The 55,594-nt window shown below is 69.3% G+C and carries 48 protein-coding genes, 1 tRNA gene and 4 pseudogenes (1 of these 53 cut by a window edge); 26 read left to right on the top strand and 27 right to left on the bottom strand.

Annotation, left to right across the window (positions count from 1 at the left end):
• The 3 genes in view from trmFO to gluQRS are tightly spaced (at most 22 nt apart) and all read left to right on the top strand, a layout consistent with a single transcriptional unit that may run on beyond the window.
• Positions 1-1,116 carry the 3' portion of a methylenetetrahydrofolate--tRNA-(uracil(54)-C(5))-methyltransferase (FADH(2)-oxidizing) TrmFO gene (gene trmFO, locus DRV85_RS09740; RefSeq protein WP_113289268.1) on the top strand. 240 nt of this gene lie to the left of the window's left edge, so only the last 1,116 of its 1,356 coding nucleotides appear in the window; its start codon lies beyond the left edge, outside the window; it ends in the stop codon at positions 1,114-1,116.
• A 22-nt stretch (positions 1,117-1,138) separates the two neighbouring features.
• A complete protein-coding gene (locus DRV85_RS09735; protein WP_113289267.1) occupies positions 1,139-1,753 on the top strand; it encodes a class I SAM-dependent DNA methyltransferase in 615 nt (204 codons plus the stop codon).
• Positions 1,750-2,649: a tRNA glutamyl-Q(34) synthetase GluQRS gene (gluQRS, locus tag DRV85_RS09730; protein WP_113289266.1), complete on the top strand. Its 900-nt coding sequence runs from the start codon at positions 1,750-1,752 to the stop codon at positions 2,647-2,649. Before DRV85_RS09735 ends, gluQRS begins: the two co-directional genes overlap by 4 nt.
• A gap of 45 nt (positions 2,650-2,694) precedes the next feature.
• Here the strand turns inward: gluQRS and hisI are convergent, their stop codons facing one another.
• Positions 2,695-3,051: a phosphoribosyl-AMP cyclohydrolase gene (gene hisI, locus DRV85_RS09725; RefSeq protein ID WP_113289265.1), complete on the bottom strand. Its 357-nt coding sequence runs from the start codon at positions 3,049-3,051 to the stop codon at positions 2,695-2,697.
• Positions 3,052-3,117: 66 nt separating this feature from the next.
• On the opposite strand from hisI, the gene DRV85_RS09720 reads away from it, so the two are divergent.
• Positions 3,118-3,570 (top strand): iron-sulfur cluster assembly scaffold protein, encoded by a 453-nt coding sequence (locus tag DRV85_RS09720; RefSeq protein WP_113289264.1) that lies wholly within the window; start codon positions 3,118-3,120, stop codon positions 3,568-3,570.
• Positions 3,571-3,754: 184 nt separating this feature from the next.
• Here the strand turns inward: DRV85_RS09720 and DRV85_RS19700 are convergent, their stop codons facing one another.
• The 5 genes from DRV85_RS19700 to sciP all read right to left on the bottom strand — a co-directional run bounded on the left by DRV85_RS19700 (position 3,755) and on the right by sciP (position 9,522).
• On the bottom strand, positions 3,755-3,877 hold the full coding sequence (locus tag DRV85_RS19700) for a hypothetical protein (protein WP_275401718.1): 123 nt from the start codon (positions 3,875-3,877) through the stop codon (positions 3,755-3,757).
• A gap of 105 nt (positions 3,878-3,982) precedes the next feature.
• A complete protein-coding gene (gene recG, locus DRV85_RS09715) occupies positions 3,983-6,073 on the bottom strand; it encodes an ATP-dependent DNA helicase RecG (RefSeq protein WP_113289263.1) in 2,091 nt (696 codons plus the stop codon).
• Entirely contained in the window at positions 6,070-8,334 is a 2,265-nt protein-coding gene (gene ligA, locus DRV85_RS09710) for an NAD-dependent DNA ligase LigA (RefSeq protein WP_113289499.1), read from the bottom strand. Before ligA ends, recG begins: the two co-directional genes overlap by 4 nt.
• A 90-nt stretch (positions 8,335-8,424) precedes the next feature.
• Positions 8,425-9,141: a response regulator transcription factor CtrA gene (gene ctrA / locus DRV85_RS09705; RefSeq protein ID WP_113289262.1), complete on the bottom strand. Its 717-nt coding sequence runs from the start codon at positions 9,139-9,141 to the stop codon at positions 8,425-8,427.
• 108 nt (positions 9,142-9,249) lie between these two features.
• Positions 9,250-9,522 (bottom strand): CtrA inhibitor SciP, encoded by a 273-nt coding sequence (gene sciP, locus DRV85_RS09700; RefSeq protein ID WP_113289261.1) that lies wholly within the window; start codon positions 9,520-9,522, stop codon positions 9,250-9,252.
• Positions 9,523-9,642: 120 nt separating this feature from the next.
• On the opposite strand from sciP, the gene mnmA reads away from it, so the two are divergent.
• Positions 9,643-10,788, top strand: a complete 1,146-nt coding sequence (gene mnmA / locus DRV85_RS09695) for a tRNA 2-thiouridine(34) synthase MnmA (protein ID WP_113289260.1) — start codon at positions 9,643-9,645, stop codon at positions 10,786-10,788.
• A 223-nt stretch (positions 10,789-11,011) separates the two neighbouring features.
• Here mnmA and DRV85_RS09690 read toward each other — a convergent pair whose 3' ends face one another.
• From DRV85_RS09690 to DRV85_RS09675, 4 genes are read right to left on the bottom strand one after another with little or no spacing between them, the layout of a single operon-like run.
• Positions 11,012-12,220, bottom strand: coding sequence for a beta-ketoacyl-[acyl-carrier-protein] synthase family protein (locus DRV85_RS09690; RefSeq protein WP_113289259.1), 1,209 nt, complete (start codon positions 12,218-12,220; stop codon positions 11,012-11,014).
• A 43-nt stretch (positions 12,221-12,263) separates the two neighbouring features.
• Positions 12,264-12,533 carry an acyl carrier protein gene (locus tag DRV85_RS09685; protein ID WP_420820914.1) on the bottom strand — a complete coding sequence of 90 codons (270 nt, stop codon included), beginning with the start codon at positions 12,531-12,533 and terminating at the stop codon, positions 12,264-12,266.
• A gap of 29 nt (positions 12,534-12,562) precedes the next feature.
• The gene (locus DRV85_RS09680) at positions 12,563-13,657 is read right to left on the bottom strand and encodes a UDP-3-O-(3-hydroxymyristoyl)glucosamine N-acyltransferase (protein WP_113289258.1); all 1,095 of its coding nucleotides are present in this window, start codon (positions 13,655-13,657) and stop codon (positions 12,563-12,565) included.
• A 27-nt stretch (positions 13,658-13,684) separates the two neighbouring features.
• Positions 13,685-15,295: a L,D-transpeptidase family protein gene (locus DRV85_RS09675; RefSeq protein ID WP_113289257.1), complete on the bottom strand. Its 1,611-nt coding sequence runs from the start codon at positions 15,293-15,295 to the stop codon at positions 13,685-13,687.
• Positions 15,296-15,620: 325 nt separating this feature from the next.
• Here DRV85_RS09675 and mepK point away from each other — a divergent pair, with 325 nt between their 5' ends.
• The 3 genes from mepK (at position 15,621) to DRV85_RS09660 (ending at position 18,472) form a co-directional block, all read left to right on the top strand.
• Positions 15,621-16,193, top strand: coding sequence for a peptidoglycan L,D-endopeptidase MepK (gene mepK, locus DRV85_RS09670; RefSeq protein ID WP_113289256.1), 573 nt, complete (start codon positions 15,621-15,623; stop codon positions 16,191-16,193).
• A 196-nt stretch (positions 16,194-16,389) separates the two neighbouring features.
• Entirely contained in the window at positions 16,390-17,247 is an 858-nt protein-coding gene (locus DRV85_RS09665; protein WP_113289255.1) for an HTD2 family dehydratase, read from the top strand.
• Position 17,248: 1 nt separating this feature from the next.
• Positions 17,249-18,472: a CoA transferase gene (locus DRV85_RS09660; RefSeq protein ID WP_233495461.1), complete on the top strand. Its 1,224-nt coding sequence runs from the start codon at positions 17,249-17,251 to the stop codon at positions 18,470-18,472.
• Here the strand turns inward: DRV85_RS09660 and DRV85_RS09655 are convergent.
• From DRV85_RS09655 to DRV85_RS09630, 6 genes are all read right to left on the bottom strand, one after another.
• Positions 18,469-19,158, bottom strand: coding sequence for an ABC transporter ATP-binding protein (locus DRV85_RS09655; RefSeq protein ID WP_113289254.1), 690 nt, complete (start codon positions 19,156-19,158; stop codon positions 18,469-18,471). The two genes, DRV85_RS09660 and DRV85_RS09655, sit on opposite strands and share 4 nt — an antisense overlap.
• The gene (locus DRV85_RS09650) at positions 19,158-19,916 is read right to left on the bottom strand and encodes an ABC transporter ATP-binding protein (protein WP_113289253.1); all 759 of its coding nucleotides are present in this window, start codon (positions 19,914-19,916) and stop codon (positions 19,158-19,160) included. The genes DRV85_RS09655 and DRV85_RS09650 overlap by 1 nt, the downstream gene beginning before the upstream one ends.
• Positions 19,909-20,892 carry a branched-chain amino acid ABC transporter permease gene (locus DRV85_RS09645; RefSeq protein ID WP_113289252.1) on the bottom strand — a complete coding sequence of 328 codons (984 nt, stop codon included), beginning with the start codon at positions 20,890-20,892 and terminating at the stop codon, positions 19,909-19,911. The genes DRV85_RS09650 and DRV85_RS09645 overlap by 8 nt, the downstream gene beginning before the upstream one ends.
• A gap of 1 nt (position 20,893) precedes the next feature.
• Complete coding sequence (locus DRV85_RS09640) at positions 20,894-21,817, bottom strand: branched-chain amino acid ABC transporter permease (RefSeq protein ID WP_113289251.1); 924 nt, start codon at positions 21,815-21,817, stop codon at positions 20,894-20,896.
• A gap of 107 nt (positions 21,818-21,924) precedes the next feature.
• Positions 21,925-23,064 (bottom strand): ABC transporter substrate-binding protein, encoded by a 1,140-nt coding sequence (locus tag DRV85_RS09635; protein ID WP_113289250.1) that lies wholly within the window; start codon positions 23,062-23,064, stop codon positions 21,925-21,927.
• A gap of 73 nt (positions 23,065-23,137) precedes the next feature.
• Positions 23,138-23,533: a RidA family protein gene (locus tag DRV85_RS09630; RefSeq protein ID WP_113289249.1), complete on the bottom strand. Its 396-nt coding sequence runs from the start codon at positions 23,531-23,533 to the stop codon at positions 23,138-23,140.
• Positions 23,534-23,669: 136 nt separating this feature from the next.
• Between DRV85_RS09630 and DRV85_RS09625 the strand changes: the two genes are divergently transcribed.
• From DRV85_RS09625 to DRV85_RS09600, 6 genes are all read left to right on the top strand, one after another.
• Positions 23,670-25,961: a bifunctional salicylyl-CoA 5-hydroxylase/oxidoreductase gene (locus DRV85_RS09625; protein ID WP_113289248.1), complete on the top strand. Its 2,292-nt coding sequence runs from the start codon at positions 23,670-23,672 to the stop codon at positions 25,959-25,961.
• On the top strand, positions 25,958-26,704 hold the full coding sequence (locus tag DRV85_RS09620; RefSeq protein WP_113289247.1) for an SDR family NAD(P)-dependent oxidoreductase: 747 nt from the start codon (positions 25,958-25,960) through the stop codon (positions 26,702-26,704). Before DRV85_RS09625 ends, DRV85_RS09620 begins: the two co-directional genes overlap by 4 nt.
• Positions 26,701-27,204: a MarR family winged helix-turn-helix transcriptional regulator gene (locus tag DRV85_RS09615; protein WP_113289246.1), complete on the top strand. Its 504-nt coding sequence runs from the start codon at positions 26,701-26,703 to the stop codon at positions 27,202-27,204. Before DRV85_RS09620 ends, DRV85_RS09615 begins: the two co-directional genes overlap by 4 nt.
• A complete protein-coding gene (locus DRV85_RS09610) occupies positions 27,182-27,994 on the top strand; it encodes an enoyl-CoA hydratase family protein (protein ID WP_113289245.1) in 813 nt (270 codons plus the stop codon). Before DRV85_RS09615 ends, DRV85_RS09610 begins: the two co-directional genes overlap by 23 nt.
• A 101-nt stretch (positions 27,995-28,095) precedes the next feature.
• A complete protein-coding gene (locus DRV85_RS09605; protein ID WP_113289244.1) occupies positions 28,096-29,232 on the top strand; it encodes an acyl-CoA dehydrogenase family protein in 1,137 nt (378 codons plus the stop codon).
• Between the two features lie 42 nt (positions 29,233-29,274).
• On the top strand, positions 29,275-30,903 hold the full coding sequence (locus tag DRV85_RS09600; RefSeq protein ID WP_113289243.1) for an AMP-binding protein: 1,629 nt from the start codon (positions 29,275-29,277) through the stop codon (positions 30,901-30,903).
• Between the two features lie 75 nt (positions 30,904-30,978).
• Here the strand turns inward: DRV85_RS09600 and DRV85_RS09595 are convergent, their stop codons facing one another.
• Positions 30,979-32,286 (bottom strand): ATP-binding protein, encoded by a 1,308-nt coding sequence (locus tag DRV85_RS09595; protein WP_113289242.1) that lies wholly within the window; start codon positions 32,284-32,286, stop codon positions 30,979-30,981.
• A gap of 39 nt (positions 32,287-32,325) precedes the next feature.
• On the opposite strand from DRV85_RS09595, the gene DRV85_RS09590 reads away from it, so the two are divergent.
• Both DRV85_RS09590 and DRV85_RS09585 read left to right on the top strand, forming a co-directional pair.
• Entirely contained in the window at positions 32,326-33,258 is a 933-nt protein-coding gene (locus tag DRV85_RS09590) for an MBL fold metallo-hydrolase (RefSeq protein ID WP_113289241.1), read from the top strand.
• Between the two features lie 58 nt (positions 33,259-33,316).
• Positions 33,317-33,391 (top strand) — tRNA-Asn (locus tag DRV85_RS09585).
• A gap of 81 nt (positions 33,392-33,472) precedes the next feature.
• Here the strand turns inward: DRV85_RS09585 and DRV85_RS18985 are convergent.
• From DRV85_RS18985 to DRV85_RS09575, 3 genes are all read right to left on the bottom strand, one after another.
• A complete protein-coding gene (locus DRV85_RS18985; protein ID WP_147238825.1) occupies positions 33,473-33,814 on the bottom strand; it encodes a hypothetical protein in 342 nt (113 codons plus the stop codon).
• Between the two features lie 152 nt (positions 33,815-33,966).
• Positions 33,967-35,823, bottom strand: a complete 1,857-nt coding sequence (locus DRV85_RS09580; protein ID WP_199525893.1) for an AAA domain-containing protein — start codon at positions 35,821-35,823, stop codon at positions 33,967-33,969.
• The gene (locus DRV85_RS09575) at positions 35,727-35,978 is read right to left on the bottom strand and encodes a hypothetical protein (protein ID WP_158540136.1); all 252 of its coding nucleotides are present in this window, start codon (positions 35,976-35,978) and stop codon (positions 35,727-35,729) included. The genes DRV85_RS09580 and DRV85_RS09575 overlap by 97 nt, the downstream gene beginning before the upstream one ends.
• A 439-nt stretch (positions 35,979-36,417) precedes the next feature.
• Here DRV85_RS09575 and DRV85_RS09570 point away from each other — a divergent pair, with 439 nt between their 5' ends.
• Both DRV85_RS09570 and DRV85_RS09565 read left to right on the top strand, forming a co-directional pair.
• Positions 36,418-37,962: a flavocytochrome c gene (locus DRV85_RS09570; RefSeq protein WP_113289238.1), complete on the top strand. Its 1,545-nt coding sequence runs from the start codon at positions 36,418-36,420 to the stop codon at positions 37,960-37,962.
• A gap of 4 nt (positions 37,963-37,966) precedes the next feature.
• The gene (locus DRV85_RS09565) at positions 37,967-38,638 is read left to right on the top strand and encodes a cytochrome c3 family protein (RefSeq protein WP_158540135.1); all 672 of its coding nucleotides are present in this window, start codon (positions 37,967-37,969) and stop codon (positions 38,636-38,638) included.
• Between the two features lie 26 nt (positions 38,639-38,664).
• Here DRV85_RS09565 and DRV85_RS09560 read toward each other — a convergent pair whose 3' ends face one another.
• Together DRV85_RS09560 and tgt are read right to left on the bottom strand one after the other, a co-directional pair.
• A complete protein-coding gene (locus DRV85_RS09560; RefSeq protein ID WP_113289236.1) occupies positions 38,665-39,606 on the bottom strand; it encodes an Acg family FMN-binding oxidoreductase in 942 nt (313 codons plus the stop codon).
• Between the two features lie 76 nt (positions 39,607-39,682).
• Positions 39,683-40,813, bottom strand: a complete 1,131-nt coding sequence (tgt, locus tag DRV85_RS09555) for a tRNA guanosine(34) transglycosylase Tgt (protein ID WP_113289235.1) — start codon at positions 40,811-40,813, stop codon at positions 39,683-39,685.
• 201 nt (positions 40,814-41,014) lie between these two features.
• On the opposite strand from tgt, the gene DRV85_RS09550 reads away from it, so the two are divergent.
• The gene (locus tag DRV85_RS09550) at positions 41,015-42,169 is read left to right on the top strand and encodes an MFS transporter (RefSeq protein WP_113289234.1); all 1,155 of its coding nucleotides are present in this window, start codon (positions 41,015-41,017) and stop codon (positions 42,167-42,169) included.
• A gap of 59 nt (positions 42,170-42,228) precedes the next feature.
• Positions 42,229-43,638, top strand: a complete 1,410-nt coding sequence (gene rimK, locus DRV85_RS09545; RefSeq protein ID WP_113289233.1) for a 30S ribosomal protein S6--L-glutamate ligase — start codon at positions 42,229-42,231, stop codon at positions 43,636-43,638.
• A gap of 94 nt (positions 43,639-43,732) precedes the next feature.
• Here the strand turns inward: rimK and DRV85_RS09540 are convergent, their stop codons facing one another.
• Positions 43,733-44,167 (bottom strand): DUF6525 family protein, encoded by a 435-nt coding sequence (locus DRV85_RS09540; protein WP_113289232.1) that lies wholly within the window; start codon positions 44,165-44,167, stop codon positions 43,733-43,735.
• Positions 44,168-44,342: 175 nt separating this feature from the next.
• Here DRV85_RS09540 and DRV85_RS09535 point away from each other — a divergent pair, with 175 nt between their 5' ends.
• Together DRV85_RS09535 and DRV85_RS09530 are read left to right on the top strand one after the other, a co-directional pair.
• Positions 44,343-44,705: an SUF system Fe-S cluster assembly protein gene (locus tag DRV85_RS09535; protein ID WP_113289231.1), complete on the top strand. Its 363-nt coding sequence runs from the start codon at positions 44,343-44,345 to the stop codon at positions 44,703-44,705.
• Between the two features lie 72 nt (positions 44,706-44,777).
• A complete protein-coding gene (locus DRV85_RS09530) occupies positions 44,778-45,164 on the top strand; it encodes a HesB/IscA family protein (protein ID WP_113289230.1) in 387 nt (128 codons plus the stop codon).
• Positions 45,165-45,194: 30 nt separating this feature from the next.
• On the opposite strand, the gene DRV85_RS09525 is transcribed toward DRV85_RS09530, so the two are convergent.
• Positions 45,195-46,199 (bottom strand): hypothetical protein, encoded by a 1,005-nt coding sequence (locus tag DRV85_RS09525; protein WP_113289229.1) that lies wholly within the window; start codon positions 46,197-46,199, stop codon positions 45,195-45,197.
• A 567-nt stretch (positions 46,200-46,766) separates the two neighbouring features.
• On the opposite strand from DRV85_RS09525, the gene DRV85_RS09520 reads away from it, so the two are divergent.
• The 4 genes and pseudogenes from DRV85_RS09520 to DRV85_RS09500 all read left to right on the top strand — a co-directional run.
• Positions 46,767-47,671, top strand: a protein-coding gene (locus DRV85_RS09520) for an IS5 family transposase (protein WP_233495460.1) whose coding sequence is annotated in 2 segments (ribosomal slippage) — positions 46,767-46,943 and positions 46,946-47,671 — 903 coding nt in all. Because the reading frame shifts where the segments join, the coding sequence is not laid out codon by codon here.
• A 257-nt stretch (positions 47,672-47,928) separates the two neighbouring features.
• A pseudogene (locus DRV85_RS09515) lies at positions 47,929-48,727 on the top strand (transposase); the annotation flags it as partial.
• A 576-nt stretch (positions 48,728-49,303) separates the two neighbouring features.
• Positions 49,304-52,207: an H-type lectin domain-containing protein gene (locus tag DRV85_RS09505; protein WP_113289228.1), complete on the top strand. Its 2,904-nt coding sequence runs from the start codon at positions 49,304-49,306 to the stop codon at positions 52,205-52,207.
• Between the two features lie 290 nt (positions 52,208-52,497).
• Positions 52,498-52,656, top strand: a pseudogene (locus DRV85_RS09500) (transposase); the annotation flags it as partial.
• A 177-nt stretch (positions 52,657-52,833) separates the two neighbouring features.
• Here DRV85_RS09500 and DRV85_RS19155 read toward each other — a convergent pair.
• From DRV85_RS19155 to DRV85_RS09490, 3 genes and pseudogenes are all read right to left on the bottom strand, one after another.
• The gene (locus DRV85_RS19155) at positions 52,834-52,995 is read right to left on the bottom strand and encodes a hypothetical protein (protein WP_233495459.1); all 162 of its coding nucleotides are present in this window, start codon (positions 52,993-52,995) and stop codon (positions 52,834-52,836) included.
• Between the two features lie 368 nt (positions 52,996-53,363).
• Positions 53,364-53,570, bottom strand: a pseudogene (locus DRV85_RS09495) (integrase core domain-containing protein); the annotation flags it as partial.
• 200 nt (positions 53,571-53,770) lie between these two features.
• Positions 53,771-55,329: pseudogene (locus DRV85_RS09490) on the bottom strand (ISL3 family transposase).
• Positions 55,330-55,594: the final 265 nt, after the last annotated feature.

Here is a 55,594-nt window from a genome sequence, read left to right as displayed (position 1 = left end):
ATGACCACCGCCGACCGCCACCGCCTGCCCGCGGGCGGCGCGCTCGCCGTGGACCGCGACCCCTTCGCCGAGGAGGTGACGGCCCGGCTCAAGTCCCACCCGAAGGTCACCGTCGAAGAGTCGGAAATCACGGAACTTCCCGAGGAAGGCCGCTGGATCTTCGCCACCGGTCCGCTGACCTCGCCCGCTCTGGGCGAGGCGATCGCGCGGGCGACGGGCGCCGATCAGCTCGCCTTCTTCGACGCCATCGCGCCCATCGTCTACGCCGAGAGCATCGACATGGGGACCGCCTGGCGGCAGTCGCGCTACGACAAGGGCGAGACCGAGGAGGAGCGCACCGCCTACATCAACTGCCCCATGACGAAGGACCAGTACGAGGCCTTCATCGACGCGCTTCTCGCGGCCGACAAGACCGAGTTCCACGAGGGCGAGACGGCGGATTACTTCGATGGCTGCCTGCCGATCGAGGTGATGGCCGAACGCGGGCGCGAGACCCTGCGTCATGGCCCGATGAAACCCGTGGGCCTGACCAATCCGCACAAGCCGGACGAAAAGCCCCACGCCGTCGTGCAACTCCGCCGCGACAACGCGCTGGGGACGCTCTACAACATCGTGGGCTTCCAGACGAAGATGAAGTACGGCGCGCAAACTTCTGTCTTCCGGATGATTCCCGGACTGGAGGAGGCGCGCTTCGCCCGCCTCGGCGGCATCCACCGCAACACCTTCCTCAACTCGCCGACGCTTCTCGACGATCAGCTCCGCCTGCGCGCGCGGCCCAACATCCGCTTCGCCGGGCAGATCACCGGGGTGGAGGGCTACGTCGAATCCGCGGCCATGGGCCTTCTCGCGGGGCGCCTCGCCGCGGCCGAGATCCTCGGCCGCCCGCTGCCCACCGCACCCGCCGACAGCGCCATGGGCGCGCTCGTGCATCACATCACCGGCGGCGCGGAGGCGAAGACCTTCCAGCCCATGAACGTGAACTTCGGCCTCTTCCGCCCGGTCGAGGGGCTCAAGGGCGGGCGCAAGGGCCGGCGGGAGCGCTACCGCGCCTACACCGACCGCGCCAAGGCCGCCTGGCGCGCCTGGCTCGCGGGGGCGGCGCTGGACGCCGCGTGACGCGCCGGTTAGGCTTCCCTGCATGACACAGGGATTTCTCGACAGAGTGTACAGGACCGAGGGCGCCGAGGAGATGCGGCGCCTCTACGACGACTGGGCCGCGCAATACGACGCCGACCTGCGCGCCGCGGGCTACGCCACGCCGCGCCGCGTCTCCGAGGCGCTCGCGCACGCGATCGACGACCCCACGCGCCCGATCCTCGACTTCGGCTGCGGCACCGGCCTCTCGGGCGAGGCGCTGGCCGAGGCGGGCTTCACCACCATCGACGGCGTGGACGTCTCCGACGGCATGCTTGAGGTCGCGCGGGCCAAGGGCGTCTACCGCGCCCTCGACGCCATCGGCGACGACGACCCGATGACCGAGCGCGCCGGGCGCTACGCGGCGGCCGCCGCGATCGGCGTGATCGGCTCGGGCGCCGCGCCGCTCGCCGCCTTCGACCGGGTCTGGACGCTCCTCCCCGCGGGCGGGCTCTTCGGCTTCTCGTTCAACGACAACACGCTGCAGGATCCCGCCTTCGAGGCCCACGTGACCGCGCTCGTTGAGAGCGGCGCCGCGCGCATCCGCTTCCGCGAGCACGGGGAGCACGTCCCGGCCGAGGGCGTCGGCGCCCTCGTCTACGTCCTCGAGAAGGCGTGAGCCTCCGCACCCGCTTCGCCCCCTCGCCCACCGGCCCGCTGCACCTCGGGCACGCCTACTCCGCGCTGCTCGCCCACGACACGGCCCGCGCGGCGGGGGGCAGCTTCCTCCTGCGCCTCGACGACCTCGACCAGAGCCGCGCGCGCACCCATTGGGCGGCGCAGATCGAGAGCGACCTCGCCTGGCTCGGCCTCACATGGGACGGCCCCGTGATGCGGCAGTCGGACCGCCTGCCGCGCTACCGCGCCGCGCTCGCCGCGCTCTGGGACCGCGGCCTCCTTTACCCCTGCCACTGCACCCGCCGCGACATCGAGGCCGCCGCGAGCGCGCCGCAGGAGGGCGCGCCCCTGCACGGCCCCGACGGGGTGATCTACCCCGGCACCTGCCGCCCGGACACGCCGCCCGTCGGGCCGATGCCAGGGGACTGCGCGCTGCGGCTCGACATGGCCCGCGCCGGCGCCGCGGCCGGGCTCGACCGCGCCGCCCTCACCTATACCGAGACCGGCGTCGCAGAGCCGCCGGGCGCGCTCGGCCCGGACCATTTCACGCGCGAGATCGGCGACGTCGCCCTTGCGCGCCGGGGCCTCGGCGCCGCCTACCATCTCGCCGTCGTGCTCGACGACGCCGACCAGGCGATCACCCATGTGATCCGCGGCGCGGATCTCGCACCCGCCACCGCCATCCACGTCCTGCTCCAGCGCCTCCTCGGCCTGCCGACGCCGATCTACCACCACCATCGCCTGATCCGCGACGAGACGGGCCGCCGCCTGGCCAAGCGCGACGACGCCCGCGCCATCGCCGCTCTCCGCGACGAGGGACGCACCCCGGATGACATCCGCGCGATGGTGGACCTCCCCCCGCCCCTTCTTCTTGGGTCAAATATCCTCGGGGGGTGAGGCGGCGCGAGCCGCCGAGGGGGGCAGACAGCCCCCCTTCCGGGCTCACTCGGGCGCGAGGATCTCCACCTCCGCACCGTCCCGCACCGCCGTGTAGAAACAGCTCCGCCGCCCGGTGTGGCAGGCGGGCCCGGTCTGGCGCACCAGCAGCAGCAGCGTGTCGCGGTCGCAGTCCAGCCGCATCTCCACGAGTTCCTGCAGGTTGCCAGAGGTCGCGCCCTTCTCCCAGAAGGCCTGCCGCGAGCGCGACCAATAGGTGACGCGGCCGGTCTTGAGCGTGCGCGCCACCGCCTCGGCGGTCATCCAGGCCATCATCAGCACCTCGCCGGTTTCAGCCTCCTGCGCGATGGCAGGGATCAGGCCGCGCGCGTCGTAGCGCAGCGTCGCAGGGTCGAAGGGCATGTGGATTTCCTTTTGCATCGTGGCGCGTCGCGCCTAACTATGCAGGAAAGACCATGTGGGGAAGCCATGAGCGCCGAGACCGACCTCATCAAGCTCTATTCGGGCCGCATCCTCGCGCTCGCGGCCGAGATTCCGCACACCGCCCGGCTCGGCGCGCCCGACGCCAGCGTCAGGAAGCGCTCGCCGCTTTGCGGGTCGACGGTGACGGTGGACGTGATCTTGCGCGACGGCCGGATCGCCGAGTTCGGACAGGACGTGAAGGCCTGCGCGCTCGGGCAGGCGGCGGCGGCGGTGGTCGGCGCCAACGCGATCGGCCGCAGCCGGGCCGAGATCGAGGCCGCGCGCGATGCGCTCAAGGCGATGTTGAAGTCCGACGGTCCGGCGCCCGCGCCGCCCTTCGACGGGCTCGAGGTGCTGCGCCCGGCGCGCGACTACAAGAACCGCCACGCCTCGATCATGCTCGCGCTCGACGCGACGGCCGAGGCCGTCGCCGAGGCCGAGAAGGCGCGCTGCGCCTGAGACGCCACCCCGTAAGAAAAGCCCCCCGAAAGAAAAGGCCGCCGAAAGAAAAGGCCGCCGCGCTTCGCTGAGGAAGGCGGCGGCGAAGTCCGATCCGCTTTGGGGACAGGCAGGGCCGACAGGGGACGCTCAGCTTGGGGACAGAGGCGCCGGAAAAGCCCTGAAGCGCGGATCGCGAGACAGCTCAGACGATCCCCGGAAGATTGAGCGCGGCGAAGAGCAGCACGGCCAGCGCGACGAGGCCGGCCATGTCGGCGACGACGGCGCCGGGGGCGCGGCGCAGGATACTGGCAAGCTGGGTCATCATCGCTTCGGCTCCGTCTCCGGGGATGTTGACCCTTTGTTCTCATATCTCCCGCGTCATGTAAAGAACTTTTTAAGAACATTCGTGAACAAAGCGGTTTGCGCCGCCTCACCCCACGGACAGCAGCCGAATCGCCTCGTCCTGCCGCATCAGCCACAGCAAGGTGCGTGCCGCCTCGCCGCGCGGCGTGCGCAGGTCGGGGTCGTCCGCCAGAAGCCGCCGCGCGTCGGATTGCGCGGTGGCCATCAGCCCCGCCTGTCGCTCCAAGTCCGCGATGCGGAATCGCGGCAGCCCGGACTGCGCGGTGCCGATCAGATCGCCCGCGCCGCGCATCTCGAGGTCCACCTCCGCGATGCGGAATCCGTCCTCGGTGTCGCGGATCGTCGTCAGGCGCCGCATCGCGCTTTCCGACAGCGGCGGCTGATAGAGCAGCGTGCAGGTCGAGGCGCCGCGCCCGCGGCCGACGCGGCCGCGCAGCTGATGGAGCTGCGCCAGCCCGAAGATCTCGGCGCGTTCGATCACCATGATCGTGGCATTGGGCACGTCCACGCCGACCTCGATCACCGTCGTCGCCACCAGCACGCTCGTCTCGCCGCGCTGGAAGCGGGCCATCGCCGCGTCCTTCTCCTCGGGCGGCATCTGGCCGTGGACGAGGCCGACGACCCCGTCCCCCAGGGACGCGCGCAGCCGCTTGAAGCGCGCCTCGGCCGCCGTCAGGTCCACCGCCTCGCTCTCGTCCACGAGCGGGCAGACCCAGTAGGCCTGCCGCCCCTGGGCCACGGCGCCGCGCAGGTGATCGACGACCTCGGCCAGCCGCTCGGTCGAGACCATCGCGGTGCGGATCGGCTGCCGGCCCGGCGGCTTCTCGTCCAGCACGCTCACGTCCATGTCGCCGTAATGCGCAAGCGCCAGGCTGCGCGGGATCGGCGTGGCCGTCATCACCAGCATGTCGGCGCGCGCGCCCTTCTGCCCGAGCTCGAGCCGCTGGCGCACGCCGAAGCGGTGCTGCTCGTCCACGATGGCGAGGCGCAGGTCGTGGAAAGCCACGTCCCTCTGGAAGACGGCATGCGTGCCCACCAGCACCTGCGTCTCGCCCTCTGCAAGCGCGGCGAGCTTCGCCGCCCGCCCCGTCCCCTTGTCGCGCCCGGTCAGCAGCGCCATGCGCACGCCCGCCGCCTCGGCCAGGGGCAGGAGCGCCTCGTAATGCTGCCGCGCGAGGATCTCGGTGGGCGCCATCATCACCCCCTGCCCGCCGGCCTCCACCGCGATCGTGAGCGCGAGGAAGGCCACCAGCGTCTTGCCCGCGCCCACGTCGCCCTGCAGGAGCCGGTTCATCCGCAGCGAGCTACGCATGTCGTCGGCGATCTCCGTCACCGCGCGGGTCTGTGCGCCGGTCGGGCGGAAGGCGAGACTTTCCAGCACCTTGCGCTGCAGCGCGCCGGTGCCGTGCGTCTCCCGCCCGCGGCCGCGGCGCACCCGCGCACGCGCGAGCGCCAGGGTGAGCTGATGCGCCATCATCTCGTCGTAGGCGAGCCGGGCGCGCGCCGGATGCGTGGCGGCCAGATCGCCCGCCCCCTCCGGCGCATGCGCCGCCTGAAGCGCCGCGTGCCAGTCCGGCCAGCCTTCCTGCGCCTTCTGCACCGGGTCGATCCATTCGGGCAGCTCCGGCGCGCGGTCGAGCGCGGCCTGCGCGGCCTTCGCCATCACCTTCTGCGTGAGCGAGCCGGTGAGCGGATAGACCGGCTCGAAGGCCGGGATCTCGTCCGCCTCCTCGGGGGTCACGATGTGATCGGGATGCACCATCTGCGCCATCCCGTCGTAAAGCTCCACCCGGCCCGAGACGAGCCGGCGCGCGCCCGGGGGCAGAACCCGCTGAAGGTAGTCGGCGCGGCCGCGGAAGAAGACGAGCTGGAACGCCGTCTCGGCGTCCTCCACCTCCACGCGGTAGGCGCCGGTCTTCGTGCGCGGCGCGCGGTGCGCGCCCACCGTCACCTCCACCGTCGCCACGCAGGGAAGATCGGCGCCGCGGATGCTGGCGCGCCGGCGCCGGTCCACGACCGAATGCGGCAGGGTGAAGAGCAAATCGCGCGGCCGCTCGATGCCCCCCTTCTCCAGCGTCTGCGCGGTCTTGGCGCCCACGCCGGGCAGCGTCTCGAGCCCGGCGAAGAGCGGAAAGAGCGGCTCGGGCCGCGTGCTCATGCCGCGCCGATCAGCGCGAGCCAGCCGTCCTCGTCGATGGTCTCGACGCCGAGTTCGGCGGCCTTCTTCGCCTTGGACCCCGCGCCGGGGCCGGCCACCAGCAGGTCGGTCTTGGCCGAGACCGAGCCTGAGACCTTGGCGCCCAGGCTCTCGGCGCGCGCCTTGGCCTCAGCGCGGGTCATCTTTTCCAGCGTGCCGGTGAAGACGATGGTCTTGCCCGCGACGGGGCTGTCGCTCGCCTGCGGCTGGGCCGCGGGCTCGACCGTCAGGCAGGCCGCGAGCCGGTCGATCGACGCGCGCTCGGCCTTCTGCGACAGCGACTTGACCAGCGAGCGGGCCAGGACCGGCCCGACACCGTCGATGGACAGCAGGTCGTCCCAGGCGGTCCCCTCTTCCGATGCGGCGGCATCCATCGCCTCGATGAACTGCGGCCAGTCGCCGTAATGCCGCGCCAGGAGTTGCGCGGCGGTTTCGCCCACGTGGCGGATGCCGAGCGCGAAGATCAGCCGCTCGAGCGGGATGCGCCGCCGGTCCTCGATCGCGGCGAAGAGATTGCCCGCGCTCTTCTCGCCCCAGCCGAGCTGCCGGGCAAGCGGCGTACGGCTCTTTTCGGCGAAGCGCGCCGCCACCGCCGCGCGCTCGAAGGCGTCGAGTCCCAGCGCGGCGGCGAGCTGCGCGCGCGCCTCGGCCCGCCCCTCGCCCTCGAGCCGATCGAGCACCTCGTCGGGCGTGAGCAGCGCCTTCTCGCCCGCCTCGTCGCGGTCGCGGAGCGTGAAGATGTCGGCCGGCTCGCGGATCCAGGCCAGCAGGTAGAACTGCTCGACCTGCTTGCCGCCCAGCCCCTCGATGTCGAAGGCCCCGCGCGAGACGAAATGCTTGAGCTTCTCGATGGCCTGCGCCGGGCAGATCAGCCCGCCGGTGCAGCGCCGCACCGAATCGCCCGCCTCGCGGATCGCGTCGGAGCCGCAGGCGGGGCAGGTCCGGGGGAACTCGTAGGGCTCCGCGTCCTCGGGCCGGCGCGAAAGGTCGACATCCGCCACCTTGGGGATCACGTCGCCCGCGCGATAGACCTGCACCCAGTCGCCCTCGCGGATGTCCTTGCCGCCGCGGATCTGCTCGCCCTTCGAGTCGCGCCCGGCGATGTAGTCCTCGTTGTGCAGCGTCGCGTTCGAGACGACGACGCCGCCCACGGTGACGGGGGTGAGCCGCGCCACGGGTGAAAGCGCGCCGGTCCGGCCCACCTGGATGTCGATGGCCTCGAGCCGGGTCCAGGCGAGCTCGGCGGGAAACTTGTGCGCGAGCGCCCAGCGGGGCGTCGTGGAGCGGTAGCCCAGCCGCTCCTGCAGGCCCAGGTCGTTGACCTTGTAGACGACGCCGTCGATGTCGTAGCCGAGGGTCGCGCGCTGCTGCTCGATCTCGGCATAGTGGGCGAGCATTTCGGCCGGCCCGTCGCAGAGCGCGGTGAGCGGATTGACCGGGAAGCCAAGCGCGCCCAGCCGGTCGATCGCCGCCATCTGCGTCTCCGCCAGCGGCTCCGAGAGCTGGCCCCAGCCGTAGGCGAAAAAGCGCAGCGGGCGCGCGCGTGTCACCTCCGGGTCGAGCTGGCGCAGGCTGCCGGCGGCGGCGTTGCGCGGATTGGCGAAGCGCTTTCCGCCCTGCTCGGCCTGCCGCGTGTTGAGCGCCTCGAAATCGGCATGGCTCATGTAGATCTCGCCGCGCACCTCGAGGATGTCCGGGCCGCCGTCGAGGCGTTCGGGGATCTCGTCGATGGTGCGCACGTTGCGCGTGACGTCCTCGCCCTCGGTGCCGTCGCCCCGCGTGGCGGCCTGCACGAGGTGGCCGCCCTCATATCGGATCGAGAGGCTGAGCCCGTCGATCTTGGGCTCGGCGGTATATTCCAGCGAGGCCTCGGCGGGGCGGTTCAGGTACCGCCGGATCCGCGCGTCGAAGTCCTCGATCTCCTCCGCCTCGAAGGCGTTTTCGAGCGAGAGCATCCGCACGGCATGGCGGACCTTGGCGAAGGTCTCCGCAGGCCGTGCCCCCACCCTTTCGCTGGGGCTGTCGGCGCGCTTCAGCGTCGGGAACCGGTCCTCTATGGCCGCGTTGCGCGCCTTCAGCCGGTCGTATTCGGCGTCGCTGAGTTCCGGCGCATCCTCGACGTAGTAGGCTTCGTCGGCGCGCGCGAGCGTCTCGGCGAGGCGCCTGAGCTCTTCGGCCGCCTCGGCCGCGCTCAGATCCTCGACAGGCTTTTCCTCGGCCACGGCCCCCTCCACGCGCGCTGCGGTTCGGACGGAGTGATAGGACCGTGCCCGCCGGGCGTCCAGTGCGCGGGGCTTGCCCGCGGGCGGGCGTCAGGCGCTGGCGGCGACCGAGTCGGCGGCCTCATGCTCCGGTTCGGGATCCCGCAGGACATAGCCGCGGCCCCAGACCGTCTCGATGTAGGCCGGGCCGCCCGTGGCTTCCGAGAGTTTCTTCCGGAGCTTGCAGATGAAGACGTCGATGATCTTGAGCTCGGGCTCGTCCATGCCCCCGTAGAGGTGGTTGAGGAACATCTCCTTGGTCAGCGTGGTCCCTTTGCGCAGGCTGAGCAGCTCCAGCATCTGGTATTCCTTGCCGGTCAGATGCACCGGCTTGCCCTCGGCCTCGACCGTCTTGGCGTCGAGATTGACCGCGATCTTGCCGGTGCGGATGACGGATTGCGCATGGCCCTTGGAGCGGCGGATGATCGCATGGATCCGCGCCACCAGTTCCTCGCGGTGGAAGGGCTTGGTCAGATAGTCGTCGGCGCCGAAGCCGAAGCCCTTGATCTTGCTTTCCGTATCGTCCGAACCCGACAGGATCAGGATGGGCGTGGAAATGCGCGCCAGGCGAAGCTGCCGCAGGACGTCGTGGCCGGTCATGTCGGGCAGGTCGAGATCGAGAATGATCAAATCGTAATCATAAAGCTTCGCCAGATCGACGGCCTCCTCGCCCAGATCGGTCGCATAGACGTTGAGATCGGCGTGGGTCAGCATCAGCTCGATGCTCTTCGAGGTCGTGGGGTCGTCTTCCACCAGCAGCACACGCATGCCCGGCACTCCGCTTCGTCGCTTCCTGTGAAAACGCAAGGTGAACAGAAAAGGTTAACCGCTCGTTACCATGGAAAAGCTTATCCGGCACGGCTGCGCTTGCAATCCCTAGTTGTGCCTGCGGCGGGCCGTTGCACGCAAGGCACGCTCGCCGCCGCGGTCGGCGGCAGCCATCCATTCGTCGAGTTCCTCTTCGCTCAGCGCATAGGTGGCGATCGCCTCCGCCCGGTCGATCAGACCATGGCGCACGGCGCGCACGACGGCCGCCTTGCGCGAGGCCACCCACCGGCGGGTGTCCGGCGCCGGCAGATCGGCGCGGGTCATCACCCGACCGTCGGGCAATCTCACCGCACGCGGGCCATTGACCTTCCGAAGATACATCAGGCTCCTCCAGACTGGCCGGCCGAGACTCGCGCCGGGGCGCTTAACGCGCGCTGAAGCCCGCCCTTGCGAAAACGGCGGATTTTCCTATATTCCGCGAGCTTTCCGACGAGGTCCGACATGTCGCTCGACACCGCCACCGGCCTGAATTCCCTGGGCCTGCCCAAACCGCCGGCCGAGACCCGCGTGGTCGTCGCCATGTCGGGGGGCGTGGACAGCTCGGTCGTCGCGGCGATGCTGGCCGAGGAGGGCTACGACGTGGTCGGCGTCACCCTGCAGCTCTATGATCACGGCGCGGCGCTGGCGAAAAAGGGCGCCTGCTGCGCGGGCCGCGACATCCATGACGCGCGCCGCGTGGCCGAGGCGCGAGGCTTTCCGCACTACGTGCTCGACTACGAGAACACCTTCCGCGAGGCGGTGATCGACGAATTCGCCGAGAGTTACCTCGCCGGCGCGACTCCCGTGCCCTGCATCCGCTGCAACGAACGCGTGAAGTTCCGCGACCTGCTGGAGACGGCGAAGGATCTCGAGGCGGACTGCATGGCGACCGGCCACTACATCCGGCGCGAAGCGGGCCCCGCCGGGCCGGAGCTGCACATGGCCGCCGACGGCGCGCGCGACCAGAGCTATTTCCTGTTCTCGACCACGCGCGAGCAACTCGAATACCTGCGCTTCCCGCTGGGCGGGCTCGCCTCGAAGGACGAGACCCGCGCGCTCGCCGCGCGCTACGGCCTTCCGGTGGCCGACAAGCCCGACAGCCAGGACATCTGCTTCGTCCCGAACGGCGACTACGCCGCGGTGATCGAGAAGCTGCGTCCCGGCGCGGCCGAGCCGGGCGAGATCGTGCACGCCGACGGGCGCGTGCTTGGCGAGCATCCCGGGGTGATCCACTTCACCATCGGCCAGCGCCGGGGCCTCGGCATCGGCGGGCTGTCCGAGCCGCTTTACGTGGTCAAGCTCGACGTCGAGCGCCGCCGCGTGATCGTCGGCCCGAAGGAGATGCTGGCCACCCGCCGCGTGCCCGTGCGCGAGGTCAACTGGCTGGGCGACGGGGCCTTCGCCGGGGCCGAGGCGCGCGAGATCTCCGTCAGGGTCCGCTCCACCCGCCCCCCCTCCGAGGCGATCCTCCGCCCGCTCTCCGAAACCGAGGCCGAGGTCGAACTGCTCTCCCCCGAGGAAGGTGTGAGCCCGGGCCAGGCCTGCGTCTTCTACGAGACGGGCGGCACCCGCGTGCTCGGCGGCGGCTGGATCTGGCGCGGTCGCTGAGGCGTGGCGCCGGCGGCACCGCGGCGTGGAAGGGGGCGCTGCCCCCTCTTGGCCTGACGGCCAATTCACCCCCGGGATATTTGTGCCAAGAAGAAGGAGCCGGAACCGGTCCGCCTGTTTCTTCTTGGTGAAAATATCCCGGGGAGCGCGAGGGGCAGCGCCCCTCGCCCGCACGCAGTGCCAGAAGACGTGCGGCCGCAAGGCCGCGCCGCCCGGCAGCCGCTCAGATGCGGCGCAGGGCGAGCACGGCGTTGAGCCCGCCGAAGGCGAAGGCGTTCGACAGCGCGACATCCACCTCGGCCTCGCGCGCCGCGTTGGGCACCACGTCGAGCGCGCATTCGGGATCGGGCTCCTCGTAGCCGATCGTCGGGGCGATCACGCCGTCGCGCACCGCCATTATGCAGGCCAGCAGCTCGACGGCGCCGGTCCCGCCGATCAGGTGGCCGTGCATCGACTTGGTGGAGGAGATCATCAGCCGATCGGCGTGGGGGCCGAAGACATCGGCCACCGCGGCGCACTCGGTCTTGTCGTTGGCGAGCGTCCCGGTGCCGTGCGCGTTGATATAGCCGACCTGCTCGCCCGCCACGCCCGCGTCGCGCAGCGCGCCGGCCATCGCGCGGGCGGCGCCCTGCTTCGAGGGCATCACGATGTCGGCCGCGTCCGAGGTCATGGCGAAGCCCACCACCTCGGCGAGGATCTCGGCGCCGCGGGCGCGCGCGTGGTCGTAGTCCTCGAAGACGAAGACGCCGGCGCCCTCGCCCTGCACCATCCCGTTGCGGTTGGCGCTGAAGGGGCGGCAGGCGTCGCGGCTCATCACCCTCAGCCCCTCCCAGGCCTTCACGCCGCCGAAGCAGAGCATGGATTCCGAGCCCCCCGTGACCATCACGCGGCTCATGCCGAGGCGCACCATCTGGAAGGCCTGGGCCATCGCATGGTTGGACGAGGCGCAGGCGGTGGAGACGGTAAAGGACGGCCCCTTGAGGTTGTATTCCATCGAGACGTGGCTGGCCGCCGCGTTGTTCATCAGCTTCGGAACCACGAAGGGATGAACGCGGTTCTTTCCCTCCTCGTAGACGGTGCGGTAGTTCTCGTCCCAGGTCGAGACGCCGCCGCCGGCGGTGCCCAGCACCACGCCCGAGCTGGCGGCCAGTTCGCCCGAGAACTCCAGGCCCGCCTGCGCGATCGCCTCGCGCGCCGCGATCAGCGTGAACTGCGTGAACCGGTCGTAGAGCGCCAGCTGCTGGCGGTTGAAGTGCTGTTCGGCCTCGAAGCCCTTGACCTGTCCGCCGATGCGGACCGCGAGACGATCCACGTCGCGGAGCTCGAGCTGGCCGATGCCGCAGCGGCCCTCGCGCATGGCCTCCAGCGTCTGGGGCACGGACTGGCCGAGCGGGTTGATCGTGCCCGCCCCGGTGATGACGACACGTCCCATGCTCAGGCTCCAGGTGTCGCGGCAGCCATCTGCGGCGCGGTCCTCACCCGTGCTGCTCGGCGATCAGCCGCTCGATCCCGGCGACGATCGTGTCCACCGACGAGATGTCGAAGTCGCTCGCCTGGGGCTCGTTCGCATTGAAGGGCACGGAGATGTCGAACGCCTCCTCGATGGCGAAGATGCTCTCCACGACGCCCAGGCTGTCGATGCCGAGCTCGTCGAGGGTGGCCTCCGGCCGGATGTCGGAGGGTTCGAGCACCGCCTGTTCCGCGATGATCCGGATCACCCTGTCGCGGACGTTCGTCATCTCCATGAAGCCCCCTGCGCCATTGCGGGCCTCATTTAGTCGCTCCCGTCCGCCTTGGAAACCGCTTTCTTGAGCGCCGCGACGTCCCGGAAGAGCCGCGGCAGGCGGCGCAGCGCCTTGTAGCTGTCCACCTGGGCGTCGAGCCGGGTCGCCGGATAGCCGAGCATGACCCGGCCCGCCGGCACGTTGGACAGGACCTTGCTGCCTGCGGCGATGACCGCGTTGTCGCCGACCTGCAGGTTGTCGGCTACGCCGACCTGCCCCCCGAGGACGACGTGATCGCCGATACGCGTGGATCCCGCGACCCCGACCTGGCCTGCAAAGAGGCAGTCGCGGCCGACGACCACGTTGTGTCCGATCTGCACGAGGTTGTCGAGCTTGGTGCCGTCGCCGATGACGGTGTCGCGGATGGTGCCGCGGTCGATGCAGCTGTTCGCGCCGATCTCGACGTCGTCGCCCACGGACACGGCGCCGAGGGAGTGGATACGCTCCCAGCTCTGCGCCGGCGCCGGCGCGACCTCGCCGGACAGGGCCGCGCGCGCCTGTTCGACCCCGGCCTCCGACGGCGTGACGAAGGAAAACCCGTCGCCGCCCACCACGCAGCCGGGCTGCGCGACGACACGGGCGCCGATGCGGACCCGCGCGGCGATGCGCACGCCCTCGCGCAGAAGCGCGCCCGGCCCGACGGCAGCGTCCGCGCCCACGTAGCATTGCGGACCGATCACCGCGCCCGCGCCGATCCGCGCGCCCGCCTCGATCACCGCGAGCGGCCCGATCGAGACGTCCGGCCCGATCTCGGCCCGCGGATCGACGACAGCCGAGGGATGGCGGCCCGGCGCGAATCCCGGCCCGGGGTCGAGCGCGGCCGTGAGGCCGGCCATCGCGAAGCGCGGGCGCGCGGGACAAAGCGCGCCCGCGAGGCCGAGCGCGCGCCAGTCGGCCCCGTCCCAGAGCATGGCGGCGCGGGCGCGGCCCCGGGCGAGCGCCTCCGCATAGGCAGGCGTCGAGGCGAGCGCGAGCTCCTCGGGCCCGGCGGCGGCCGGCTCGGCCGCGCCGGTGATCGTCAGGTCCGGGTCGCCGTGCACCTGCAGACCGAGGGCGCGGGCGAGCTCGCCGAGCGTGTGGGGCATCTGACCTCCCGTGGCGGGAGTCGTCTTCTAGCCGTTCACGGCCCCGATCGCCACCCCTCGCGCCTCGAGCGCCGACCAGATCCGCGCATCGCGGCCGTACATGTCGGGGCGGAAATGCAGCGCGCCCTTCGGCGTGGTCAGCGCGGTGCGATAGATCAGATGCACCGGCACATGCGTCTCGAGCTCGACCCGCGTCTCGCGGCCGGTCTCGAGGACCGAATGGAACAGCCCCCGAGGGTCGTCCGTCTGCCGGCTGAGCAGCTCGTAGGCGAATTCGAAGGGCCGCTGCAGCCGGATGCAGCCGCTCGAGTAGGTGCGCGTGTGCCGGTCGAAGAGATGCTTCTCGGGCGTGTCGTGCAGGTAGATGGCGTATTGGTTGGGGAACATGAACTTCACCTTGCCGAGCGCATTGCGCGGGCCGGGCGGCTGGCGCACGTTGAAGGGGAAGTTGCGGGCGTTGTAGGCGTTGAAGTTCACTGCGGCGCGGCTGACCACCTGCCCGCGGCTGTTGATGAGCTGCAGGTAGGAGGCGGCGTTGCGGTTGCGCTTCATTCGGGGCAGGTAGTCGCGCGCGAGGATCGAGCGGGGCACATACCACGACGGGTTGATGACCATGTGCTCCATCTCGTCGGAGAACTCGGGCGTGTGCTTGTCCGCCGGGCTGCGCGCGCCGACCACGGCCTTTGTCTCGAAGGTCACCTTGCCGTCGTCGATGATCCTGGCGGAGAAATCCGTGAGATTGACCAGCACGTGCCGCGCGCCCCGGTCGCGGGGCAGCCAGCGCTCGCGCTCGAGCGCGACCAGCACCGACTGCAGGCGCTCGCGCGCCGGCGTGTTGATCGCGGCGCGCGTCTCCTCGCCCACCACCCCGTCGGCCTCCAGCCCATGCGCCTCCTGGAAGGCGCGCACGGCCTCGACCAGCGCGCCGTCGTAGGCCGCCGAAGCCGATCGGCGCATGTAGCCCATCGCGATCAGGCGGTTTCGCAGCGCGACGACGGCAGACCCCGTATCGCCGGGTTCGAGCCGGCCGGCGGGGACCGCCGGGCCCCAGCCGCCTGCGCGCACCACCTCCTCGAGCTCGAGACGGGCCTTGAGCAGGCGCGCGTATTCGGCGCTGCCCGGCGCCAATCCCCGCAGGAAGGCCGCGGGCCGCTCGGCCTCGGCGAAGGCGGCGAGTTGCGCGGCGAGATCCGGGCGCGCGACCTCGCGCACCATGTCCGGATCGATCCGCGACGGGGTCAGTACGCCCATCTGCACACGGCGGGCGTAGTCGAGAAAGCGCCGGGAAAGCTCCGCCTCGAGCAGGCCCAGGTCATGCGCGGTGCGCGCCGCAGCCAGCCGCGCGCGCAGGCCGGAGAGATCCTCGGCCGGCAGGCCGTGCAGCGGCAAGGCATCGAGCGCCTCGAGCAGCGCGGCGCGACGGGCGCGGTGGTCCTCGCCCGGGCCGGTCCAGATCGCGCTGTATCCGTTCGCGCGGTAGAATGCCGTCAGCGGCGCCTCGCCGGCCACCTGTTCTGCCAGCGCCTGCTTGAAGGCGGTGACGCCGGCCTGCGCGACGGGAGCAGCCGCGAGGACGGCGCAGCCGATCGCTGCGGCGGCGAATAGGTGGCGGGTCCAGGAGCGCGTGAAGCGCGGCATCGGCATCTCCTTCTGCTGGCGGCGGACCTGCGCGGTCGCGGCCGTGTCTCGAGTCAAATCGGAGCTGGAAGAACGCGCGATTGTCCACTCACGTTTCGTCATGGGCACCCAACTTGACGCTTGCCCGCGGCATCGCCGCAACGCCCGGGTGCACGCCGAGCCGAGCCCCGTGTGAGCAGGTTTTTGCCGATTGCAGGATTTTACAACAGCTTAAGCCGAATCATGCCTTGGTGGGCCCGTTAACCCTGTGCCATAGTGCGACGGCATCTGGGGATGACAGCGCCGCGCAACGTCGCGGCAGGGCAGAAACGGGACAGGCACAGCCATGAACCAAGCTTCCAGCACGGGCGCCGTGACGCGGCGCGGCCTGCTGACCGCATTCGCCGCGACAGCCATTTCAGCGGCGCCAACCTTCTCGAATGCCGCCGGGTTCCTGCGCGGCGCCGGCGATATCCGGCGGCTGCGCATGTATTCCGGCCGCACGGGCGAGCGGATCGACACGATCTACTGGATCGAGGGGGAGTACATCCGCGAGGCGGTCGAAGAGATCCACCTGTTCATGCGGGACTGGCGGAACAACAAGGTCAAGGCGATCGACCTGCGCACCATCGACATCATGACCGCCGCGCACAACATGCTGGACACCTCCGAACCCTACACGCTCATTTCCGGCTACCGCAGCCCCGAAACGAACGCGATGCTGCGCCGGCGGAGTTCGGGCGTGGCCAAGAACTCGCGCCACCTGCGCGGCGAGGCGGCGGACCTGCACCTGCGCTCGCGCTCGGTGAGCCAGATGGCGCGCGCCGCCATGGCCTGCCGCGCGGGCGGCGTCGGCAAATACACCGCGTCCGACTTCGTGCACATGGACTGCGGGCCGGTGCGCAGCTGGGGCCGCTGAGGGCAACCGGAACGGAAAGACGCCCGCGACGCGGCGCTTGTGCCGTCGGCCTTGCGGCTGGCGGCCTTTTCGATTCCGGCGCTCATCGTCGACCGCAAGGCAAGCTGAGACCCGGCAAGATATGTGCACATAAGTATTCCTAGGCGAAACATTCTGTCTCCGCTATGCAGACCCCCGTGCCCGGAGGAGGAGCAGCATGGCGCGGGATGATTACGACGGCTGGATCGGCAGAACGCGGGAGGATTGCGACACCGCGAGCGCCACGGCGCTCTCGATGCTCGCCGCGACGCTCTCCGACTTGCCCGGCAGCCTGACCGCCCCGCCGGAGACCGGAACGCCGCTTCCGCCGCTCTGGCACTGGGCGCTCTTCCACCCCGCCGCGCCGATGGACGGGCTGGGGCCTGACGGGCACCCGAAACGCGGCGGCTTCCTGCCGCCGATCGACCACGAGCGGCGGATGTGGGCGGGCGGCGCGCTGAGCTTCCACGCGCCGCTGCGGGTGGGCGACACGGTGACCCGCCGCTCGCGCATCGCCGGCATCCGCGAGGTCGAGAACGACCGCGGCGGCATGGTCTTCGTCACCGTCGAGCACGAACTCGAGGGCCCCGAGGGCCTCGCCGTCGAGGAGCGGCAGGACATCGTCTACATGCCGATGCCCGCCCGTTTCACGCCGCCCCGCAAGGCGCCCGCGCCGCAGACGCCGGAAGCCGAGCTGACGCTGCCGATGCCCGAGACGCGGCTCTTCCGCTTCTCGGCGGCGACTTTCAACGCGCACCGCATCCACTACGACCTGCCCTATGCGCGGGAGGTCGAGAAATACCCCGGCCTCGTCGTGCACGGCCCGATGCAGGCGCTGTGCCTGATGGCGCTGGCCGTAGCTCAAGGCGGCAGGCCCCCTGCCCGCTTCACCTTTCGCGGGGTGCACCCGCTTTTCGCCGGCGCGCCGATGCGGGCGATGGCCTGGCGAGAGGCGGACGCCCCGGGGCTGAAGCTCTGCGCGGCGGCGGCGGAGGGGCACATGACGATGAAGGCCACCGCGGAATGGGAGGACTGACATGGGCATCCTGACAGGCATGCGCGTGGTCGAGGGCTCGGCCTTCGTGGCCGTGCCGCTGGCCGGCATGACTCTGGCGCAGATGGGCGCGGACGTGATCCGCTTCGACCGGCTGGAGGGCGGGCTCGACGCACACCGCTGGCCGGTGGCGCCGAACGGGCGCTCGCTGTTCTGGGCGGGCCTCAACAAGGGCAAGCGCTCCGTCGCGGTGAACATGAAGAGCCCCGAGGGGCAGGAGCTGATCACCCGGATCATCACCGCGCCGGGCGAGGATGCGGGCCTTTTCCTGACCAACCTGCGGGTGCGCGGCTGGATGGACTACGAGACGCTCAGCCGCCACCGCCGCGATCTCGTAATGCTGACGCTGACGGGGGACCGGCACGGGCGCCCGGCGGTTGACTACACGGTGAACCCGGCGCTGGGCTTTCCCGACGCGACCGGCCCCGAGGGCTCCACCGAGCCGGTGGCGCATGTCCTGCCGGCCTGGGACTGCATCGCCGGCAACCTCGCGGTCGCCGGCCTGCTCGCGGCGGAGCGCCAACGCCTCAAGACCGGCCGCGGCCAGCAGGTGGAGGTGGCGCTCAAGGATGTCGCGGCGGCGATGCTGGGGCATCTGGGCATCATCGGCGAGACGACGCTGACGGGCGAAAGCCGCCCCAAGGCGGGCAACGCGCTCTTCGGCGCCTACGGGCAGGATTTCCTCTGCGCCGACGGGCGGCGTGTCATGGTGGTGGGTCTCACCCGGCGCCAGTGGCAAGGACTGCTGAAGGCGACGGGCACGGGCGAGGCGATGGCGCAGCTCGCCGAGCGGCTGGGCCTCGACCTGACCGAGGAAGGCAACCGCTTCCGCGCGCGGCACGAGATCACGCAGATCCTCGCGCCCTGGTTCGCGGCACGCGCCGTGTCCGACTTCGCCGAAAGCTTCGACGCGCATGGCGTCACATGGTCGATCTTCCGCGATTTCCGCACCGCGCTGGACGAGGACCCGGACCTGTCGACCGAGAACCCGATGTTTTCGATGCTGACCCAGCCCGGGATCGGCGACTACCTCGTGCCGGCAAGCCCGCTGGAGTTCTCGGCCGCCGGCCGCGATCCGGCGCGGCCCGCGCCGCGTCTGGGCGAGCACACCGAACAGGTGCTGGCCGACGTCGCGGGGCTCGGGTCCGGCGAGATCGGGCGGCTCTTCGACGAGGGGATCGTCGGCGGCCCGGCCCCGGTGCACTAGACGCCCAGGTAGCGGTCCGTCACCTCGCGCTCCAGCGTGTCGATGCCGCCGGTCCAGACCGTCTGGCCGCGCTCGAGGATCACGGCCCGATCCGCGACCTTGGCCAGCTCCTTGAGCGACTTGTCCACGACGAGGATGGCGAGGCCCGTCTCGGCCTTGAGCTTGCCGATGGCGGCCCAGATCTCCTGCCGCACGACGGGGGCCAGCCCCTCGGTCGCCTCGTCGAGGATGAGCAGCCGCGGGTTGGTCATCAGCGCGCGGCCGATGGCCAGCATTTGCTGCTCGCCGCCCGAGAGCGAGGCGGCGCGCTGATCGCGCCGCTCGGCGAGGCGCGGGAAAAGCTTCGAGACCGCCTCGAAATCCCAGTGTCCGGGGCGCGCGGCGGCGACGAGGTTCTCCTCGACCGTGAGCGGCGCGAAACAGCGCCGGCCCTCGGGCACGAGCCCCACGCCCAGGCGCGCGACCTTGTGCGAGGGCAGCTTCGTGATGTCCTGCCCGTCGAACGCGATGCGCCCGGCGCGCGCCGGCAGCATGCCGCAGGCCACGCGGATGGTCGTCGTCTTGCCCATGCCGTTGCGGCCCATGAGCGCCACGACCTCGCCTTCGGCGACCTCCAGATCGACGCCGAAGAGCGCCTGGCTTGCACCATAGGCGGCCTCGATCCCCGAAAGCTGCAACAGCGCCATCAGACCGCCTCCTCGTCCTCGCCCAGGTAGGCGCGGCGCACTTCGGGATTGGTGCGGATCTCCTCGACCGTGCCGGTGGCGATGATCTCGCCGTAGTCCAGCACGCTGATCCGGTCGGCGAGGCTGAAGACCGCATCCATGTCGTGCTCCACCAGCAGGATCGGCGCCTCGTGCCGCAGCTGATCGAGAAAGCGGGTCATCTCGGCGGCGCCTTCGGTGCCCATGCCGGCCATCGGCTCGTCGAGCAGGAAGGCTTTCGGCTCCAGCGCCAGCGCCATCGCGATCTCGAGCTTGCGCCGCTCGCCATGGCTGAGATCCTGCGCCCAGACGGCGAGGCGGTCGCCCAGGCCCACGCGCTCCGCCGCCTCACGGGCCTTGGCCGTCGTCTCGCGATCCTTCAGCACGGCGCGGAAGAAGTGGTAGGAGGTGCCCTGCGCCCCCTGCAGTGCCAGCACCACGTTCTGCAGCACCGTGAACTCCGGGATCACCGAGGAGATCTGGAAGCTGCGCCCCAGCCCCATCCGCGCGCGGCTCACGGTGTCGAGCTCGGTCACGTCCTGCCCGAGAAAACGGATCTCGCCCGCGTCGGGGCGAAGGTTGCCGGCGATCTGCTTGATGAGCGTGGATTTCCCCGCCCCGTTCGGGCCGATCAGCGCGTGTATCTCGCCCGGCAGCAGCGTCAGGTTGATGTCGTGGCTCGCCCGGAGCGCGCCGAAGTTCTTGTGCACGTGGCGAATCTCGAGAACGGGCTCAGTCATGCGCCACCTCCCGCCCCGCGAGCGAGCCAATCAGCCCGCCGCGGGCGAAGAGCACGACGAGCAGCAGCAGCGCGCCCACGAAGGCCAGCCAGTAGTCGCTGACGCCGCCCAGCCAGTGCTCGAGCAGGATGAAGAGCGCGGCCCCCGCGACCGGACCGTAAAGCCGCGCGACACCGCCCAGGATCACGAGGATCATGATTTCTCCGCTGGTCTGCCAGCTGAACATGGTGGGGCCGACGAAACGGTTGAGATCGGCCATCAGCGCGCCCGCGAGCCCGGTGATCATGCCCGAGATCACGAAGGCGGCCAGCCGGATGCGGAAGGGGGTGATGCCCACCGTCTCGACCCGCTCGGCGTTCTGCCGCGACGCCTGAAGCGCGAGCCCGAAGGGCGAGCGCGCGATGCGCCAGCTCACGAAGATGCCCAGCATGAGCAGGACGTAGCAGATCAGGAAGAACTGGATCGGGTCGAGCGTATTCACGCCCGGGAAGTCGTTGCGCAGGTAGATCGACATCCCGTCCTCGCCGCCGTACTTCGGCCAGCTCACGAAGAGGTAGTAGAGCATCTGCCCGAAGGCGAGCGTCGCCATGATGAAATAGGCGCCCGAGGTGCGCAGCGTCAGCATCCCGATCACGAAGGCGGCAAGCCCCGAGACGATCAGCGCGACCACCCAGATCACCAGCATCTGCTTGGTGCCCGCGAAGACGAAGGGCCAGGTGAAGATCGGGTCGTAATTCTGCGCGTGGAAAGCCAGAATCCCCATCGCGTAGCCGCCCAGCCCGAAATAGGCGGCATGGCCGAAGGAGATCAGCCCGCCGAGACCCAGCGCCAGGTTCAGCCCCACGGCCGCCAGCGCAAGGATGGCGACCCGGGTGCTCAGCGTGATGGTGAAGATCTCGCCCGTGACATGCGCCCAGAGCGGGATCGCGAGCAGCCCGATCGCGAGCGCCGCGTTGATGATGGTTTCGCGCCGCATCTCAGGCCGCCGCTCCGAAAAGCCCCTGCGGCCGGGCGATGAGCACGCCCGCCATCAGGATGTAGATCAGCATGGAGGCGAGCGCCGAGCCCACCGTCGTGGCGGCAGAGGCATCCGCCATGAAGCTGCCGAACACCAGCGGCAGCATGGTGCGCCCCAGCGTGTCGATCAGCCCCACCAGCAGCGCGCCCACGAAGGCGCCCTTGATCGAGCCGATGCCGCCGATGATGATCGTCACGAAGGCGAGGATCAGAACCGGCTCGCCCATCCCCACCTCGACCGACTGGATCGCGCCCACCAGCGCACCGGCCATCCCGGCGAGCGCCGCGCCGAGCGCGAAGACCACGGTGTAGAGCTTCGAGATGTCGATGCCGAGCGCCGCGATCATCTCGCGGTCGGCCTCGCCCGCGCGGATCTGGATGCCCAGCCGCGTGCGCGCGATCAGCCAGAAGAGCAGCGCGGCGACCGCGAGGCCCATCACGATGATGAAGAGCCGGTAGACCGGATACTCGATCCCGCCCGGAAGCGTGACCGGCCCCGAAAGCATCTCGGGAATGTCGAGGTAGAGCGGAAACGAACCGAAGACCCAGCGCGTGCCCTCGGAGAAGATCAGGATCAGCGCGAAGGTCGCCAGCACCTGGTCAAGGTGGTCGCGCCGGTAGAGCCGGCGGATCACCGCAATCTCGACAACCGCGCCGGCCATCGCGGCGGCAGCCAGCGCCGCCACCAGACCGAGGACGAAGTTGCCCGTCGCGGCCGAGACGGTCGCCGCGGCGAAGGCGCCGATCATGTAGAGCGAGCCGTGCGCGAGGTTGATGAGCCCCATGACCCCGAAGACCAGCGTGAGCCCGGCCGCCATCAGGAACAGCATCACGCCGAACTGCAGCCCGTTCAGCACCTGTTCGATGAATAGGATCGTGGTCATGGCTACCCCGCACGCCTGTCACGCGCACCCCGCTGCGGCGGCTCTGCCGCCGCTGTCCCCAGGGGTGGACCGCGCGCCGGGATCCTCGCGCCCCGGCGCGCGGGCGATCACATGTTGCAGTCTTCGCCGTAGACGTCGGAATGGTCCTGCAGGCTGGGCCCGACGATCATGTTGGTCCAGACGCCGTCCTGCTGCACGACCTCGCGGACGTAGACGTCCTGGATCGGGTGCTGGTTGGGGGCGAACTCGAAGTCGCCGCGGACACTGTCGAAGTCGGCCTCGCGCAGCGCCGCGCGGAAGGCGTCGGCGTCCGAGACATCCGCCTTGCCCATCGCCGAGACGATGAGCTGCGCGGCGTCATAGGCCTGTGCCGCGTACATCGACGGGATGCGGTCATAGGCTTCGCGGAAGCCCTCGACGAAGCGCTGGTTGGCCGCGTTGTCGAGGTCCGGGCTCCACTCGGAGGTGTTGCGCACGCCCGCGGCCGCGTCGCCCACGGCCGGGAGGATCGTCTGGTCGAAGCTGAAGCCCGGCCCGATCAGCGGAATGTCGACGCCCGCGTCGGCATACTGCTTGAGGAACGAGATGCCCATGCCGCCCGGCAGGAAGAAATAGGCGACGTCGGCCTCGCTCGCGCGGATCTGGGCGATCTCGGCGGCGTAGTCGGTCTGCCCGAGCTTGGTGTAGACCTCGGAGACGACCTCGCCCTCGTAGAAGCGCTTGAAGCCCGTCAGCCCGTCCTGGCCCGCCGGGTAGTTCGGCGCCATGATGAAGGCGCTTTCATAACCCGCGTCATTGGCATAGGCGCCCGCGGCCTCGTGCATCGCGTCGTTCTGCCAGGAGACGTTGAAGTAATTGGGGTGGCAGCCGCGCCCGGCGAGCTGCGAGGGCCCCGCGTTGGGCGAGACGTAGAACTTGCCCTGGTTCACCGCCGAAGGAACCACGGCGAGCGCGATGTTGGAAAAGACGATGCCGGTCAGGATGTCGACCTCTTCGGACTGGATCAGCTCGTCGGCGACCTGCACCGCCACCTCGGGCTTGCGCTGGTCGTCCTCGACGACGACCTCGACGTTGTCCACGCCCGCATGCTCGATGCCGAGGAGGAAGCCGTCGCGGATATCGACGCCAAGCGCCGCGCCGCCGCCGGACAGCGTGCTGATCAGCCCTACCTTCACGTCCGCGGCCTGCGCCGCCGGCACCATCGCCAGCGCGCAAACACCGGCCAGCAAGCTTTTGCCAAGTTTCATCTTTTCTCTCCCTGTTATCGCCAGCGCCTTGCCGGGCGCCCTGTCGTCAGCTTCGGAGCGCGGTCCGGCCCCGTCAAGGCAGAACCGCGGTCGCCTCGATCTCGACCATCGCCTCGTCCTCGACGAGCGCGGAGACCACGACCATCGTCATCGCCGGGAAGTGATAGCCCATGACCGAGCGATAGACCTGCCCCATCTCGCGCTGCTTCGCGAGGTATTCACGCTTGTCGGTGACATACCAGGTCAGCCGCGCGATATCCTCGACCGTGCCGCCAGCCGCCTCGACCACGGCGCGAATGTTCTTCAGCGCCTGCTCGCATTGCCCAAGGAAATCCTTCGCTTCGAAAACCTGGTCGGCGGTCCAGCCGATCTGTCCGCCGACGAAGAGCACGCGGCCCTCTGCCACCATGCCGTTCGCGTAACCCTTGGCGGGCTTCCAGCCTTCGGGGTGCACCGTGATCGCGGGCATGGCTCCTCCTCTCGCTTTCCGGTCGCGGATCAGTCTGCCCCTTGCCGCGACGTATTTCAAGCCTAAAATTTCAGGCTTGAAATATGTGGCGCGGGCTGGCAGGCTCGCCCACGATCCAGCCAGAGGAGAGGCGGCCATGAAGATCATCTGTCTGGGCGGAGGGCCCGCGGGGCTCTACTTCGCGATCAGCATGAAACTGCGCGACCCGTCGCACGAGGTGACGGTGCTGGAGCGCAACCGCGCCAACGACACCTTCGGCTGGGGCGTGGTGCTTTCCGACGACGCGCTGTCGCGGCTGGAAAAGAACGACCCCAAGAGCGCCGAGGCAATCCGGTCGCATTTCGCCTACTGGGACGACATCGCCGTCATCAAGGGCGACACGCGCATCGTCTCGGGCGGCCACGGCTTCGCCGGCATCGGGCGCAAGCAGCTTCTGATCCTGCTGCAGGAGCGCGCGCGCGAGCTGGGCGTGGAACTGAAGTTCGAGACCGAGTTCGACACGGCCGAGAACTACCGCAAGCAATACGATCTCGTCGTCGCGGCGGACGGGCTGAACTCGAAGGTCCGCAAGGAATACGAGGATGTCTTCAAGCCCGACATCGACGTGCGGCTGTGCAAGTTCATCTGGCTGGGCACCCACCAGAAGTTCGACGACGCCTTCACCTTCATCTTCGAGAAGACCGAGCACGGCTGGATGTGGGCGCACGCCTACCAGTTCGACGAGAACACGGCGACCTTCATCGTCGAGACCGACCAGAAGACCTGGGACAACTTCGGTTTCGAGGACATGACGAAGGAAGAGATCGTCGACACCTGCACCGAGGTCTTCAAGGATCACCTGGACGGGCACGAGCTGATGTCGAACGCCGCCCACCTGCGCGGCTCGGCGGTCTGGATGAATTTCCCGCGCGTGATCTGCGAGAAGTGGTATCACGAGAACGTCGTCCTGATGGGCGACGCGGCGGCGACGGGGCATTTCTCCATCGGTTCGGGCTCGCGCCTTGCCATGGACAGCGCCATCGCGCTCGCGGAATACCTGCATTCCGAGCCCACCATGGAAGCGGCCTTCGAACGGTATCAGGAAGAGCGCCGCCTGGAGGTGATGCGCCTTCAGTCGGCGGCGCGCAACTCGCTCGAATGGTTCGAGCAGGTCGAGCGCTACCTCGACTTCGACCCGATCCAGTTCAATTACTCGCTGCTCACCCGCAGCCAGCGGATCAGCCACGAGAACCTGCGCCTGCGCGACCCCGAGTGGCTGCGCGAGGCGGAGGAATGGTTCCAGGCGCAGGCCGGCAACAACGGCAGCCACCGCGCACCGATGTTCGCCCCCTTCCGCCTGCGCGAGATGCGGCTGAAGAACCGCGTCGTCGTCTCGCCGATGGCGCAATACAAGGCCGTGGACGGCTGCCCCACCGACTGGCATTTCGTCCACTATGCCGAACGCGCCAAGGGCGGCGCGGGCCTCGTCTACACCGAGATGGCCTGCGTTTCTGCCGAGGGGCGGATCAGCCCCGGATGCCCCGGCCTCTACGCGCCCGAGCACGAGGCCGCGTGGAAGCGGCTGGCGGATTTCGTCCACGCCGAGACGGACGCGAAGCTCTGCATGCAGATCGGCCACTCGGGGCGCAAGGGCTCGACCCAGCTGGGCTGGGAGCGCATGCATTACCCGCTGAAGGAGGGCAACTGGCCGGTCATGGGCCCCTCGCCCATCCCCTGGACCGAGGGCAGCCAGATCCCGCGCGAAATGGACCGCGCCGACATGGACCGCGTGCGCGATGAATTCGTCGCCGCGACCGAGATGGCGAACCGCGCGGGCTACGACATGGCCGAGCTGCACGCCGGCCACGGCTACCTGATCTCGTCCTTCATCTCGCCGCTGTCGAACCAGCGCAGCGACGAATACGGCGGCAGCCTCGAGAACCGGATGCGCTATCCGCTCGAGGTCTTCCGCGCGATGCGCGCGGTCTGGCCGGAGGACAAGCCGATGTCGGTGCGCATCTCGGCGACCGACTGGGTCAAGGAGGGCGGCGTGGACGCGGCGGAGGCCGTCGAGATCGCGCGCATGTTCCGCGAGGCGGGCGCCGACATGATCGACGTCTCCACCGGGCAGACCTCGACCCATGGCGAGCCGCTCTTCGGCCGGATGTTCCAGACGCCCTTCTCCGACCGCATCCGCAACGAGCTCAAGATGCCCACCATGGCGGTGGGCAACATCTACGAGCCCGACCATGTGAACTCGATCCTGATGGCGGGGCGCGCGGACCTCGTGGCGCTGGCGCGGCCGCATCTGGCCGATCCCTACTGGACGCTGCACGCGGCGGCCGCCCTGGGCGACACCGAGGAGGAATGGCCGCTGCCCTACCTCGAGGGGCGCAACCAGCTGATGCGCCTCGCCGAGCGCGGCGAGGGGATGGGCATCCGGGTATGACGCTGGAGGGCCGCACCGCGCTGGTCACGGGCGGAGGCTCGGGGCTTGGCGCCGACCTGGCCCGCGGGCTGGCGGCGGCCGGGGCCACCGTCTGGATCGCCGGCCGACGGATGGAGGCGCTCGAGCAGGTGGCCGGGGGCCACCCTGCCCTCCGCCCCGTGCGGTGCGACGTGACCGATCCGGCGTCGGTCAAGGCCATGTTCGAGGCGGCCGGCAGCCCGGAAATCGTCGTCGCCAACGCTGGCGCCGCCGAAAGCGCGCCGCTCCACCGCACCGACGACGCGCTCTGGGACCACATGCTCGCGGTGAACCTCACTGGCGTCTTCTACACCCTGCGCGAGGGCTGGACGCGGCTCAGGAAGGCCGACTGGGGCCGCCTTATCGCCGTGGCCTCGACCTCGGGGCTCAAGGGCTACCCCTACGTCACCGCCTACACGGCCGCCAAGCACGGGGTCGTGGGCCTGGTGCGCGCCGCGGCGCTCGAGGCCGCGCGGTCCAACGTCACCGTCAACGCCCTCTGCCCCGGCTTTCTCGACACCGAGATGACCGACCGAAGCGTGGCCAACATCGTCGAGAAGACCGGCATGAGCGAGACGGAGGCACGCGCGGAGCTGGCGAAGAACAGCCCGCAGAAGCGGTTGATCCGCCCCGAAGAGGTCACCGCCGCCGCGCTGTGGCTCTGCGGGCCGGGCTCCGACGGCATCACCGGGCAGGCGATCTCGATCTCCGGAGGCGAGACATGAGCGCGCCGGAGCCGAGGACGCCCGACAGGGCGGAGGAGGCGGCGCGTGCGCCCCTCTCCAAACAGCGGCTGCGCCTGTGGCTGCGCATGCTCGAAGCCACGCGCCACATCGAGGCGCGGCTGCGCGACGAACTCAGGACCGAGCACGACAGCACCCTGCCCCGCTTCGACGTGCTGGCCGCGCTCTACCGCCGGCCCGCCGGCCTGCGCATGAGCGAGCTTTCCGCAATGCTCAAGGTCTCGAACGGCAACGTCACCGGCATCGTCGAGCGGCTCGCCGGCGAGGGCCACGTCGAGCGCCTGCGCGTCGAGGGCGACCGCCGCGCGATGCGCGTGCGGCTGACCGAGGACGGGCGCGCCCGCTTCGCGGAGATGGCGGGCTGGCACGAAGCGCGGGTGAACGAACTCTTGAAGGACATCACAGCCGAGGAGCTCGATCCGGCGATCGAGCTGCTCGCACGCATAGGGAGAGACCAGCATGACGCGGATGGCCGGGATTGAGCCCACGCACTTCCAGTGGCGCTGCGCGGACGGGGTCGCGACGATCCGGCTGAACCGGCCGGACCGCAAGAACCCGCTCACCTTCGACAGCTACGCCGAGCTGCGCGACACCTTTCGCGCGCTGGCCTACGCCGAGGACGTGGACGTAGTGATCTTCGCCTCGAACGCTGGAAACTTCTCGTCCGGCGGCGACGTGCACGACATCATCGGCCCGCTCACCGAGATGGACATGAAGGATCTTTTGGCCTTCACGCGGATGACCGGGGATCTGGTCAAGGCCATGATCCATTGCGGCAAGCCCGTGATCGCGGCGGTGGACGGCGTCTGCGCCGGAGCGGGAGCGATCGTCGCCATGGCCTCGGACCTGCGCCTGGGCACGCCCGAGGCGAAGACGGCCTTCCTGTTCACCCGTGTCGGGCTGGCGGGCTGCGACATGGGCGCCTGCGCGATGCTGCCCCGCATCATCGGCCAGGGCCGGGCGGCCGAACTGCTCTACACCGGCCGGTCGATGTCGGCCGAGGAGGGGCTGAACTGGGGCTTCTTCAACGCGCTTCACCCGGCCGACAAGCTGGAGGAGGAAGCGCTGGCGCTGGCTGCGAAGATCGCGGCGGGGCCGAACTTCGCGCACATGATGACCAAGACGCAGCTCAATCAGGAATGGTCGATGGGCCTCGATCAGGCGATCGAGGCGGAGGCGCAGGCACAGGCGATCTGCATGCAGACCGAGGATTTCCGGCGCGCCTACCGCGCCTTCGCAGCGAAGGAAAAGCCGGTCTTCCAGGGAGACTGAAGAAGAATTTTCGATCGAAAACTCTTCGCGGGCGTCACAGAGACCGCGGCGATCTTTCATACGAAAAAAACGCCGCTCACCGCAAAGGACACGACAGGGACATGGCAGACGAGAGTTTCCTTCGCTGGCCGTTTTTCGAGGATCGTCACCGCGCGTTGGCCGAACGGCTGGACGCGTGGTGCGCGGCCAACCTCCCGGTTGATCATTCGGACGTCGACGCCGCCTGCCGCAAGCTGGTGGCCGATCTCGGCGCGGCGGGCTTCCTGCGCCACTCGGGCGCGGCCGAGGGCGAGACGCTCGACGTGCGCGCGCTCTGCCTCATCCGCGAGACGCTCGCGCGGCATGACGGGCTCGCAGATTTCGCCTTCGCGATGCAGGGCCTGGGGATGGGCGCGGTCTCGCTCTTCGGCACGCCCGACCAGCGCGCCTGGCTGGAAAGGACGCGGGCGGGCGAGGCGATCTCGGCCTTCGCGCTGACCGAGCCGGCGAGCGGCTCCGACGTGGCCAACACGGCGATGACCGCGACGCCCGAGGGCGACGGCTGGCGGCTCGACGGGGAGAAGACCTGGATTTCCAACGGCGGGATCGCCGATGTCTACACCGTCTTCGCCCGCACCGGCGAGGCGCCGGGCGCCAAGGGGCTCTCGGCCTTTCTCGTCCCCGCCGACACGCCGGGCCTGACGGTCGCGGAGCGGCTTGAGGTGATCGCGCCGCATCCGCTGGCGCGGCTCTCCTTCGACGGTGTGAAGCTGCCCGCCGATGCAAGGATCGGCGAAGGCGGCCGCGGCTTCGCCATCGCCATGTCGGTGCTCGACGTCTTCCGCTCCACCGTGGGGGCCGCGGCGCTGGGCTTTGCGCGCCGCGCGCTCGACGAGGCGGTGGCGCGGGTCACGGCCCGCGAGGTGGGCGGCGCGAAGCTGGCCGAGCTTCAGATGGTGCAGGGCCACATCGCCGAGATGGCGCTGGGCGTCGACGCCTCGGCGCTGCTCGTCTATCGCGCGGCCTGGACGAAGGACATGGGCGCCGCGCGGGTGAGCCGCGAGGCCGCGATGGCCAAGCTGCACGCGACCGAGACCGCACAGAAGGTCATCGACCAGGCCGTGCAGCTGCACGGCGGCGACGGCGTGAAGTCGGGCGAGATCGTCGAGAGCCTGTATCGCGAGATTCGCGCGCTCAGGATTTACGAGGGCGCGAGCGACGTGCAGAAGATCATCATCGCGCGCCAGACCATGGGCTGAGACACGCCAAGAACGCGGCCAACGCAACGGGGGGAGCGAACCATGAGCATCGAGCTGGGACCGAGCGGCCACGAGGACACCTTCGCGCGCGACAACCTGCCGCCCTTCGGGGAATGGCCGGAGATGCGGCTCGACGGCTTCGACTATCCCGATTGGCTCAACGTCGGCGTCGAACTCACCGACCGAATGGTGGAAAAGGGCTTCGGCGATCACACCGCCCTCATCGGCAACGGGCGGCGGCGGACCTACAAGGAACTCGCCGACTGGACCAACCGCCTGGCCCGCGCACTGGTGGAAGACTACGGCGTAAGGCCCGGAAACCGCGTGCTGATCCGCTCTGCAAACAATCCCGCGATGGTGGCCTGCTGGCTGGCTGCGACCAAGGCGGGAGCGGTCGTCGTCAACACCATGCCGATGCTGCGCGCCGGCGAGCTGGGCAAGATCGTGGACAAGGCCGAGGTCACGCTCGCGCTGTGCGACACGCGTCTGATGGACGATCTCGTGACCTGCGCGAAGGACTCGCGCACGCTCGAGACGGTGGTGGGCTTCGACGGCACCGCGAGCCACGACGCCGAGCTGGACCGCGCGGCGCTCGACAAACCGGTGCGGTTCGAGGCGGTGCGCACCGGGCGCGACGACGTGGCGCTGCTGGGCTTCACCTCCGGCACCACCGGCCAGCCCAAGGCCACGATGCATTTCCACCGCGACATCCTGATCATCGCGGACGGCTACGCGAAGGAGGTGCTGAAGGTCACGCCCGAGGACATCTTCGTGGGCTCGCCGCCGCTGGCCTTCACCTTCGGCCTCGGCGGGCTCGCGGTGTTCCCGCTGCGCTTCGGCGCGGCGGCGGCGCTGCTCGAGACCGCCTCGCCGCCCAACCTCATCGAGATCATCGAGCGCTATCGCGCGACGGTCTGCTTCACCGCGCCCACGGCCTATCTCGCCATGCTGCGCGCGATGGAGGACGGCGCCGACCTGTCGTCCCTGCGCTGCGCCGTCTCGGCGGGCGAGACCCTGCCCGGCCCCGTCTTCGAGGACTGGATGCGGCGCACGGGCAAGCCGCTGCTCGACGGGATCGGCGCGACGGAGATGCTGCACATCTTCATCTCCAACCGCCTGGGTGACGCGAAGCCCGCCTGCACCGGGTTTCCGGTCACGGGCTACGAGGCGAAGATCGTCGACGACGAGATGAACGAGGTCGAGCGCGGGATCCCCGGAAGGCTCGCGGTAAAGGGGCCCACCGGCTGCCGCTACATGGCCGACCCGCGCCAGCGTGACTACGTGCAGGACGGCTGGAACATCACCGGCGACACCTTCTTTCAGGACGAAGACGGCTATTTCCATTTCGCCGCGCGCTCGGACGACATGATCATCTCGTCGGGCTACAACATCGCCGGGCCGGAAGTGGAGGCCGCGCTGCTCAAGCACGACGCGGTGGCGGAATGCGCCGTGATCGGCGCCCCGGACCCCGACCGCGGCGCCATCGTCGAGGCGCATGTGGTCCTGGCCGAGGGCGCAACGGGCGACGAGGCGATGGTCAAGACCCTGCAGGACTTCGTGAAGGCGACCATCGCGCCCTACAAGTATCCGCGCCGGGTCGTCTTCTGCGACGCGCTGCCCAAGACCCAGACCGGCAAGGTGCAGCGCTTCAAGCTGCGCGAGGGGCGCTGAGCGCGCAGCAGCTCGTTCGGCGCGCTTCGTGTCGCGGCTGCACCGGCACGCCGGTCGGGCCTGCCCCCAAGGACTCTAACGGGCGAGGCGGAGCTCCGCCCGCAGACCGCCCAGCCGCGCGCTCTCGGCCAGCTTCAGCGCACCGCCATGGGCGCGCGCCACATCCGCCGCGATCGCGAGGCCCAGCCCCACGCCGGTTCCCCGGTCCTGGTTGCGCGCGGGATCGAGCCTGGCGAAGGGCTTGAGCGCCTCTGCGCGTCGCTCGGGCGGGATGCCGGGGCCGTCGTCCTCCACCGCGATGCACAGCATGTCGCCCTTGGCCGTCACCGAGACCTCGGCGCGCGTGGCGTAGCGCACCGCGTTGGCGATCAGGTTCTCCAGCGCCCGGCGCACGGCGAGCGGGCGGAGCGCCACCTGCCCCGCCGCCTCGACTTCGGCCAGCGTGACCGGCGCGCCGCTGCGCGCCGCATCCTCCACGACCTCGCGCACCAGCGCCAGCGGATCGGTCGCCACCGCCTCGCCCGCGACCGCCTCACCCCGGGCGAAGCTGAGGAACTCGTCCACCAGGCGCTCGATGTCCTCCACGTCGCGCTCGAGCGGGGCGCGGTCCTCTGCGTCGAGCATGCTGAGCCCCAGCCGCAGGCGCGTGAGCGGCGTGCGCAGGTCGTGGCTGATGCCCGAGAGCATCATGGTGCGCTGCTCGATATGCCGCTCGATCCGCTCCCGCATGTCGAGAAAGGCGCGGCCCGCCGCGCGCACCTCGACGGCGCCCGAGGGCTTGTAGGGCAGCACCTGGCCCCGCCCGAAGGCCTCGGCCGCCTCCGCCAGCCGCGTGATCGGCCGCAGCTGGTTGCGCAGGTAGAGAAAGGCGATCACCGTGAAGATCACGCCGAAGACCACCATGTTCACCAGAAGCTGGTGCGGATTCGAGGCCGACACCCGCTCGCGCTCGAAGTCGAGCGCCACCGGCCCACGCGCGCTCGCCGCGTAGAGCGTGACGTCGAAATCGTCGGGCAGCTCGAGCGCGAGAAAACCCGGCAGCCGCGCGTCGAGCTCGCGGATCACGACACGGCCGGAGAAATCGTAGAAGCGCAGGCTGTCGTCGGCCGGAACCGCACCGGCGGAAACGGGCCGCAGACGATACCGCAAGGCCCCGGCCACCTGCCCGGCCTCCTGCCAGCCGGCGGCCTCGAGCCGGTCGAGCACGAGCCGAAGCTCCAGCGCGACGCCGCGGGTCAGCTGCTCGGTCACCCCCTCGAAGTGTCGCTGCACGAAGACCACAGAGACCACGAGTTGCAGCGTGACGACGGGAAGGATCAGGATCAGCGCGGCGCGGCCGTAGAGTCCGCGCGGCACGTAGCGTTTGAGCCAGCCGAAGAACATGCCTAAACCTAGGCGCCGATGTCGGAAAGCGGAAGCGCAATGACCCAGCAGCAAACCGGCCCCGAGGCGCCGCGCGCCGGCGTTCCCGTCACCCTCGCGCCGGGGCTGCGCCGCATCCTCGCGCCCAACCCCTCGCCGATGACCTTCTGGGGGACGAACACCTATCTCCTGGGCCAGCGCGGCCTCGCCGTGATCGACCCGGGCCCCGACCAGCCTGCGCATCTGGAGGCGATCCTCGACGCTCTGCGGCCGGAGCAGCACATCACCCATATTCTCGTGACCCACGCCCATCTCGACCACGCGCCGCTCGCCCGGCGACTGAGCGACGCGACCGGCGCGCCGGTGCTGGCCTTCGGCGACGCCCGTTCGGGGCGGAGCGCGGTGATGCGCCGGCTCGCGGCGGAGGGTCTCGCCGGCGGCGGCGAGGGGGTGGATGCAGGCTTCGCGCCGGACATCGCACTGGCCGACGCGGCGGAGGTCGAGGGGGACGGCTGGCGGCTGGCCGCGCTGCACACGCCGGGGCATTTCGGCAATCACATGTGCTTCGCCTGGCGCGAGGCGGAGGCGCTCTTCACCGGCGATCTGGTGATGGGATGGGCGAGTTCGCTGGTCTCGCCGCCCGACGGCGATCTCACCGATTTCATGGCCTCCTGCGCGCGCCTCGCGTCCGTGCGCTGGCAGAGCTTCCATCCCGGCCACGGCGCGCCGGTCGAGGATCCCGCGGCGCGCCTCGACTGGCTGATCGCCCACCGCCGCAGCCGCGAAGCGCAGATTCGCGCCGCGCTTGCCGAGGCGCCCGGCAGCCCTGATGCGCTCGCCCGCCGGATCTACGCCGACACCCCGCCCGCACTGCTCCCCGCGGCGGCACGCAACGTCTTCGCCCATCTCGTCGATCTGGCCGGCCGGGGCCTCGTCCGCCCGGCCGGCCCGCTCTCGGCCGAGGCAGAGTTCCACCCGACGGGAGCGGCGTGAAAAACCGGCCGCAGGCTCTGGACGCGCCGCGCCGCCCTTGCTATAGGCCAGTCACCGCTCCGGCGTAGCTCAGTGGTAGAGCAGTTGACTGTTAATCAATTGGTCGCAGGTTCGAATCCTGCCGCCGGAGCCAGACAATATCCCATAATCACTCCCTTGCCGTAAGGACGGTCAGGCGGACTTGGGTCACGCCCGGCCGCTGTTGCCCGATTTGTCACCGGGACCGGGCTCCGATGACCTCGGCTGCCTTGCCGGGATTGATCGTGGATCGACCGAGAGAAACCGAGAATCGAAGGGGTGAGGAATTGCCGAGCGCCGTGGAGGAGTTGGCCGGCATCAGGGAGGCGGTGCAAGGCATCCGGAAGCCGTTAATCGCTCTCGATCGGCACGGCAGCTCGGCCACCCTCAGCACCGGATGGCCGGGGGTCCGGTCGATCGTTGCGCCGCGCATTCTGTGCCGAGGCTGCCAGACCTGCCCGTCGACCCTTCGGCGAGACGCGGCGCAGGCATTGACGAGGCGCGCGATCCGCTGGGCAGCCGCGCTGCCCTTGGCCATCGGTTCGAAACAGTCCCGGTGACGTGTCCCGGTCGCGTGATCTCCTGGGTCTCTTGCAGGTCGAGGATCAGACCGATCCAGGGCCGCTCCGCGATCAGGCCTGTCGTGATCTCCAGCTTTCGCTCCCCCTGTCATGGCCAGATCGCGCGGGCTCACCCGGTCGACGCGCTGCCGTAGATGTCCATGAGCAGCTCCGGATTGGCCCCTTCGCCGCGCAACTCGTCCCGCGCATCCTCGAGGATTTTCAGGTATTTCCCTAGAGCGGGCTTTCTTTCGGCCGCCCGCCGGAGGTCGGGCAGCGTAGCGTTGATCGCGTCGTCCAGCCTGTCCGCGGCCGGATCGCGGCCTGCGACCAGTGCGTAGCGATCCACCAGACGCCAGCGCAGGAGGCCGACGAGGAGGAACGGCGCGTAGAAGAACGTCGTGTATTCAGTGCCGCGATTGTCGCGGAACTCTGCGACCACCCGCGCGACGAGCACCTCGACGTCGGATCGCGCGAGGAAGCTGGGCGCGGTCTCCGAGCGCGACAGCAGGAAGGCCGCGCAGGCGGTTTCGCGCTGCCAGTTCCAGCGCGCGGGCGTCCGGCGCAGAAGCGCGCCGAGCGCTGCCCGCTCCTGCGCGGCCGAGCCCGCGATCCGCCCGAGCCCCTGCAGCGCCAGTTTCCAATGCGACGGATGTGAGAAAAGCCTGCTCACCGCGCTGTCTCCCTCGAGCGCGGCGATCAGATTGTCGGCCACCGATGGCGGACAGAGCCGGAATTGCCAGGTTAGGAACTTCAGCGGGCCGGTGTCGGGGGCGGCGCGGCCCGCGATCTGTTCCTCCAGCTCCCCGATCGCCCGCTCTGTCAGCCGCGTCAGTTCCGCCCGGGCCGGCTCGGGAACAGCGCCCGGAAGCTCTCCGTCGCTGGAGATACAGTATCTGCCCTCGGGACGTGAGGCCAGCCGCGCCGCGAGGCTGTCCCAGTCCACGCGGCGGCGGTCCACGTTTTGCGACAGGAGAGACAAGAGGCCCGGTGCCCGAGGACTGTCGTGCCAGGCCTGCATCCCGCAGGGCAGAACCAGCCGCGAAGGGATCGTCGGGACCGGCGTTGCGAGCTCCTTGACGAGCCTGTCCCAGTCCTGGTGAATCTCCTCGGCCGCGCCCCAGTCCACCGTGTGCTGCTTCGCGAGGGCCGGTGAGCGCAGCAGGATCTGCGCGCTGCCCGCCACCGGCATCTGCTCGACCCAGAGGTCGATCGGCGCGGCCCGCGACACGGTTGTGCCGAGCTCCACGGTGGCCTTGCGCGGCCATGGCTCCGCCTCCTTGAAGAGATAGACCGCAATCCTGTCCTGCCCCGGCTGAAGGCTGAGCCGCGCGGGCGCGGGACTGCGGTAGCGCCGGCCGGCGGGAAGGGTCTCCTCTGCGCGGACGAGATCGTAGCTCTCGGCGCCGGGATCGTCCTGCACGAACTGCACGGCAGAGGCGGCGCTGGCCGGGCCAAGGCAGGGCGAGAAGAGGATCAGGTCGCGCTCCTGCCCCTGGAAGCTGTCCACCGTGCCGGCGCGGAACGCGGCCTTTTCGAGAGCCTTCGCAGAGAGCGACGCGCGCACGGCCTCGTCGATCGCCACGGCCTGCGGACGAAAGGGCGTGATGACGCCCACGCTGCCGTCGTAGCCTTCGTCACTCAGCAACGCCTCGAGATGCGCGACGATGGCCCTCGTTTCAGCCGGGTTGACGTTACCGGTCTGCGGTGCGTTCCGCGCGGAGACATCCGTCCAGGCGAGACCGGGCCGCGCGGTAGCCGGCGTCTTCAGGCGATCGACGTCGCCGGCCGCGCGAAGCCGGCCGCCGTAGAACTGGCGGCTGATGTAGTCCACGATGCGGGGCGCGGAACGGTATTGGTCGCGCAGCATCACCCGCCCGGCGCCCGGCGTCAGATTCGCCAGGTCGAAGAGGGACCCGTCGCGCCCGATTCGGCAGGCTCGGGCGGGCCCTCCTGCACGGCACGGCTCTGGGCCGTCGCTCGCCACCGCCCGTCCCTGCCCCGCCGAATGGCGCCCTGACGGGCCAGCTCGCCGAGCTCCGCGACGACCGCGGCGCGGCGCAGCGGATCGAAATCGACAGCCAGCAGCGCCAGCAACTGCTCCGTCGTGCGCCCCCGCGGAAAGCCCTCGATGCTCCCCATCAGCAATGACATGCGCGAACTACAGAACTCCCCGCGGCGCAGCGCACCGCGTTGCATTCAGTGCGCAATGCCCGCTGTCAAAGGGAAAGGCCGTGCCGGTCCGCAATAGCGGAAGCGACGAGGAGACCAGGCCGATTCCGATCAGCGCGCGGCCCCGCCGGCGATTGCGGATCAGGACGTGCATGACGGAACTCGATGAAAGGTCGTTGCAATCACAGGCTGCAGTATTGTGGTGTCTTGCCCCGTTGTCCAGCGGCCTGGCAACCAGGAACGCCGGCCGCGCGTGCCACCGATCGCGGCCCCGTCGCCGAGGCGCGATCCGTCGAAGACAGCGCCTCTCGGGCCGGCTCTTGTCCACCGTCAACGCGCGCAGGCCGGCGATTCGGCAAGCTCGAAGGTGGCGGCGCGGTCGCGCGCCTTGCAGATCCAGGGGAGTGTCATGTCCGAACGCAATCAGGCAACGCATGGGCTGACGCGACGTGCGGTGATGTCATCCGGCCTCGCCGTCGCAGCGGCGGCACCTTTCGCGGGGGCGGCGGCGGCCGCAAGCCGCGCCATTCCCGAAACCTGGGACGAGGACGTCGACGTGGTCGTGATCGGCACGGGTTTCGCGGGCCTCGCCGCCGCGCACGAGGCCGCGAAGGCCGGAGCCTCCGTGGCGCTGCTGGAGAAGATGCGCGTGCCGGGGGGCAACTCGATCATCTCGGGCGGTGTCATCGCCGCACCGGGGTCGCCCATGCAGGCCGAGCGGGGGATCGAGGATAGCGCGGACGCCCTTTACGACGACATGCTCGCGGCCGGGCTCGATCTCAACCACCGCGCCCTCGCGCGACTCGTCGCCGAGAAGGCGCTCGAGACTGTGATGTGGTCGATCGAGGAACTGGGCGCGGAATACGACGGCCTGTCGCACCTGGGCGGCCACGCCGTGCCGCGGTCCTATGCGCTAGCCGCCGGCAGCGGCGCGGGCCTCGTCGTGCCGCAGCTCGCCAGGCTCGAGGAGATGGGCATCGAGCCGCGCACGCGCACGCTGCTCAAGCGTCTCGTCCGCGACGGCGACGGGCGGGTGAAGGGCGTCGAGGTGCACGAAGGCTTCTCGCACCCCGATCTGGACAGCGGCACGCCGCGCGCGATCCGCGCCGCGCGCGGGGTGGTTCTGGCCACAGGCGGCTTCGGCGGCGATCCGGCCTTCCGCGCGCTGCAGGATCCGCGGCTGGGGGGCGAACTCGATACCACCAATCACCCCGGCGCGACCAGCGAGGCCTTGCGCGAGGCGCTGAATATCGGCTGCGTGCTGATCCAGCCGTCCTGGATCCAGCTCGGCCCCTGGACCAGCCCGGACGAGCGCGGCTTCGGCATGGCGCCGACCTTCGTGCAGGGCGCGACGGCCTCCTACGGCCTCTGGGTCGCCACCGAGACGGGCGAGCGCTTCGTCAACGAGCTGGCCGACCGCAAGACGCGGGCCGACGCGATTATCCGCACCGGCAACCGTGCCATCGCCTTCGTGGACGCCGCGGGCTGGCGCAAGGGCATGGGCGGGAACGCCGGGGAGCGACGCCAGCGCATGAAGGAGACGGGCGTTCTGATGGAATACGACAGCCTCGACGAGATGGCAGCGGCGCACGATATCCCCGCCGAGCGCCTGAAGGAGACGGTGGAGCGCTTCAACGCCGCCGTCGCCGCGGGCGAGGACGAGGCCTGGGGGCGTTATCTGCCGCAGGATATCGCCCCAATCGACGAGCCGCCCTTCTACGCCGTCCGCCTCGCGCCCAAGATCCATCACACCATGGGCGGCGTGGCCATCGACACCGAGGCGCACGCGCTCGACGTGTCGACCGGGGAGCCGATCCCGGGGCTCTTCGCGGCCGGCGAGGTGACGGGCGGCGTGCACGGCGCGTCGCGTCTGGGATCCTGCGCCTATGCCGACTGCCTCATCTTCGGGCGCATCGCGGGACGCAACGCCGCCGCCATGGAGCCCTGGAGCTGAGCCGGTGGCCGGGCCGGGCCGAGGCAGCCGGATCGCCGTTGTTGGGCTGATGCTCTGCCTCGGCGCCGCCGCGCCAGCCTCGGCCGGGGATGGCCCGACGATCTCCGGCGGCACCGCCTGTCCCGCGCGCGCGGGTCAACCGGCCTGGGTTCGGCAGAGCGCTGTGCCGCAGCCGGGGCGCGATTTCGCGATCGGCGCTTGGGCAGGCGCGCAGGCGGATCTGCTGCAGGTCGCGAACGCCGCGACGCCGGAGGCGTCAGAGGCCGTGACGGCGGACTGCAGGGGATGCCACGAAGGCGACGCCGTCCTGCCCCCCGATCACGTCGCGACCGACGCCATGGGGATGGACGGCTGCCGGGCGTGCCACGACGGAACGCAGGCCTCGGACCTGTCGGGGCTGATCCATCTCGACCATACGCATTACCTCGCGGGCGTCTCCTGCGCCGCCTGCCACGGCGAGGCGGACCCGCCCAAGGAGCCGGACACGGCGGTTTGCGAGACCTGCCACGGATCGCTCGAGACGCTCGCCCGTCTCACGGCCGACGTGGCGCCCGTCAACCCGCACGATTCGCCGCATGGGACGCCCTACGCGGAGTGCAGCCTGTGTCACCTGCAGCACCGCCGATCCGAGGATTTCTGCGCGACCTGCCACGACTTCGGGTTCGATCCGCCCTAGCCGGCCGCGAGGGCGCGCGGGCGGGCTCAGGGAATCAGAACCTCCGAGACCGCGCGACGCGGCGCGGCGGAGGGCTCGCCCTTCGGATGCCCCAGCCGCAGCACGACCTGCGGCATGCCCGCCCCCTCGGCCAGCATCTTGAGCTTCATGCGCAGCGCCGCGACCTGCAGCGGCTGGTTCAGATACCCCGCCTGGATCCCGGCCTCGGCCGCGACGAGCAGCACCCGCGCCAGCGCCATGCCCGCCACGAGCCAGTCACGCTCCCCCTCGCCCGGCGTGCCCAGCACCGCGACGACCGGCGCGGCGCGGGCCAATTCGGCGTCCTGCGCGCCGATCCGGGCGCCCATGTCGAAATGACGCACGGCGAAGCGCGCCATCGGCACCGCCGCGCCCGGCATCGACAGCCCGTCGCCGGCGCGGCGCGGATGCATCCACATCGCGAGTTCGCGCCGCCAGCGCGCGTCGGCCCATTGCGCCGCGTCGCCCTCGGAGACCAGATCGGCCAGCGCGGCGCGCCTGGAATAGTCCGCCACCTGCTCGAGCGCCGCGCCCTCGGCCGCGGCGGCGTCGGCCAGCGCCGCGACCGTCGCCGCGCCCACCGGTGCCTCCTCGAATTCGCCGCGATGCGTGTGGCGCGCACCGATCGCCGGCGCCAGCGTGGCAAGCCCGGCCTCCGGCGCGCCCTCGAAGACGACCTCGGCCAACAGATCGGGGGCTTCGCCATCGGGCAGAAGCGTCACCCGTGTCCCGCTGCCCTGCCCCGCCGCAGCGACGCGGAGCGTGAAGAGCGCCGCCCCGCAGCTGATCGTGAGCTCGCGGTCCTCCGGGTCGTTGACCGGCAAGGCCCGCGTGCGGTCGGCGTAGAGCCGCACCCGCCCGTCCGCGCGCTCGAAGAGCCAGGGCTGCGTGTTGTGGCTGGAGGGCGCAAGGACCGCCTCGGCGACGGCGGCATCGATGTCTGTCGGCATGGCGACTCCGCTGCTGTGTCACGCGCCAGCCTCGCAGATTGCGCGGAGCCCTGCATTGATCCGTCGCAAACGGGACTCACAGCGGCTCGATATCGCCCAGTGCGCGCATGCGGTGGAACTCCGCCTCCCAGGCCGCGAAGCGGCCCGCGGCGATGGCCTCGCGCATGCCCGCCATGAGCTCCTGGAAATAGTGCAGGTTGTGCCAGGTCAGCAGCATGGCCGAGAGGATCTCGCCGGCGCGGAACAGGTGATGGAGATAGGCACGCGAGTAGTCCCGGCACGCCGGGCAGCCGCAGTCGGCATCCAGCGGGCGCGGATCTTCCTGGTGGCGGGCGTTCTTGATGTTGACCGCCCCGCGGCGGGTGAAGGCCTGCCCCGTGCGGCCCGAGCGGGTGGGCAGCACGCAGTCCATCATGTCGATGCCGCGCTTGACCGCGCCGACGATGTCGTCGGGCTTGCCCACCCCCATAAGGTAGCGCGGCCGGTCGGCGGGCAGCATCGCGGGGGCGTGGTCCAGCACGCCGAACATCGCCGCCTGCCCCTCGCCCACGGCGAGCCCGCCGACGGCGTAGCCGTCGAAGCCGATCTCCTTGAGCGCCGCGGCCGACTCGGCGCGCAGGTCGCGCTCCAGCCCGCCCTGCTGGATGCCGAAGAGCGCGTGTCCGGGCCGGTCGCCGAAGGCCTCGCGGGAGCGCGCGGCCCAGCGCATCGACAGCCGCATGCTCTCTTCGATCCGGCGGCGGTCGGCCGGCAGCGCGGGGCATTCGTCGAAGGCCATGACGATGTCCGAGCCGAGCAGCCGCTGGATCTCCATCGACCGCTCGGGCGTGAGCTCGTGGCGCGCGCCGTCGATGTGGCTGCGGAAGGTGACACCTTTCTCGGTGAGCTTGCGCAGCTCGGCCAGGCTCATCACCTGGAAGCCGCCCGAATCCGTGAGGATGGGCCTGTCCCAGTTCATGAAGCGGTGCAGACCGCCCAACCGCGCGATGCGCTCGGCGCCGGGGCGCAGCATCAGGTGGTAGGTGTTGCCCAGCAGGATATCCGCGCCGGTCTCCGCCACGCTTTCCGGGCGCATCGCCTTGACCGTGGCGGCGGTGCCCACGGGCATGAAGGCGGGCGTGCGGATCTGCCCGCGCGGGGTGTCGATGCGGCCCAGCCGGGCCGCGCCGTCGGTGGCCAGAAGCGAGAAGGAGAAGCGCGTGGTCATCCCGCTTCCCTGCGCCATCCGCGCCCGGCGCGCAAGCGCTGCCGCCGCCCCCGACGCGGACCGCCCGGCGCCCCGGTCGGTCCGCGCCTTCTTCTTGGAGGAAAATATCCTCGGGGGGTGAGGCGGCGGAGCCGCCGAGGGGGGCAGACAGCCCCCCTTCCCCCTTGCGCCGGCCTGCCCCACGCCGCATGAGCCGCAGCCATGCGCCCTGCCGTGTCTCCTCTTGCCCTCGTGCTCGCGCTCTACTGCGCGGGGCTGGGCGCGGCCGGGCAATATGCCACCTTCGCCGTGCCCTTCGCCGCTTTGTCCCGCGCCTACCCGGAGGCGGGCGCTGCGCTGGGCTGGGTGGTCTCGGCGCTCAGCCTGCTCGGCGTGGCGCTGGGGCTCGCGGCCGGCGCGCTCACCGCGCGGCTGGGCTTCCGGCGCAGCCTCATCATCGCGCTGGCGCTCGGTGCGGCGATCTCGGCGGCGCAGACCACGCTGCCCCCGCTGCCCATGATGCTGGCCCTGCGGCTCGCCGAGGGCGCCTCGCATCTGGCGATCGTCGTGGCCGCGCCGACGCTCATCGCGCAGATCGCGCCCGCGCGCTGGCGCGGCGCGGCGCTCACGCTCTGGGGCACCTTCTTCGGCGTGGCCTTCACGGGCGTCGCGGTCGCGGGGCTTCCGCTGGTTGCCGCGGCGGGACTGCCCGCGCTGCTCTGGGCGCACGCGGCCTGGATGGCGGCGATGGCCGCCCTGCTCGCCTGGCGCCTGCCGCGCGAGCAAGCGCCCGCCTGCGAAGAGGCCGTCCCCGGCCTCGTCGCGGCGCATCTCGAGGTCTATCGCTCGCCGCGTCTCGCCGCGCCCGCGGCGGGCTGGCTCTTCTACACGCTGACCTATGTGGCGCTGCTCGCGGTTTGGCCGCTCGTGCTGAGCGCCGAGGCGGGGCGGGCGCTGGCCGCGCTGGCGCCGCTCGCGGGCATCGCGGTCTCGATGACCCTGGGCGTCTGGCTGCTGCGGTGGATGCCGGCCGTGCGCGTGATCCTCTGGGGCTTCGCCCTCGGGCTGGCGCTCGCGCCCTTGCTGGGCGCGGGCCTCGTGCCGGCCGTGGCGCTCTTCGCGGCGCTCGGGCTCGTGCAGGGCGCGAGCTTCGCCGCGGTGCCGGAGCTCAACGCGACGGCGCGCGACCGGGCGCTCGCCAACGGGGCGCTCGCGCAGATGGGCAACGCCGGCAACCTGCTGGGAACGCCGGTGATGCTCGCCGCGCTCTCGGCCGGCGGGACGGCCGGACCCGTCGCGCTCGTCATGGCGGCCTATGCCGCGGCGATCGCGGCGCATCTGGGCTTCGCCCGGCTTCGCCGCCGCGGCGCCGCTTGAGACCGCCGGTGGACTTGCCGCGGTATCCCGTTAGGCTCGCGTGAGCGAAAGGAGGGCCCATGGCCGACGACAATCTGATCCGCTTCGGGTGGGAGGAATGGGTATCGCTGCCCGATCTCGGGCTGCCCGCGCTGCGCGCCAAGGTGGACACCGGCGCGCGCACCTCGGCGCTGCACGCCTGGGACATCGAGACCTTCGGGCCGGCGTCCAAGCCGCGCGTGCGGTTCACCGTGCACCCCATCCCCGGCCGCGAGGACGTGATCATCCCCTGTTCGGCGGTGATCCTCGACCGACGGACGGTCACCTCGTCGAACGGCGAGAGCGAAAGCCGCTACGTCATCGCCTCGACCCTGCGCGTGGCCGACCACAGCTGGCGGATCGAACTCACCCTCACCAACCGCCTGACCATGCAGAGCCGCATGCTGCTGGGACGCGAAGCGCTGAAGGATCATATCACCATCGTGGCCACGGACCGCTTCTGTCAGCCTGAGCTCAGCTACGACGTCTATCACAGCACCCATGTCCGCCAGGTCGCGCCCAACCGCGCGCTGCGCATCGCCGTGCTCTCGCGCGAGGACAACTACTCCACCCGCCGCCTGCGCGAGGAGGGCGACGCGCGCGGCCACACGGTCGAGGTGATCGACACGACGCGCTGCTACATGGCGATCAACGCGCTCTCGCCCGAGGTGCACTACGACGGCAAGCGCCTGCCCCGCTACGACGCGGTGATCCCGCGCATCGGCGCCTCGATCACGCCCTACGGCACCGCCGTGGTGCGCCAGTTCGAGACGATCGGCACCTTCTGCATCAACGGCTCCGAGGGGATCGCGGCCAGCCGCGACAAGCTCTACGCCCACCAGCTCATGGCGCGGCACCGCATCGGGATGCCCAACACCGCCTTCGCCTCGAGCCCCAAGGACACCGACAGTCTCATCAAGCTCGTGGGCACCGCGCCGCTGATCGTCAAGCTGCTGGAATCGACGCAAGGAAAGGGCGTGGTGCTGGCCGAGACGAAGAAGGCCGCGCAGTCGGTGATCGACGCCTTCCGCGGGCTCAAGGCCAACTTCCTGGTGCAGGATTTCGTCAAGGAGGCCGCCGGCGAGGACATCCGCTGCCTCGTGGTGGGCAACAAGGTCGTCGCCTCGATGAAACGCACCGGCGCCGAGGGCGACTTCCGCTCCAACCTGCACCGGGGCGGCTCGGCGCAGCGCGTGCGCATCACCCGGACCGAGCGCGAGACGGCGATCAAGGCGGCGCGGGCCTTCAACCTCAATCTCGCGGGCGTGGATCTGCTGCGCTCAGAGACGGGCCCGAAGGTGCTCGAGGTCAACTCCTCGCCGGGGCTCGAGGGGATCGAGACGGCGAGCGGCAAGAACGTGGCAGGGCTGCTTTACGACGAGATCGAGCGGCGGGTGCGCCCCGGCCCCGCCCGCAAGCGGCGCGCCGCCGGCGGGCGCGCGGTGGATTGACACCCGTGAGCTGAAGCGATGGCGGGTGTCGTCCCTGCGGGATCCGCGGCAGTTGGCTGCCGCTCCGCACGCGACACCGCCTGCTTCGCCATGCTCAGCGCCGACCGGCCGGCCCGGCGCGCCGTGATCGGGCGATGGCTGGCGCCGTCGAACTTCGACACGACCGGGTGCCAGTGCGCGTCTCCGGCGCGCTGAGATAGGGGTGCGCCGGCCCCCAGACGCGCAGAACGTCCTCGGCCAGCCGCGCGGCCTCGATCCGCGTCATCTCCTGCTGGGCGCGGCGCACGTCGCCGCCCGAGCGGCGCAGCACCCGCTGCCAGATCTTCAGCGCCGAGCGTGGCGACCAGGGCATGGCGGCCTGGGCGAGCCAGGCGCGCAGCGGCGGCGGCAGATCGTCGTACTCGGCGAGCGGATTGCGCCCCGACGGGCCGAGAAGCGTGCTGCGCGTGGCGTTGCCGCCCGCCCGGCGCCGGGCCGGCGGGGAAAGGCGGCTGAGCGCCGCGCGCAGGGGATCGGCAATGCGGTGCATCGCTCGCTGCCGTCTTTGTCGCCGACACGCCCCAAGATATCGCTCCGCCGGCGTCCGGCAACCGCGTCGGGATCGCCGTGATTGCGCGGCAATGCACGCCCGCGATGCCCGCGGTCCCTTTACGCTGCGCCGCGCTTTCCCTATATCTTCGGTCGGAAACATCGGGCGAGGAGCCATGAACGACGCAAGCCAGCCGCTCGAGGGCACGCCGCTGATCAAGCCGTCCAGCACGGAGCATCCGCTCTACGACCAGATCGTGGAGTCGCTGCGCGGCGTCTACGATCCGGAAATCCCGGTGAACATCTTCGATCTGGGCCTGATCTACACCGTCGAGATCGACGAGGAGAACGCGGTGCATGTCATCATGACGCTGACCGCGCCCGGCTGCCCCGTCGCCGGCGAGATGCCGGGCTGGGTCGCCGACGCGATCGAGCCGCTGCCGGGCGTCAAGCAGGTGGACGTCGATCTCGTCTTCGACCCCCCCTGGGGCATGGACATGATGAGCGACGAAGCGCGGCTCGAACTCGGCTTCATGTGAGGGCGGATCGTCTCGGCCATTGAGCCGACGGGCCCCGAAGCCTATCTTCGGGCCAAAGGCAAAGGAGGCCAGATGTTCGGCATCCCCGGCAAGCAGGCCGTCACGCTCACTCCGGCGGCGGTCGCACAGATCACCAAGCTCATGGACCGCGAGGGCCGCCACGGCCTGCGCGTCGGCGTCAAGAAGGGCGGCTGCGCGGGCATGGAATACACGATGGAGTTCGTGGACGCGCCCGACCCCAACGACGAGGTGGTCGAGCAGGACGGCGCGCGCGTGATGATCGCGCCCATGGCGCAGATGTTCCTCTTCGGCACCGAGATCGACTATCAGACCTCGCTGCTCGAATCCGGGTTCCAGTTCAACAATCCCAACGTGGCGGACGCCTGCGGCTGCGGCGAGTCGATCAAGTTCAAGGACGTGGACGAGCTTCAGGCCGAACAGGAGCAGGCCCGCGGCTGAGCCACGCGCGCCCGGTGCGCCCGGCACCGTCTATCGCATCCAGAACCCGGCCTTCTTGATCTGATTGCGCAGCGCCTGCTCGCGGCGCGGCAGGTTCTCGCGGTCGAACATCGCGCGGACCTTCGCGCCCCTTTCGTGATAGATCATCTTGCGGAAGGGGTCGTAGAGCTTGAGCACCTTCTTGATCCGGTTCGGCGCGGCCACGGCTTCCAGCACCTCGACCACGCGGTCGGACTCGCGCGCATAGAGCAGCGGCAGCACCCGATAGTGGCAGGTCGTGCGACCGTCGAGCCAGCCGGGCTCGAGCGCGTCGCGTCCGCCGCCCAGCGAATGGATCACCAGCGGCAGCGCGACCTGGTCGAGCCAGGGGTCGAGGCTCTGGCAGACGAGTTCGGCCGGCGGGTCGTCGCGGATCGCGCGCGCGTAGTCGAGAAACCGCCGTCCGAAGACCTGCGGGCAGCGGTAATAGAAGAACCCCGCGTTGAAATAGAGATAACACCGCCAGTATTCGTCAGGCTGCGTCGTGTCGAGGGAGCTTTCGAAGTCGAGCCCGAACTTGTCGTAGAGCGACTTCCAGATCGCCGTGTAGCCCGGCCCGTAGAGCTCGATCACCGGCCAGGTTCCCGCGACCCGGCGCGAGGCGGAGGGCCGGTCGAAGTCGAAAGGCACCTTCGTCAGCTCGTCGAGCACCAGCGTATCGCTGTCGAAGAAGACGAAAGGCCGCCCTTCGGGCAGCGCGGCGAGCGCCTCGATCTTGTTGCCGTAGGGATAGGCGTGGCCGAAGTGGCGGCTCTCGAAGGGCAGGATCTCCGCGCCCAGATCGGCGAGAAGCGCGCGCGTCTCCTTGCAGCGGATACGCGGATCGCGGGGCCAGAGCGGGCCGGGCTGCGGCTCGGCGACGATCAGCCGGCCGGAGAAGCCGGGGCTCTGCCGGCGCAGCGAGGCCGCGAAGAGCGCCGCCTCGTAGCCCAGCCGCCCGGCCTGTCCGACCACGACGATGTCGAAATCCTGTCCCGCGGCGCCGTCGTCTGCCATTCTGCGCGTGATCCTGCCGTTGCGCGCCGGACTATAGGCATGACGCGCGGGGGGCGGAACGGGTCAGCATGCAGGCGGCGGGACTTGACGGCGGCGCCGATGCCCGGATCCCTCACTCCGGCCCATTGCGGCCGAGGTCACGCCGATCCTCGCCCGGCGCTGCGGTCCAGGGAGAGCATTGCTGTCCGGGCCGCCCACGACGACGGCGATCGATTCGGCGAGCTCCGCGCGGACGCGCGTGCTGATGGTCGGAGCCGACCGCCCGGCCGGAGCGTCGCGCCCCGTCCGGGCGGGCCTCCGGCGGGGTTATCGTCAAGCGGAAAAGTATATGAAGTGGCAATCAGTTGCCGCGGAGATGTTCGCCTTTGTCCACACCTGTGTCCCATGTTTCGATCGTCGTCCAGCTTAGTGCCTTTTTGCTGGCTGAGGAATGGCGGGATGTGGCGTCGTGTTAGGAAAAGTCTGAAAAACCTCGCGGTCTGAGCGTGGTCGGGTAGACTGGGCGAGACCACGAAGGATGCTCTCCGATGCCGAAGCAGCCTGCCTTTTCCCGGCCTCCGCCAGGCGATGAAGAAGAAGCAGACGCGGCGGGAGAAGTTCCTCGCCGAGATGGAGGCGGTGGTGCCGTGGACCCGGCTCCTGGCGCTGATCGAGCCGCACTATCCGAAGGCCGGGCCCAAGGGCGGCCGCCCACCGATGCCGCTGGAGACGATGCTGCGGGTCTACTTCCTCCAGCAATGGTATGCGGCTTAAGCGACCCGATGGCCGAGGAGATTCTCTACGACAGCGACGCCATGCGCCGGTTCGCGGGTATCGAGTTGGGTGACGACCGCATCCCGGACGAGACCACGATCCTCGACTTCCGCCACTTGCTGGAGAAGCACGCGCTGACCGAGAAGCTGTTCGCCGAGGTGAACGGCCATTTGGCCGACCACGGCATCACGTTGCGCTCTGGCACCTTGGTCGATGCGACGATCATCGACGCGCCGTCCTCGACGAAGAACGAGGCCAGAGCCCGCGACCCCGAGATGTCGTCCACGAAGAAGGGCAATGACTGGTACTTCGGCATGAAGGCGCATGTCGGCGTGGATGCCGACAGCGGCATCGTGCACAGCCTGGAGACAACGACGGCGAAGGTGCACGACAGCCAGGTCTGGGACGCGTTGCTGCACGGAGAGGAAGACGCGGTCTGGGCCGACAAGGGCTATGTCAGCGCCGCGCGGGAGGCGGCGTTCTCCGGCCCCGGCAAGGTCTGGGGCGTCATGCGCAAGGCGCCGAAGGGCGGCGCGCTGCACCCCTTGGACGAAGACATCAACCGGATCATCGCCATGGTCCGTGCCAGGGTCGAGCATCCGTTCCGCGTGCTCAAGCGCCAGTTCGGTTATCTGAAGACCCGATACCGCGGCCTCGCAAAGAACCGCGCGCAGCTCTTCACCCTGTTCGCACTCGGCGACCTGTTCCTGGTGCGATGAAAGCTGCTGGCATGAGGCGGAGTCTGTCTGAAGACCCTGTCTCGAGCCCCCAAGGGCGCCAAATCTGGCGAAATCCATCGCGCCCGCGGGGGGCGCGGCTTTTGCAGACCGAGTGACTGCCCCTAGGCGAAGCCGAAGCCGTAGTTCAGACGTTCCTTAGGCGCCGGGGCCTTTACAGGCATCTGAAAAAGGCCGGTCTCGACGCGGTTTCGAGAACAAGATTCACTTCCGTAACGACAGCGGCGGTGAGGGTTACGATGCGCCGGGCGGACGAAGCGAGCGGGTCGCTGTTCAGCTATGTGGACCTTGAGGAGCGGGTCCCGCCGGGTCATCCGCTTCGCAAGATCCGGCAGATCGTGAAGCGAGCCATTGATGCGCCATTGGTTCGAGCACAATGGCAAGCGCGCTGGCGCGCCTGGATGCCGAGTTCGACGCGCTCTGCACCGACTTCGGCCGCCCCCCTCCATCGCGCCGGAGCGCCTGATCCGGGCCAGCCTGCTTCAGATGCTGTTCGGGGTCCGATCCGAGCGTCAGCTAATTGAGCAGATGGACTACAACCTGCTGTTCCGGTGGTTCGTCGGGCTCGGCATTGATGACCCGGTCTGGGTCCCGACGGTGTTCACCAAGAACCGCGACAGGCTGCTGACGTCCGACATGTCGCGCAAGGTGATGGCCGCGATCCTCGCAGACCCGGAGGTCAAGCCACTGCTGTCGGACGAGCATTTCTCGGTGGATGGCACGCTGGTCAAGGCATGGGCCTCCATCAAGAGCATACAGCCGAAGGACAGCGCGCCGCCGCCTGACAACGATCCCGACGACGGACCGCCGCCACCATCTGGCGAGACCGCCAAAGACACCGATCAGCAACTCCAGTAGACCGAGACCCGGCCGATGCCCGACACGCCCCGCCAGCCCCGCAACGCCGAGGTGAACTTCCGGGGCGAGAAGGGCTCGAACGTGACCCATGCGTCCGTGACGGACCCCGATGCCCGCCTCTACAAGAAGGCGCCTGGCGCCGTGGCGATGCTCTGCTTCATGGGGCATACGCTGATGGAATGAGGCGCGGGCCGCCACGGGTTCGAGGTGCGCGCCGAATGCACCGGCCTCGTGGTGCATGACCTGCTCCCCGGATTGTCCTCGATCAGGCGCTTCAGTCCATAGCCCGTCGGCCCCGCCTCATAGCAGAACCGCAAGCTCAGACCCGGACGGTCCAGCTTGCGCACGACGCGTCGCACGCTGGCCGCGACCGACCCGATCTTGCCATGCGACCGGACCTCGCCGTCGCGCCCGCCCTCAGCGACAGAAACCGCGTGGCTGTCCTGTGAGACGTCCATTCCGATGAAAGGTTCGCTATCCTCGACCACGGTTCGCTCTCCTGGCTTGAAGCTCTGCTCCTCCCAGCAACCCTCTTTGAAAGCCGCCAGTGTAGGGCGAAGCACCCCGGCACAGGCAGCCGAGAAGGACATACGGTCTTTCGTTGCGCGTGGTCAATTATTCGCTTTTCCAGATGCGTTAGCTCATTCGGGCGTCGCGATGTGTGCGGCGTGATGATCTCCGGGGCAGGCCGGCGAGAGGACTTGCAAGCTTCGGGTGCCAGCACTGCTGTTGCGGCGAAAAGGTAGGAAAGAAAGCATGGCGACCAGTTACACTTCCACGATCCACGTCTTCAGCCTCGACGACATCGCGGCGACGTTCGGGGGCCTGACCTTTGCCGACGATCCAACGAACGTCGACACCGCCGCGGCCGTCGTGACGCCGTACGAAGACAAGGACGGCAACCTTCTCTACGGTGTCGACAGCGAATTCGGTTTCTACGTGCAAGACTTCGTCGGAGCCGAACAGAAGGTGCTGGACGGCGACTTCGGCGAGGGGTTTGCCGGGAACATCTATGACGAAACGGATCCGACCCAGATTGTGGGGCTCGCACTCCGGAATTCGCCGACCGAGATCTTCAAGTCCGGCGCGCCGCTTGGCACCTGGTCCCTCGGCCTTGGCGGCATGACGGTCAAGGCCTCGACCGAGCATTACAACACCATGGCACAGGTGCTCTCGGATCAGGCCTTCCCCGAGGATGCCGACGCTCTCGCGCCGCTGGACAACGATCTTCGGCTGCTCGACCTGCGGCCGACCGGCCCCGACGGCACCTTCGAGGCCGGCGCTGTCCACCAGCTCTGGGTCGAGGAACTGAGCCAGGCCCTTCAGGCGGCGATGGACAACGTCGGCAACCCCGATCAGGTGCTCTCTGACATCGACTTCGATCGTGACGGCGTGAACGACACCTACCGGATCACCACCGAGACGGTTCAGTTCGATTCCGACGACGATGGCATACCCGAGTCGATCGACGTGGGCGCAGTGGACCTTGGCGATGACGGATCGATCGACCTGATCGACAAGTGGCTCAACGGCTTCGGCGGCGAGGCCGATGTGGTGGACCTGCTCGAGCCGAACGAAGCCACTACCGCCTACGACATCGCCTACAGCCAGGATTATTCGATCACGCTGAAGGACGACGGCAAGCTGCTTTACCGCTGGGGCGAGGCCGTCAAGCGGCCCAACGACCTCCGACTGGAGGTCAACATGGAGTTGCCCGAGGAATGGACCCGTGACGATGACGACAACGGTGTCGCCGACTGGGTCGAGAACGGCTCGGCTGGTTTCTATGTTCACCGAGCCGAACTGATCATCAATCACGAGATCACCAACAACCCGAACGACCAGATCCGGCCCGAGGACTACGAGAACGAAGCCGCGATCGGCCGGCTTCCCTCCTACTATGTCGTTCGTGATCCGGCGGATGCATCGAATACGCTGTGGGTCTCGCCCCGCGACAGCTACAACGGTGAGGGAACCTTCCTGCCCAGCTATTTCCGTCTGACCGAAACCGGCGAGATCGACATGGTCGCACAGCCCGGCGACGTTGCCGTTACGGATCCCGACGGCAACGTGGTGGGCTTCCGAAACAAGGACGCGATGGGCAACCTCATTGGCACGGTGTTCCGTGACCTGTCGCTGGCCGACGCGGCCGCAACGGCCGATCTGACATTTGACACGGAGGATCTCTCCGAGGGCTTCACCGCAAACTGGTACACCACGGTCGATCGCGAACCCTTCGAGTGGTCCTACGACAAGTTTGCCGACGATCCATACAAGCAGGTGTTCGAAAGCTTCCGCTCGCGCGAAGATGCCGAGGCGGCGGGCTACAGCGACGACGAGCTTGTCTCGGGTCCGCGCTGGCGCCTGACGCCGAACAAGTTCGGCCAGGATCTACCGGGTCTCGAGGTACCGCTGACCCCGAACACCAAGCCGCCTTACCAGCGTGACAACATCAAGTACCCGACCGGCGAGGACATCGTCACCAAGCTCAACCTGCTCGACTGGGAAGGCGAGTCGCCGTTGAAAAACAGCGCCGGCTGGATGCTGGTCGATCCCGAGCGGCTCGACGAGAACTCCGATGGTCTTATCGACGAGGGCTGGTCCAAGGTCAACGGCACCCTGGGCGCCGGCGACGCCCTGCCCACGGGTCCGATCCTGTCGGCGGTCAGCCCGAACGGCCTGAACCTGACGCACGAGTTCTTCGACACCTCGGTCTACGTCAAGGGCGACCGGCAGGACTCGACCCAGCTCTACGACATGCAGCTGGTCATCGAATACGCCGAGATCGAGACCATCGGCTCGGTGCAGAAGGTGTTGGATCTGGACCATAACGAGCAGTTCGTGACCTACCAGAACGGCCATGTCTTCGACTCCGCGGTGGTCTTCGTCACGCCGCCCACGCTGAACGGCAGTGATGCGTCCACTGTTACGGTCACCGAGGTCACCGACACCGGAGCGCACATCTTCATCGAAGAGGCCGACCATCACGACGGGATTCACTCCCAGGATGAAACCGTCACCATGCTGACCTTCGAGGAAGGCGCTTGGAACCTTGAGGACGGCACCCGGATGGAGGTGGGCACGCAGATCGTTCCGGGAGGTCCGGTCGACAGCTTCTACACCGTGACCTTCGCCGAGGCGTTCGAGGACATTCCGACGGTCGTCGTGCAGCTTCAGACGGACAACGGGGAGGATTGGGCGATCGCTCGGGTCAGAAACGTAACCGAGACCGGCTTCCAGTTCGCGATCCAGGAAGAAGAAGCCGGCGACGGCATCCACTACTACGACGAGATCCTTGGCTGGTTCGCGATCGACCCGGCGGATGACAGCGGCAACATCGACCTCGGGGATGTCATGGCCCAGGCGTTCAGCACGACTGCGAGCCACGAGGCCGGCAGCTTCACGTTCGACTCCGACATCGGTCTCGATCCTCTGATCTCGGCCGGCATCTCGACGTACAACGGTCCGGATCCCGCCGTCTTGAGGCTTGCCGAGCTGACGAACGATGGAACGGCCGCCACGGCGGAGTTCATTGTTCAGGAAGAGAGGAGCAACGACGTGGAGACCTGGCACATGCAGGAAACCGTCTCCGGTGTGGCCTTCGATCAGGCGGGCCTGCTCACCGGCTACGAAGCGCTCGACACGTTCGCTTTCGTGTAAGCTAGGACACGGCACGGCCGTTGGCAGGGCGCGGTCGAAGACCGCGCCCATTCGCGCCATATTCGGCATCAGCACCGATCGGATATTCGAATTGATTTCGTAGGGGCGAGGTTCTGGGTCATCACGCGCCCCGCCTGTCCCTTGGTCAGAATGAGAGTCCGCGGTTAAGTTCCGGGTATCCGTCCGTCATGAGGAAGGCGCAGAAGGGCGGCACGCTGCACCTCCTCGACGCGGACATCAACCGGATCATCGCGTCGCCATTGTCGTTCTGACCAATGGCGCAACAATGGCAACTGCGGGTCCGGGTCGAGCCTCCTTTCCGGGTGCTCAGGCGCCAGTTCGGGTATCTCAAGACCCGCTTCCGCGGCCTCGCGAAGAACCGCGTGCGGCTCTTCACGCTGTTCGCCCTCGGCGCCCAGTTCATCGTCCGAGGAAGGCTGCTGGCATGAGCTGGAGCCTGCCCTCAGGCGCTGTTCCCGGCCATTCGGGCCGGCAGATACCGCGAAATCGCCGGCGCCACTGGCCGATGCGCCCTTGCCAAACCGCCCCGGCCCCGAAATCGGCGAAGCCGGAGCGGTAGTTCACACGATCCTTGACTGTTGAACAAAGACAATCCGAGGAGCAGGTCACGAAAGTTCAGCCGCCACGGCCGCCTGCACCACCCGCACCGCCGACACCTTCACCAGCGCCACCGCCTCCGCCACGTCCAGAGCCGGGACCGCCACCGTTCGTATCACCACCTTGATGGCCAGAACCATCCGCAGGCGCTGCACCTCCGAAACCCCCACCGGCTTTGGGATCGCTGGTCTGTTCCATTCGGCCATTCATCTCATCTTCTCCAGGCGTCCCGACGCTCTGCTCCTGGTTCGCATCATGGTTCTTGGCTTGCACCGTATCTTCGGGTCCCGCCCAAGGATTGTTATGCGATGCAAAAACCGGCGTTACAGCCAGCACTCCCATGGCAAAGCCCATTGCGGTCTTTTTCACGTCCTGCCCCTTCGAAAAGTTCCTGTACGCTTTTCTGGAAGAAAACATTCCATGTTCGGAATGTGCAAGACTTATCTTTGGTGAAGCTCAAAAAACCTCGCGCCAAAGCGGCTTCAGGTAGACTGGGCAGGACAACTGGCCTGCCCCATCGGGTGGTCCGATTTCAGTCTTAGTGCATGACGGGTCTGGGCGCTACGGCGGGCGTGGCCGGCGAAGCGGCTCCGGATGGCGAAGCCTGCCACGAGATGACCTCTGGAGCTGGGGGCCGAAAGCCCAACGATGAGTTCGGGCGCCTCGTGCTGTAATTCTGGCGCCAGCTCTCGATAATGATCTTTGCCTCGGCGAGACTTTAGAAGATCTCGCCGTCGAGCAGTTCGGCCTTAGATAGCAGATGCACCAAAACGCTTGCCCAAGTCGTCGCGAGAGAACATAGAGTGAACATTCGCCATGCGGAGAGGCGATCATGGCTCAGCAATTCCTGCTCTCTGCGGCTGCCCGCTCTCGCTCGCTGAAGGCGATCTATGTGAAGCGGCGTGGAAAAGGGCTCTGACTCAATCTCGGTGCAGGCTCCGTCTTTCATGCAGCGAGCATCCTCGCCTTGAGCAGGTCGTGTTTGGCGCGGCCGTACATCTGGCGCTTCCAGGTTTTCAGACGGTTGATCTGTCCTTCCGCCTGGCCGTTCGACCAGGGTTCTTCCATGGCGGCGACAACGGCGGCGCGGTCGGTTCGCAGACCGCGTGCGAACGAGAACTGCAGACTCTGTTCTGCCTTCGGCAGCCAGGCGTCCAGGTGGTCGGGCTTTCGGTTCCGGATCATCCTCTGGAATTCGTCGACCAGCGCGGCCGCTTCGGCCAGTAGCGGAACGCAATCTTCGATCTTGGCGACGGTGAGCGCTTCGTCCCTTGTCAGTTGACCCCGGCGCAGGGTCATCATTCGCGCGATGGCGCGGGCGGAGGGGCATTTCCGTGGGCGGCCGTCGGGCATGGTCTCTGCCCGCCGCCGCCGCGTCGCCCATTCCGTCACCACCCGCAGGCTGCCCTGGTAGCCTGCGGCGCGCAGGCGTCGCCAGAGCTCGGCGCCGTTCCTGCAGCCGGCGGTCCATTCGGCGTCCAGCCGGGGAAGCCACCGCTCGAGCGCGCTCTGGCGGATGCGGAAGACGTCGTCGCGCTCGCCCCGCACGATGCGGCGCACGACCTGACGGCTGCGGCCCGTGCGCGGGACGATGGCCTTTATGCCGATGCCTTCGGCGGCCAGCGCCTGCACCGCGGCGTTCGTCTCCTGGCGCCGGAGGTAACCCTCGTACTGGACGCGGACGACCGCCGTCAGCAGATCGGGTGATACCTCTCTCCTCGCCAATGACTTGCGAATGTCGCCGAGACTCTTCCCAACGGCATCGACGAAGGCCCGGCTGGTGGTCTCGAGCAGGTGCCATCGGTCGGCGACCTGCCTGGCGTCCGGCAGCGCGCGGGCAACCGACGATCCGTAGCCGCCCCCGCGATCGCGCGTCACGATCTCTATGCCCGGCCGCTCGGCGAGCCACGCCTCCACTGTTCCGATCTCGCGATCAGGCAGGATGTCGATTACCCGGTGCCGCTCGGGGTCGCAGACGATCGTCCCGTAGCGGTGGCCCTTCTTCCACGCCCAACAGACCATGCCGATCACGCGCGGCGCCACTGCCTCGCCGCCATCGACCCCCCCGCGCATGCTCCGCAGCAGTGTATCCTTGGCTCGACGGGAAAGAGGAGCCGCCGGGCCATGCCCTGCCCGGGCCGACAGCCATGGGCGAGGCCGATACAGCGCGCCAACTTCTGAAGCCGGGTCGTCCGGCGCGCGTATGGCCGCGTGACCCTGCTCTCCGGGCGCTCGGCGAAGATCTTCCGCGGGCAATCCCGATGCGGGCAGCGAAACCGTCGCACCGACAGGCGCACAGGAACACGGCGACCATGGGCGGGGACATCCAAGAGAGATCGGTCATACCGCCTATGGATCCGCCGGGAGTGGCGCCCGCACTCCGGACATTGATAGCCTTGGCCACGCGCATGGGCCGCAATGATCAGCTCATCCGGTCCGACCGTCACGGCATCCACGACGAGGCCGGGCGGCAGAAGCGATGCAGTCTTCCGAGCCACAGACATGTACAGATCTCCATCGCAACATCTTGCGATGAAGGTACCGGTTCGCCCCACTGGCTGCACCGAGATTGAGTCAGAGCCCCTTCTTTGCGCGCCGATCAGGGGTCCCGATTGCATGCCAATTGACATCGACGGCTACCGCCGCCGGCTGCGCGTCACGATGACGCCGCGCCCGCCGCGGGCGGGCGGACGCGGCGGGCGCTACCGCGTCCGGCTCTCCGGCCTGCGCCTCGCGGTGCGCGCCCGGACCCTCGATCTCGAGCGCATG

Source organism: Rhodosalinus halophilus (assembly GCF_003298775.1).
In the GTDB taxonomy this organism is placed as follows: domain Bacteria; phylum Pseudomonadota; class Alphaproteobacteria; order Rhodobacterales; family Rhodobacteraceae; genus Rhodosalinus; species Rhodosalinus halophilus.
Note: the sequence above shows the minus strand (reverse complement) of the source record. Positions and strands in the feature narration are given on the sequence as shown.

Bases quoted from the DNA above. Each gene is read 5' to 3' on its own strand.
- DRV85_RS09735 (WP_113289267.1), top strand. From the start codon at position 1,139: ATGACACAGGGATTTCTCGACAGAGTGTACAGGACCGAGGGCGCCGAG.
- hisI (WP_113289265.1), bottom strand. From the start codon at position 3,051: ATGCCCTTCGACCCTGCGACGCTGCGCTACGACGCGCGCGGCCTGATC.
- DRV85_RS09720 (WP_113289264.1), top strand. From the start codon at position 3,118: ATGAGCGCCGAGACCGACCTCATCAAGCTCTATTCGGGCCGCATCCTC.
- DRV85_RS19700 (WP_275401718.1), bottom strand. From the start codon at position 3,877: ATGATGACCCAGCTTGCCAGTATCCTGCGCCGCGCCCCCGGCGCCGTC.
- recG (WP_113289263.1), bottom strand. From the start codon at position 6,073: ATGAGCACGCGGCCCGAGCCGCTCTTTCCGCTCTTCGCCGGGCTCGAG.
- ctrA (WP_113289262.1), bottom strand. From the start codon at position 9,141: ATGCGTGTGCTGCTGGTGGAAGACGACCCCACGACCTCGAAGAGCATC.
- sciP (WP_113289261.1), bottom strand. From the start codon at position 9,522: ATGTATCTTCGGAAGGTCAATGGCCCGCGTGCGGTGAGATTGCCCGAC.
- mnmA (WP_113289260.1), top strand. From the start codon at position 9,643: ATGTCGCTCGACACCGCCACCGGCCTGAATTCCCTGGGCCTGCCCAAA.
- DRV85_RS09690 (WP_113289259.1), bottom strand. From the start codon at position 12,220: ATGGGACGTGTCGTCATCACCGGGGCGGGCACGATCAACCCGCTCGGC.
- DRV85_RS09685 (WP_420820914.1), bottom strand. From the start codon at position 12,533: ATGGAGATGACGAACGTCCGCGACAGGGTGATCCGGATCATCGCGGAA.
- DRV85_RS09680 (WP_113289258.1), bottom strand. From the start codon at position 13,657: ATGCCCCACACGCTCGGCGAGCTCGCCCGCGCCCTCGGTCTGCAGGTG.
- DRV85_RS09675 (WP_113289257.1), bottom strand. From the start codon at position 15,295: ATGCCGCGCTTCACGCGCTCCTGGACCCGCCACCTATTCGCCGCCGCA.
- mepK (WP_113289256.1), top strand. From the start codon at position 15,621: ATGAACCAAGCTTCCAGCACGGGCGCCGTGACGCGGCGCGGCCTGCTG.
- DRV85_RS09665 (WP_113289255.1), top strand. From the start codon at position 16,390: ATGGCGCGGGATGATTACGACGGCTGGATCGGCAGAACGCGGGAGGAT.
- DRV85_RS09660 (WP_233495461.1), top strand. From the start codon at position 17,249: ATGGGCATCCTGACAGGCATGCGCGTGGTCGAGGGCTCGGCCTTCGTG.
- DRV85_RS09655 (WP_113289254.1), bottom strand. From the start codon at position 19,158: ATGGCGCTGTTGCAGCTTTCGGGGATCGAGGCCGCCTATGGTGCAAGC.
- DRV85_RS09650 (WP_113289253.1), bottom strand. From the start codon at position 19,916: ATGACTGAGCCCGTTCTCGAGATTCGCCACGTGCACAAGAACTTCGGC.
- DRV85_RS09645 (WP_113289252.1), bottom strand. From the start codon at position 20,892: ATGCGGCGCGAAACCATCATCAACGCGGCGCTCGCGATCGGGCTGCTC.
- DRV85_RS09640 (WP_113289251.1), bottom strand. From the start codon at position 21,817: ATGACCACGATCCTATTCATCGAACAGGTGCTGAACGGGCTGCAGTTC.
- DRV85_RS09635 (WP_113289250.1), bottom strand. From the start codon at position 23,064: ATGAAACTTGGCAAAAGCTTGCTGGCCGGTGTTTGCGCGCTGGCGATG.
- DRV85_RS09630 (WP_113289249.1), bottom strand. From the start codon at position 23,533: ATGCCCGCGATCACGGTGCACCCCGAAGGCTGGAAGCCCGCCAAGGGT.
- DRV85_RS09625 (WP_113289248.1), top strand. From the start codon at position 23,670: ATGAAGATCATCTGTCTGGGCGGAGGGCCCGCGGGGCTCTACTTCGCG.
- DRV85_RS09620 (WP_113289247.1), top strand. From the start codon at position 25,958: ATGACGCTGGAGGGCCGCACCGCGCTGGTCACGGGCGGAGGCTCGGGG.
- DRV85_RS09615 (WP_113289246.1), top strand. From the start codon at position 26,701: ATGAGCGCGCCGGAGCCGAGGACGCCCGACAGGGCGGAGGAGGCGGCG.
- DRV85_RS09610 (WP_113289245.1), top strand. From the start codon at position 27,182: ATGACGCGGATGGCCGGGATTGAGCCCACGCACTTCCAGTGGCGCTGC.
- DRV85_RS09605 (WP_113289244.1), top strand. From the start codon at position 28,096: ATGGCAGACGAGAGTTTCCTTCGCTGGCCGTTTTTCGAGGATCGTCAC.
- DRV85_RS09600 (WP_113289243.1), top strand. From the start codon at position 29,275: ATGAGCATCGAGCTGGGACCGAGCGGCCACGAGGACACCTTCGCGCGC.
- DRV85_RS09595 (WP_113289242.1), bottom strand. From the start codon at position 32,286: ATGTTCTTCGGCTGGCTCAAACGCTACGTGCCGCGCGGACTCTACGGC.
- DRV85_RS09590 (WP_113289241.1), top strand. From the start codon at position 32,326: ATGACCCAGCAGCAAACCGGCCCCGAGGCGCCGCGCGCCGGCGTTCCC.
- DRV85_RS18985 (WP_147238825.1), bottom strand. From the start codon at position 33,814: ATGGCCAAGGGCAGCGCGGCTGCCCAGCGGATCGCGCGCCTCGTCAAT.
- DRV85_RS09575 (WP_158540136.1), bottom strand. From the start codon at position 35,978: ATGGGGAGCATCGAGGGCTTTCCGCGGGGGCGCACGACGGAGCAGTTG.
- DRV85_RS09570 (WP_113289238.1), top strand. From the start codon at position 36,418: ATGTCCGAACGCAATCAGGCAACGCATGGGCTGACGCGACGTGCGGTG.
- DRV85_RS09560 (WP_113289236.1), bottom strand. From the start codon at position 39,606: ATGCCGACAGACATCGATGCCGCCGTCGCCGAGGCGGTCCTTGCGCCC.
- tgt (WP_113289235.1), bottom strand. From the start codon at position 40,813: ATGACCACGCGCTTCTCCTTCTCGCTTCTGGCCACCGACGGCGCGGCC.
- DRV85_RS09550 (WP_113289234.1), top strand. From the start codon at position 41,015: ATGCGCCCTGCCGTGTCTCCTCTTGCCCTCGTGCTCGCGCTCTACTGC.
- rimK (WP_113289233.1), top strand. From the start codon at position 42,229: ATGGCCGACGACAATCTGATCCGCTTCGGGTGGGAGGAATGGGTATCG.
- DRV85_RS09540 (WP_113289232.1), bottom strand. From the start codon at position 44,167: ATGCACCGCATTGCCGATCCCCTGCGCGCGGCGCTCAGCCGCCTTTCC.
- DRV85_RS09535 (WP_113289231.1), top strand. From the start codon at position 44,343: ATGAACGACGCAAGCCAGCCGCTCGAGGGCACGCCGCTGATCAAGCCG.
- DRV85_RS09530 (WP_113289230.1), top strand. From the start codon at position 44,778: ATGTTCGGCATCCCCGGCAAGCAGGCCGTCACGCTCACTCCGGCGGCG.
- DRV85_RS09525 (WP_113289229.1), bottom strand. From the start codon at position 46,199: ATGGCAGACGACGGCGCCGCGGGACAGGATTTCGACATCGTCGTGGTC.
- DRV85_RS09505 (WP_113289228.1), top strand. From the start codon at position 49,304: ATGGCGACCAGTTACACTTCCACGATCCACGTCTTCAGCCTCGACGAC.